Annotated in this window: 44 protein-coding genes and 3 pseudogenes (2 of these 47 cut by a window edge); 25 read left to right on the top strand and 22 right to left on the bottom strand. The window is 67.5% G+C overall.

The annotated features are described in order from the left end of the window. From K9S39_RS40190 to K9S39_RS40205, 4 genes are all read left to right on the top strand, one after another. Positions 1-158, top strand: the 3' end of a protein-coding gene (locus K9S39_RS40190) for a tautomerase family protein (protein ID WP_248868213.1). It extends 253 nt beyond the left edge of the window; only the last 158 of its 411 coding nucleotides appear in the window; its start codon lies off the left edge, out of view; it ends in the stop codon at positions 156-158. Positions 159-218: 60 nt separating this feature from the next. Then, positions 219-650 (top strand): GNAT family N-acetyltransferase, encoded by a 432-nt coding sequence (locus tag K9S39_RS40195; protein WP_248868214.1) that lies wholly within the window; start codon positions 219-221, stop codon positions 648-650. 1,208 nt (positions 651-1,858) lie between these two features. Next, positions 1,859-2,089 carry an NAD(P)-binding domain-containing protein gene (locus tag K9S39_RS40200; RefSeq protein WP_248868215.1) on the top strand — a complete coding sequence of 77 codons (231 nt, stop codon included), beginning with the start codon at positions 1,859-1,861 and terminating at the stop codon, positions 2,087-2,089. Positions 2,090-2,142: 53 nt separating this feature from the next. Then, positions 2,143-3,309, top strand: a complete 1,167-nt coding sequence (locus K9S39_RS40205) for a winged helix DNA-binding domain-containing protein (RefSeq protein ID WP_248868216.1) — start codon at positions 2,143-2,145, stop codon at positions 3,307-3,309. A 169-nt stretch (positions 3,310-3,478) separates the two neighbouring features. On the opposite strand, the gene K9S39_RS40210 is transcribed toward K9S39_RS40205, so the two are convergent. Further along, positions 3,479-3,862: a hypothetical protein gene (locus K9S39_RS40210; protein ID WP_248868217.1), complete on the bottom strand. Its 384-nt coding sequence runs from the start codon at positions 3,860-3,862 to the stop codon at positions 3,479-3,481. A gap of 816 nt (positions 3,863-4,678) precedes the next feature. On the opposite strand from K9S39_RS40210, the gene K9S39_RS40215 reads away from it, so the two are divergent. After that, complete coding sequence (locus tag K9S39_RS40215) at positions 4,679-5,434, top strand: serine hydrolase (protein ID WP_248868218.1); 756 nt, start codon at positions 4,679-4,681, stop codon at positions 5,432-5,434. A 242-nt stretch (positions 5,435-5,676) separates the two neighbouring features. Here K9S39_RS40215 and K9S39_RS40220 read toward each other — a convergent pair whose 3' ends face one another. Continuing rightward, a complete protein-coding gene (locus K9S39_RS40220; protein ID WP_248868219.1) occupies positions 5,677-6,585 on the bottom strand; it encodes a GNAT family N-acetyltransferase in 909 nt (302 codons plus the stop codon). A gap of 210 nt (positions 6,586-6,795) precedes the next feature. Here K9S39_RS40220 and K9S39_RS40225 point away from each other — a divergent pair, with 210 nt between their 5' ends. Then, positions 6,796-7,227: a GNAT family N-acetyltransferase gene (locus K9S39_RS40225; RefSeq protein WP_248868220.1), complete on the top strand. Its 432-nt coding sequence runs from the start codon at positions 6,796-6,798 to the stop codon at positions 7,225-7,227. A gap of 640 nt (positions 7,228-7,867) precedes the next feature. Continuing rightward, positions 7,868-8,464: a dihydrofolate reductase family protein gene (locus K9S39_RS40230; protein ID WP_248868221.1), complete on the top strand. Its 597-nt coding sequence runs from the start codon at positions 7,868-7,870 to the stop codon at positions 8,462-8,464. A 297-nt stretch (positions 8,465-8,761) separates the two neighbouring features. On the opposite strand, the gene K9S39_RS40235 is transcribed toward K9S39_RS40230, so the two are convergent. Continuing rightward, complete coding sequence (locus tag K9S39_RS40235) at positions 8,762-9,091, bottom strand: GNAT family N-acetyltransferase (protein WP_248868222.1); 330 nt, start codon at positions 9,089-9,091, stop codon at positions 8,762-8,764. A gap of 19 nt (positions 9,092-9,110) precedes the next feature. Continuing rightward, positions 9,111-10,274 (bottom strand): aminotransferase class I/II-fold pyridoxal phosphate-dependent enzyme, encoded by a 1,164-nt coding sequence (locus K9S39_RS40240; protein ID WP_248868223.1) that lies wholly within the window; start codon positions 10,272-10,274, stop codon positions 9,111-9,113. 424 nt (positions 10,275-10,698) lie between these two features. On the opposite strand from K9S39_RS40240, the gene K9S39_RS40245 reads away from it, so the two are divergent. The 3 genes from K9S39_RS40245 (at position 10,699) to K9S39_RS40255 (ending at position 12,756) form a co-directional block, all read left to right on the top strand. Further along, the gene (locus K9S39_RS40245) at positions 10,699-10,860 is read left to right on the top strand and encodes a hypothetical protein (protein WP_248868224.1); all 162 of its coding nucleotides are present in this window, start codon (positions 10,699-10,701) and stop codon (positions 10,858-10,860) included. A gap of 209 nt (positions 10,861-11,069) precedes the next feature. Then, a complete protein-coding gene (locus K9S39_RS40250) occupies positions 11,070-12,158 on the top strand; it encodes a helix-turn-helix domain-containing protein (protein ID WP_248868225.1) in 1,089 nt (362 codons plus the stop codon). A gap of 118 nt (positions 12,159-12,276) precedes the next feature. After that, positions 12,277-12,756 (top strand): hypothetical protein, encoded by a 480-nt coding sequence (locus K9S39_RS40255; protein ID WP_248868226.1) that lies wholly within the window; start codon positions 12,277-12,279, stop codon positions 12,754-12,756. Between the two features lie 152 nt (positions 12,757-12,908). Here the strand turns inward: K9S39_RS40255 and K9S39_RS40260 are convergent, their stop codons facing one another. After that, entirely contained in the window at positions 12,909-13,109 is a 201-nt protein-coding gene (locus K9S39_RS40260) for a hypothetical protein (RefSeq protein ID WP_248868227.1), read from the bottom strand. A gap of 272 nt (positions 13,110-13,381) precedes the next feature. Between K9S39_RS40260 and K9S39_RS40265 the strand changes: the two genes are divergently transcribed. The 4 genes from K9S39_RS40265 (at position 13,382) to K9S39_RS40280 (ending at position 16,796) form a co-directional block, all read left to right on the top strand. Beyond that, the gene (locus K9S39_RS40265) at positions 13,382-14,653 is read left to right on the top strand and encodes an aminotransferase class I/II-fold pyridoxal phosphate-dependent enzyme (RefSeq protein ID WP_248868228.1); all 1,272 of its coding nucleotides are present in this window, start codon (positions 13,382-13,384) and stop codon (positions 14,651-14,653) included. 147 nt (positions 14,654-14,800) lie between these two features. Further along, a complete protein-coding gene (locus K9S39_RS40270; protein ID WP_248868229.1) occupies positions 14,801-15,361 on the top strand; it encodes a GNAT family N-acetyltransferase in 561 nt (186 codons plus the stop codon). 106 nt (positions 15,362-15,467) lie between these two features. Further along, positions 15,468-16,142, top strand: a complete 675-nt coding sequence (locus tag K9S39_RS40275) for a formylglycine-generating enzyme family protein (protein WP_248868230.1) — start codon at positions 15,468-15,470, stop codon at positions 16,140-16,142. A 231-nt stretch (positions 16,143-16,373) separates the two neighbouring features. After that, positions 16,374-16,796, top strand: a complete 423-nt coding sequence (locus K9S39_RS40280) for a hypothetical protein (protein WP_248868231.1) — start codon at positions 16,374-16,376, stop codon at positions 16,794-16,796. 207 nt (positions 16,797-17,003) lie between these two features. Here K9S39_RS40280 and K9S39_RS40285 read toward each other — a convergent pair. Further along, positions 17,004-17,446 (bottom strand): annotated as a pseudogene (locus tag K9S39_RS40285) (hypothetical protein); the annotation flags it as partial. Here K9S39_RS40285 and K9S39_RS40290 point away from each other — a divergent pair. The 6 genes from K9S39_RS40290 to K9S39_RS40315 all read left to right on the top strand — a co-directional run bounded on the left by K9S39_RS40290 (position 17,425) and on the right by K9S39_RS40315 (position 22,490). Then, positions 17,425-17,682 (top strand): hypothetical protein, encoded by a 258-nt coding sequence (locus tag K9S39_RS40290; protein WP_406708104.1) that lies wholly within the window; start codon positions 17,425-17,427, stop codon positions 17,680-17,682. The pseudogene K9S39_RS40285 and the gene K9S39_RS40290 overlap by 22 nt on opposite strands. Before the next feature lie 540 nt (positions 17,683-18,222). Continuing rightward, the gene (locus K9S39_RS40295; RefSeq protein ID WP_248868232.1) at positions 18,223-19,662 is read left to right on the top strand and encodes a sensor histidine kinase; all 1,440 of its coding nucleotides are present in this window, start codon (positions 18,223-18,225) and stop codon (positions 19,660-19,662) included. Between the two features lie 54 nt (positions 19,663-19,716). Next, positions 19,717-20,103: a roadblock/LC7 domain-containing protein gene (locus K9S39_RS40300; protein WP_248869193.1), complete on the top strand. Its 387-nt coding sequence runs from the start codon at positions 19,717-19,719 to the stop codon at positions 20,101-20,103. Continuing rightward, positions 20,100-20,471 (top strand): DUF742 domain-containing protein, encoded by a 372-nt coding sequence (locus K9S39_RS40305; RefSeq protein WP_248868233.1) that lies wholly within the window; start codon positions 20,100-20,102, stop codon positions 20,469-20,471. Before K9S39_RS40300 ends, K9S39_RS40305 begins: the two co-directional genes overlap by 4 nt. Continuing rightward, positions 20,452-21,075, top strand: a complete 624-nt coding sequence (locus tag K9S39_RS40310; protein ID WP_248868234.1) for a GTP-binding protein — start codon at positions 20,452-20,454, stop codon at positions 21,073-21,075. The genes K9S39_RS40305 and K9S39_RS40310 overlap by 20 nt, the downstream gene beginning before the upstream one ends. A 131-nt stretch (positions 21,076-21,206) precedes the next feature. Continuing rightward, a complete protein-coding gene (locus K9S39_RS40315; protein WP_248868235.1) occupies positions 21,207-22,490 on the top strand; it encodes a cytochrome P450 in 1,284 nt (427 codons plus the stop codon). Positions 22,491-22,566: 76 nt separating this feature from the next. Here K9S39_RS40315 and K9S39_RS40320 read toward each other — a convergent pair whose 3' ends face one another. Together K9S39_RS40320 and K9S39_RS40325 are read right to left on the bottom strand one after the other, a co-directional pair. Then, positions 22,567-23,826, bottom strand: a complete 1,260-nt coding sequence (locus K9S39_RS40320) for a pyridoxal phosphate-dependent aminotransferase (RefSeq protein ID WP_248868236.1) — start codon at positions 23,824-23,826, stop codon at positions 22,567-22,569. 5 nt (positions 23,827-23,831) lie between these two features. After that, complete coding sequence (locus tag K9S39_RS40325; RefSeq protein ID WP_283113315.1) at positions 23,832-24,938, bottom strand: tryptophan dimethylallyltransferase family protein; 1,107 nt, start codon at positions 24,936-24,938, stop codon at positions 23,832-23,834. 978 nt (positions 24,939-25,916) lie between these two features. Between K9S39_RS40325 and K9S39_RS40330 the strand changes: the two are divergent. Further along, positions 25,917-27,156, top strand: a pseudogene (locus K9S39_RS40330) (pyridoxal phosphate-dependent decarboxylase family protein). 195 nt (positions 27,157-27,351) lie between these two features. Here the strand turns inward: K9S39_RS40330 and K9S39_RS40335 are convergent. The 4 genes and pseudogenes from K9S39_RS40335 to K9S39_RS40345 form a co-directional block, all read right to left on the bottom strand. Continuing rightward, positions 27,352-27,642 carry a hypothetical protein gene (locus K9S39_RS40335; RefSeq protein WP_248868238.1) on the bottom strand — a complete coding sequence of 97 codons (291 nt, stop codon included), beginning with the start codon at positions 27,640-27,642 and terminating at the stop codon, positions 27,352-27,354. A 562-nt stretch (positions 27,643-28,204) separates the two neighbouring features. Then, positions 28,205-28,381, bottom strand: coding sequence for a hypothetical protein (locus tag K9S39_RS43245; protein ID WP_406708192.1), 177 nt, complete (start codon positions 28,379-28,381; stop codon positions 28,205-28,207). Between the two features lie 70 nt (positions 28,382-28,451). Further along, a pseudogene (locus K9S39_RS43250) lies at positions 28,452-29,069 on the bottom strand (alpha/beta fold hydrolase); the annotation flags it as partial. Positions 29,070-29,215: 146 nt separating this feature from the next. Continuing rightward, positions 29,216-30,424, bottom strand: a complete 1,209-nt coding sequence (locus K9S39_RS40345; protein WP_248868239.1) for a PucR family transcriptional regulator — start codon at positions 30,422-30,424, stop codon at positions 29,216-29,218. A gap of 475 nt (positions 30,425-30,899) precedes the next feature. Between K9S39_RS40345 and K9S39_RS40350 the strand changes: the two genes are divergently transcribed. Then, positions 30,900-31,322, top strand: coding sequence for a YjbQ family protein (locus K9S39_RS40350; RefSeq protein WP_248868240.1), 423 nt, complete (start codon positions 30,900-30,902; stop codon positions 31,320-31,322). A 615-nt stretch (positions 31,323-31,937) separates the two neighbouring features. On the opposite strand, the gene K9S39_RS40355 is transcribed toward K9S39_RS40350, so the two are convergent. The 6 genes from K9S39_RS40355 to pglW are packed head-to-tail and all read right to left on the bottom strand — an operon-like array spanning position 31,938 to position 50,351. Beyond that, a complete protein-coding gene (locus K9S39_RS40355) occupies positions 31,938-34,070 on the bottom strand; it encodes a DEAD/DEAH box helicase (RefSeq protein ID WP_248868241.1) in 2,133 nt (710 codons plus the stop codon). Next, the gene (gene brxD / locus K9S39_RS40360; protein WP_248868242.1) at positions 34,067-35,395 is read right to left on the bottom strand and encodes a BREX system ATP-binding protein BrxD; all 1,329 of its coding nucleotides are present in this window, start codon (positions 35,393-35,395) and stop codon (positions 34,067-34,069) included. The genes K9S39_RS40355 and brxD overlap by 4 nt, the downstream gene beginning before the upstream one ends. Further along, entirely contained in the window at positions 35,392-38,181 is a 2,790-nt protein-coding gene (gene pglZ, locus K9S39_RS40365) for a BREX-2 system phosphatase PglZ (protein ID WP_248868243.1), read from the bottom strand. Before pglZ ends, brxD begins: the two co-directional genes overlap by 4 nt. Beyond that, positions 38,181-42,110, bottom strand: a complete 3,930-nt coding sequence (locus K9S39_RS40370) for a PglY protein (RefSeq protein WP_248868244.1) — start codon at positions 42,108-42,110, stop codon at positions 38,181-38,183. Before K9S39_RS40370 ends, pglZ begins: the two co-directional genes overlap by 1 nt. After that, positions 42,107-45,895, bottom strand: a complete 3,789-nt coding sequence (pglX, locus tag K9S39_RS40375; RefSeq protein ID WP_248868245.1) for a BREX-2 system adenine-specific DNA-methyltransferase PglX — start codon at positions 45,893-45,895, stop codon at positions 42,107-42,109. The genes K9S39_RS40370 and pglX overlap by 4 nt, the downstream gene beginning before the upstream one ends. Further along, positions 45,855-50,351 carry a BREX system serine/threonine kinase PglW gene (gene pglW / locus K9S39_RS40380; RefSeq protein WP_248868246.1) on the bottom strand — a complete coding sequence of 1,499 codons (4,497 nt, stop codon included), beginning with the start codon at positions 50,349-50,351 and terminating at the stop codon, positions 45,855-45,857. The genes pglX and pglW overlap by 41 nt, the downstream gene beginning before the upstream one ends. Positions 50,352-50,693: 342 nt before the next feature. Here pglW and K9S39_RS40385 point away from each other — a divergent pair, with 342 nt between their 5' ends. The 3 genes from K9S39_RS40385 to rfbA all read left to right on the top strand — a co-directional run bounded on the left by K9S39_RS40385 (position 50,694) and on the right by rfbA (position 54,030). Next, positions 50,694-51,665 (top strand): hypothetical protein, encoded by a 972-nt coding sequence (locus tag K9S39_RS40385; protein WP_248868247.1) that lies wholly within the window; start codon positions 50,694-50,696, stop codon positions 51,663-51,665. Positions 51,666-51,703: 38 nt separating this feature from the next. After that, positions 51,704-52,201 carry a hypothetical protein gene (locus tag K9S39_RS40390; RefSeq protein ID WP_248868248.1) on the top strand — a complete coding sequence of 166 codons (498 nt, stop codon included), beginning with the start codon at positions 51,704-51,706 and terminating at the stop codon, positions 52,199-52,201. A gap of 944 nt (positions 52,202-53,145) precedes the next feature. Then, the gene (rfbA, locus tag K9S39_RS40395) at positions 53,146-54,030 is read left to right on the top strand and encodes a glucose-1-phosphate thymidylyltransferase RfbA (RefSeq protein ID WP_248868249.1); all 885 of its coding nucleotides are present in this window, start codon (positions 53,146-53,148) and stop codon (positions 54,028-54,030) included. A gap of 16 nt (positions 54,031-54,046) precedes the next feature. Here rfbA and K9S39_RS40400 read toward each other — a convergent pair whose 3' ends face one another. The 4 genes in view from K9S39_RS40400 to K9S39_RS40415 are tightly spaced (at most 48 nt apart) and all read right to left on the bottom strand, a layout consistent with a single transcriptional unit that may run on beyond the window. Beyond that, on the bottom strand, positions 54,047-55,060 hold the full coding sequence (locus tag K9S39_RS40400) for a Gfo/Idh/MocA family protein (RefSeq protein ID WP_248868250.1): 1,014 nt from the start codon (positions 55,058-55,060) through the stop codon (positions 54,047-54,049). Further along, the gene (locus K9S39_RS40405; protein ID WP_248868251.1) at positions 55,057-56,166 is read right to left on the bottom strand and encodes a DegT/DnrJ/EryC1/StrS family aminotransferase; all 1,110 of its coding nucleotides are present in this window, start codon (positions 56,164-56,166) and stop codon (positions 55,057-55,059) included. The genes K9S39_RS40400 and K9S39_RS40405 overlap by 4 nt, the downstream gene beginning before the upstream one ends. A gap of 48 nt (positions 56,167-56,214) precedes the next feature. After that, positions 56,215-56,925 carry a class I SAM-dependent methyltransferase gene (locus tag K9S39_RS40410; protein ID WP_248868252.1) on the bottom strand — a complete coding sequence of 237 codons (711 nt, stop codon included), beginning with the start codon at positions 56,923-56,925 and terminating at the stop codon, positions 56,215-56,217. A gap of 36 nt (positions 56,926-56,961) precedes the next feature. Beyond that, positions 56,962-57,671: the 3' portion of a cyclase family protein gene (locus K9S39_RS40415; RefSeq protein WP_248869194.1), read on the bottom strand. 70 nt of this gene lie beyond the right edge of the window; 710 of the gene's 780 nt are visible here — the last part of the coding sequence; the start codon falls outside the window, past its right edge; its stop codon occupies positions 56,962-56,964.

A 57,671-nucleotide genomic window follows, 5' to 3' on the forward strand; every position in this document is an offset into this window, starting at 1 on the left:
TGTACCGGCGCATCGCCGAGCTCGCCCATGAGTACGCAGGGACCGAGCCGCGGAATGTGTTCGTCACCCTGACCGAGAACGAGTCGATCGACTGGTCGTTCGGCGACGGGGTGGCGCAGTATGTTGCGTCCTCCGATGCTGCCGGCGCGCCCTTGTGACGCCGCGGGGCGTGACGTGACGCTTGCCGATGGCCCCTAGGCAACTAGGTATGATCAACCATGATCATTCGCCGAGAGGACGACTACGAGATCGATACCGATCCCGACCGTCTCGACATCGACCTGATACATCACTGGCTCTCGACCGACGCGTTCTGGGCTCTGGGACGCAGTCGCGAGACGGTTGAGCAGTCGGCCCGCGCTTCTCTCAACTTCGGTCTCTACGAGGCGAATGGGACACAGATTGCCTACGCGCGCGTCGTTACGGACCTGACGACCTTCGCCTGGCTCTGCGATGTCTACGTCGACCCCGCCCACCGCGGCACCGGCCTCGGCACCTGGCTGGCTGCCGCGGTGCGCGACCACCTCGCTCCGTACAAGCTCAAGCGGGTGCTGCTGTCCACCCTTGACGCGCACGGCGTTTACGCGAAAGTCGGCTTCGTCCCCTTCCTCGATCCCGGGAAGCTGATGATCATGGGCTCTGTGCAGTGAGCGCGGATGCCGGAGGCCGCGGGCGCACGGGGCGGTGAGCTTCCAGAGCTCAACCGTTCGTGCCCCGGATGCCCGGCGTGCATCGGAACGATGCCGCGGGGCGTGCGAGTTGACGGTGGTGACGGTCGGGTCGGTTGCAGAACATGTATCAGCGCCCATGCCTTGACGCTTACGTGACGGATTCCCCGTCCGCTCCAGCGGGAGGGAAGGGCAGCCACGCGCGAATCAACTCCGGTCCGGCGGATTGACCGTCCGGTACGTGGGAGGGCCGGCCGCGGTCCTGGAGATCGCGGGTGTGCGATTGCTGACCGATCCCACCTTCGATCCGCCCGGCGAATACGAGCCGACTTCCTCACCTCGCCCACGACCGGGCGGCGGAGGCGGCCGGCGTCCTCGGTGCGCGACAGGTCGTACCGCTACATTACGAGCACCGGGGACACTTCACCCAAGGCGCCGACGCGCTGACCGACGCGTTCGAACGAGCCGGTCTCGTAGGCGGGTTGCGTCTGCTGAAGCCGGGGGAGGGGTTCACGCGCTCTGAACGGGCGTGGCGCGCCATCGCCCTGCACACCAACCGGGCGTCCTGAAGTTCACGGAGCCGGAGGTGGCGCTGGTGACCGCGGGCGTCGAGTCGTCGAGTACGCCGACGAGCGTTTCCGGCCGAGCGGGCAGGCCGTCACCCACACCTCAGCCCGTCCCTGCAGGGCCAGGGGTTGGCCATCCAGTACGAAAGTACTGTAACTGGTCGTGATGTGGTGGTGCCGCTCTGCGTCCAACGCGGCGTGCTGCAGTGCATTTTCCCTTGCCATTCAGCAGCAGTATGTCCGTATTGCACCCCCTGTCGGGCTTGCTGTACGATACTAATGTACTAATCGGGCCTAGGTCAGGATGCCGTCCTCCCGACCACCCGCCCGCCGCGTACTCACTCACCCACGCGCCCACCCCCAAGGAGCGACCCTCATGAAGCCTCCCGCCATCTCCCCCGTGCCTCGGCGCGGCACCCATCACCTGGCGGGCAAGGTCCTCATCGACACCGCCGGCCCGAACGACTTCAACACCCCCGTCACCCACCCCATGCCGTCCCCCTGGCCAGGCACGCCCGCCCCATCCTCAACCCCGTCAGTACCGACAGCCTCGGCGAGCAGATCCAGCGCGCCTTCCCCGACGCCAAGGTCGTCAAGGTCTTCAACACGCTCGCCGCCCACCTGATGACCGACCCCGCCGCACTGGCGGACGGCGATCACACCCTTTTCCTCAGCGGTAACGACGGACACGCGAAGCAGCAGGTCACCGAATTGCTGGCCGCCTATGGATGGTCGGACATCATCGACCTGGGCGAGATCACCACCGTACGTGCGACCGAGATGATCCAGCCCCTCCATCTCAGCCTCGTTGGCACCCTGGGCAACGAGCACTTCAATTTCAAGATTGTCCGCTGAAGCCAACGGCTTCCCACCCCCGCATTCCTGCTTTCCCCTTCCGGAGCCACGCCATGACCTCCTTGCACCGCCGTGTCACCGCCGCCGAGCGACGCGCCCGCCTCGGTCGCCGGTATCTGCTGGCCACCGCAGCGCGGGTGAAGACGCCGGACGAGGTCACCGACGCGCTCATCGGCCTGCACGGCACCGACCCGGCGACCGTCTTCCTGACCGCCGCCGCCCGTCTGGCCGAGCCGACGGTCACGGTGGTGGAGCGGGCGCTGTACGAGGAACGAACACTGGCCCGCATACGGTGCATGCGCCGCACCATGTTCGTCATCCCCGCCCGCCTCGCGCCCGCCATCCAGGCGGCGACCGGCAAGGACACCTACCGCGACCGTGCGAGCGCCATCGACCGGCTCCACAAGGCGGTCGGGTGGGACGAGCGCCGCTACACCGCGGCCGAGGAGGCCGCCCTGGCCGTCCTCGCAGCGCGGGGCGAGGCCACCGCCGCCGAACTCGCCGACGCCGTCCCCGCCCTGCGCGAGCAGATCACCATGTTCCCCGGCAAGCCGTACCAGTCCCGCCAGCGCGTCTGCGCCACCGTCCTGGGCGTACTCGCCGCCGAAGGCCGCATCCGTCGGGCTCGTCCGGCCGGCAACTGGACCTCCGCACAGTTCCGCTGGGCCCTGGCCGAACCCCTTCCCGGGCTGCCCGCAGCCGAGGCGAAGGCCACCCTCGCCCGTCACTACCTCGCCGCTTTCGGGCCCGTCACCGAAGCGGACCTGAAGTGGTGGACGGGCTGGACGCTGACCGACACCCGCAAGGCCATCGCCGCGACCGGCGCCGAAGCCGTCGACCTCGATGAGGGAACCGGCTACCTCCTGCCCGAAGACCTTGAACCGGCCACCGCGCCGGAACCCTGGGTCGCACTGCTGCCCGGACTCGATCCCACCCCCATGGGCTGGCGCCACCGGGACTGGTACCTCAACTCCGACCACACCACTGCACTGTTCGACCGCAACGGCAACATTGGTCCCACCATCTGGGCAGACGGCCGCATCATCGGTGCCTGGGCCCAACGCCCCGACGGCCGCGTCAACCACCACCTGCTCACCGACCCCGGCCGCGAAGCCCGAACCGCCATCGAATCCGAAATCGCCCGCCTGACCGACTTCCTCGGCGGAACCCGCGTCACCCCGTGCTACCGAACTCCCCTTGAACGCACGCTTGCCGCCTGAGAGTTGTCCATATCGGGCGGACGGAACCCGGTGGACCATTGCGGTGGCCTGCGGTGGCCTGCGGTGGCCTGCGGTGGAGCTTCTCTCTGTTGGAGTCGCCTTGGGCACGCAGCCCCGCTGTGCTGCGGCTGGAGAAGAGAAGGCAGCACAGCGGGGGAGGGCGGCCGGTTCAGCCGAGCGGTGTGCCCACGGGGAGACCACCGATCATCGGCGCCTGAGAGCCGCCGACTCGGGCGGTGTCGCCGATCGCCTTGCCGACCGCGGTGTCGTTCGTGGTCTTCAGCGTGTCGGTGACCTTGTCGAGCGAGCCGACAATTGCGTTGACCTCCAGGTCATCGACCGGGTTCTTCAGGTCCTGCGTGTTCGCCGTGGCCGAGTCCAGCAGTTGCTTCCCCTCCTGGGCCTGCGGCAGAGCGTTGTCCACGTCCATGGCGAAGGCGGGGGAGCCAGCCCCCAGGGCCATCACAGAACCGCCAACGACCGCAGCAACCTTCGTGCGCTTCACTTCAGCGTCCCTTTCTGACCAGTAGCAGTCTTCGTCGGTCGCGACCATCGCGCCGTCCGAACAACTCACCGAGTGCCCGGAACTCTACTGTCGTCACATCTAACGTTGATCACCTCGGACAGAAACTCCCTGACGGCAGGGATACTTGACCATCACCCGATCGAGTTTGCGTGTCGTGCAGGCCGGGGCGGTGCTGGTGGCGGGCCGGATTCAGGGACGGGTGGGTGTCGGGGACGGGTGGTGTCAGGGATCGGCCGAGGAGGGGATCGTCGTCGCCTGCTGTTGTCAGTGCTGACGGCTAGGGTTCGCGCATGAGTTCAATGCTCACGGCGGTCTCCCCGGCCCGCTGCCCCGGCTCTCCCACCCGGATACAGCCGTGCGACGCATCCTGCCCGTCGTGTTCGCCTACGCGGACGCGCCCGCCTCCTGCCCCCGGTCGCGGAGACCCGCGCAGCGGCCCGTATGTTCCTGCGCAAGCGGGGGGTGTCCAACGCGTCGGCACTGTCCGCCCTGCGTCGAGTCGCCACCGGAGCGGACCCGGAGACCGGGCTCGCCGCCATCCGCGCGCTCATGGGGCTTGGGAAGTCATCGGACGACGAAGTCGTAACGCTGCTGCTGAACATACTGGCCGTGTCGACGGCGGCCGCACCACTGGACGGCGTGGCTGGCGGTTCGACACCAACGCCTGTGCCTGGCTGGGGGGCTGGGAGCGCGGGCCCAACTCGTCGTGTCCACCCTGCGTGCCCTGCGCGACGCGGCAGATGAGGTGGACGAGGACGGGGCGGAACTGCGAGTGGCCGCCGCGCAGAGAACGATCTTCCTGTCCTTCCGTCCAGAGCGAATTGGAGAACTACGGTGCTGTCCGTGCATGTCGCCCGATTAGGTGCGGGCGAATATCTCAGTCGCGGCGCTGATCTCACGTACTACGCCGCGAGCACCATGAAGATGGCCGTACTCGCGGCCCTGCACCGCAGTGACCTCGACCTGGACGCGCCGGTTCCCATACGCAACCGGTTCATATCAGCCGTGCCCGCACCGCCCTTTGGCATCACGCCGGACTGGGCGGCCGATTCCGGCACATGGCGGCTGCTGGGCACGAGCGCGTCATTGCGCTGGCTGGCGCGGCGAATGATCGCCCACTCCTCCGACCTCGCCACGAACATCTGTATTTCCCACGTGGGCCTCGACGCCGTGAATGAGATATGGCGCCTGGCCGGAGCCCGGCACAGCGTCACCCATCGCGGAATCGAGGATTACGCCGCCCGCGCCGCCGGGGTAACCAATCTGGTCACCGCAGCTGATCTCTCCCGGCTCCTGTGCTGGCTCCCGCCTGAGCTGCTGGACCAGCTTGCCGCCAATGTGCACCGAATCGACCTGCCGGCCGGGTTGCCCGCAGGGACGCGGATCGCGCTCAAGAACGGATGGGTCCGGGGTATCCGTCACAGCGCCGGAATCGTATATCCCCCGGATGCCGCGCCCTATGTCATCTCCATTTGCTACTCGGGCCGGCTCGCCATGGGACGGCACGTGGACGACCCTGCCGCACGCCTCCTCGCCAGAATTTCGGCCGGCATCTGGTCACGCCGGCACTCGCTGCGACTAAGGGGGCATGCGTTCTGAGGATAGGTCAATTGCCGCCGTAGGGTGATCGTCATGGCAGTGGCCGCCACCGCAGCTGCCAACGGCACCGTAAAGCGCCACGCCATGACACGTAAGAACGCATGACGTCACTGTTCCCGTTTACGTCGTCACGTTGAGGCATGCGGGCGGCTGAACTGGCCGATGCCTACGAGCGGGTGGCGGGAACCCCAGAGCCCCGTGTGCCCGTACGCCGCCCCGCTCACACGTCCCTCGGGTGCCCATCAGCCGCGCCCGACATAGGTGTGTGCGCGGGTGTACACAGTGAAGCCCATGGATTCATAAAGTCGTTTGGGCGCAGGGTAGTTGGCGTCGCCACGGGCGCAGACGACGGCGCGATGGCCACCGGCATCGGCGAAGGCGTGCAGTACGGCGGTGCAAACGGCGCGTGCCAGGCCGAGGCGACGGTGGTCGGGATGGGTACCGACCGGCTCGAACGCGCCTATGCCGTTGGACTCGTCGTACCAGCCCTGGCAGTAGGCGACGACACCGCCGTCGGGAGACGCCACGACGAGATCGAACTCGGGGCGGTAGGGACATGTTTCCCTCATGAGGGCGTGACGATCGGTGGTGATACGGGTCGACCCGAAGGCGGCCCGGTGTGCCGCTGCCCGCCCTGCCACGTCGGTGTGGCCCTGCTGTGCACGGATCGTATAGCCGTCGGGCAGGCTAGGGATGGCCGGCAGATCGGTCAGCGGGCGGCCGAGGCAGGCCATGAACGGGCCGTCGACGATGGGGGCGCCCCCGCTTGAGCGAGGTCGAGAAGAGCGGGGGAGGGTGTAGCCACCGCGCTCCAGTGCGCTGACCAGGTGTGGTTCGGTCTCGGCGACATCTACGCTCAACGGGCCACTCGCGGACTGCTCGGCCCAGGCTAGTACCTCGTCCGCCAGCTCCGGGCGGCTCGGGTCGATCTGGAGCATCAAGCTGTCGGGCAATTCCAGCCAGCCCCAGGCCATTGTCCGCTCTCTCTCCGTCCAGACCGCCGTCGGGGATGTGTCGGCCTGGTCGAGGCACAGGCACCAGTTCCAGGCGAGGTCGCCGATATGCCGGTAGCCGGTCGTGGGGAAGGCGCGGGAGGCCAGACTCTGCATGGCAGGAAGCGCGATCGGTCCGGCGTATTCATGGCGGCGCATGGGCGTCATGCTGCCCATAGGCTGCTCAAGTCGGCAACGGAGTATTGAGCAGGAAGCAGGAAGCAGGAAGCAGGAAGCAGGAAGCAGGAAGCAGGAAGCAGGAAGCAGGAAGCGTTGAGCAATGGGTGCGAGGGAGTGTCCCGCCAGTGGGTCCACTGGCACTGGCCCAGCGGGTCGGCCTCTACCTCAACTCCCTTTAGCATGTAATATATGGAAACCACGAACGTCCCTTACGAGCTGCGCGTCGGTGTCCCCTCCGTCGAGAACTTCCGCCGCCTGCGCACCGATGCCGGTCTCTCCGACAAGGCCCCCGAAGCGGTCGCCCTCGCCCTGCCCAACACCTGGTACGGCGTGGTGCTCCACCACGAGGGCGAGCCCATCGGCATGGGACGCATCATCGGTGACGGCGGTACCGCGTTCCAGATCGTCGACATCTGCGTGCACCCCGCACACCAGGGGCGAGGGCTCGGCAAGCGCATCATGGCCGCGCTCACCGAGGAATTGGAGCGCCGGGCGCCCGCCACCGCGTACGTCTCACTGATCGCGGACGGCCCCGCGCGCTTCCTCTACGAGAAGCTCGGCTTCGCGGACACCGCCGCGCACGGCTCGATCGGTATGTACCGCTTGATGGGCGGAAGTTGAGGACCTTGCGCTGGAGCCTGATCCGCCGCACGGGACTGGAACGGGTATCAGTGCCGGGCTGTTGTTTGCCCGCGAAGGGACCGGTCCGGCCTGCACACCGACCTGATGGCCTCTGCGGATCAGGCCGATGCACCCGACGGCCTTCCCTCCGCAGAACGCGCTTCGGCGGTGACATTCTTCGAGGCAGACCGGCTCAGCCGGAGCGACCCGGCGCTACAGGCTGGCGGGCTTCTCGCTGTACCGCAGATGCGGATGGTCGGTAGTCGACCGGTTCGCGATTACGGTCGTCAACGGGCTCGGCGAGGGGCGGGCCGACGACTTCGACTGGATGAACCGGCTGGACCAACAACTCCGCGGGGCCGGTCACGGACCCGATCACACCTACATGCTGGACATCCTGCGCCTCGTCGCCTCCCGTACGAAGGAGACAGCCGGTCCGTGATGGGCCTGAACGGCCAGCCGATAGTCGCCCAGGATGCACCCGAGGCCCACTCCTCGTGCTCCTCGTGCCCCGCTCCGGCGAGATATACGGCCGTGTGATACAGATCACCCACACGGCATCGAGTTGGCACGATGATTTTGGCGCGGCACGGCAGTCTGCATTGCCGTACACCATGAGCGAGGAAGAGGAGCAAGTCCCATGCGCATCGTGATCAGTGAGTTCATGAGCCTGGACGGCGTCGTGCAGGCACCGGGCGGACCCAAGGAGGACACCGACGGCGGCTTCGCCCACGGCGGCTGGTCGCACCCGTTCTTCGATCCGGAGGTGGTGGGCGGCGCCTTTGACGATGCGTTGGGCAAGGCCGAGGCGCTGCTGTTCGGGCGGCGTACGTGGCAGACGATGGCCGCGGCGTGGCCCGAGCGGGCCGGTGACCCGTTCGCCGACCGGATGAACACCATTCGGAAGTACGTCGTGTCCGGCACGCTGGGCGACGGCGAGCTGACGTGGGACAACACCACGCGCATCCCCGGTGACGAGGCCGTCGCCCGCATCCGGGAACTGCACGGGACCGACGACGGTGACCTGCTGGTGATGGGAAGCCCCACGCTCGTGCGCACCCTCTTGCGCGAGGGCCTGGTCGACGAACTCCGGCTCATGATCATGCCCGTGCTCCTCGGCGGCGGTAAGACGATCTTCCCGGACGATGGTGCGCAGCGCACGCTGGAGCTGGTCTCCACGGCCACCAGCAGCACGGGCGTGCATGTGTGCACCTACCGGCCGGCCGCCGAGGCGTAGGTGGGGTCGGCGAGGGGCCCGGAGCGTGCACCGGGCCCCGGCCGTAATGGTCGCTCGGAGGCAGGATCAGGTCCGTTCGAGGACGGCTTTCCGGCAATATGCCAATACCGTACGCGCAATATCGCACGCCCTGTATCGCACGCTTTGTACTGCACGCCCTGTTCCTGCACACCTTGTTCCGCTCACACTGCGCGCCGGGCGCACGGGGGCGCCTCGGAAGACGCGAAGCTGAACTCACACTTTCTCGAAGACCATCCGGAGAACCGTGAAGCGCCCCTCACGCAGGAATCCGAGTATTCAGTCCCGTTCACTCCCGGCAGCCCCACCCGCGGCACGGTAGTGATAGCCGCACATCTCGCTGAAACCCGCCCGCTCATACAGCCGCAACGCCGGGATGTTGTCGCGCTCCACCTGGAGATACATACGGCCGGCGCGGTGGGCGCCGGCCTGCAGTGACATGGGGCTCTCCCGCTGGTAGCCACGCTCCGCCAAGAGAGCGTCCAGCCCTTCCGGGCATGCTCCCGGGCTGATCTGGAACCGGGCGACCACACCGCGACCGGCATGGAACCTCTCCGCCCGTACGACCCGGCGCACCAGCTCGTCCGTGGCAGAGACCGTATGGTGCACCCGGTCCAGGCCCAGGAGTTCACCATGTGGTGGCGGTGATCCGGTCCACGGCCTCCGTGATGAGGGAGGTGTCGGCACAGACGGTGAGACGTACATAGCCTTCGCCGCCGGGGCCGAAGCCGGTGGCGGGGATGGACAGTACGCGGGCGTCCTCCAGGAGCCTCTTGGCGAAGCCCTCGCTGGTGAGGCCGTCGGGGGCGCGGACGAGGCAGTAGAAGGTGGCGCGCGGTCGCAGCACCTCAAGGCCGGCCGCTTCGAGACCGTCGCACAGCAGACGCATACGTTCCCGGTAGACGGCCCGCAGCCGGTCCGGGTATCCGGTGGTGTCGGTGAGCGCGGCGACGGCAGCCTGCTGGATGGCGCCGAAGGTGCCCGAGTCGGTGTGGGTCTTGGCCGTACGCAGGGCATCCACGGCCTCCGCGTTGCCGGTCGCGAATCCGACGCGCCAGCCCGGCATGTTGTAAGCCTTGGACAGCGAGTGGAATTCGATGCCGCAACGCATCGCTCCGGGCGAGGTGAGAAAGGAGGGCGGAGGCTCGGTGTCGTAGTAGATCTCGGCGTAGGCGGCGTCGGACGCCACGAGGATGTTGTGCTCCAACGCGAAGCGCGCGAGGTCGTCGTAGAAGCCGGTGTTAGCCAGTGCGGCGGTGGGGTTGTTGGGGTAGCAGATCCAGAACACCTTGGCACGTCGGGCGACTTGGCGCGGGATCGCGTCGAGGTCCGGCAGGAAGCCGTTCTCCTCGCGCAGGGGTACGCGCACCACTTCGCCACCACAGAAGCGGGCCCAGGTCGCGTAGACGGGATAGGCCGGGTCGGGTACGAGGACGACATCGCCCGGCTCGACGAAGGCGAGCGCGAGGTGCGCCATGGCTTCCTTGCTGCCGAGGGTGACGACGACTTCGGTTGCGGGGTCGGCCTTCAGGCCGTAGCGGCGCTCAAGAAAACCCGTCGCGGCCTCGCGTAGCGCGCCGGTGCCCTGGTACGGCGGATAGCGGTGTAACTCGGGTTGCCGGACGGCCTGTTGCATGGCGGCGACGATATGCGGCGGTGTGGGCAGGTCGCAGTCGCCGACGCCGAGGGGGATGGGGGCCAGTCCGGCTTGGTCCGCGAGCGCGCGAGTGTGGTCGATGAACGAGAAGAGGTAGTCCTCGGTCGGCTCCAGACGCCTGGCGCGGCGTATCACGTAGTGATTCCTCCCTGTCCACGGACATTGCCGGGGCTGTGCTGTGTCGGCGGTGTGTGATTTGCTGGCGCTTATCGCAAAGTTGCTCGACGAGTGTGCTGGTACGCGAGATGCTCCGGCTGTCACGGGCGATGCGGCGTGTGGAAGTTGTTGCTTTCGTGCACCCGAAGAACTGCCTTTCCGCTTTCGTGACGGAACCGTCGCTCTCCGTGTAAGCGAGGGGTTAGGGTCGGCATGCGAAAGGGCCCTGAGGTGGCGTCCAACCTTCCCACAGGGCCCTTCCGTTCATCTGCGACCACGAAGCAAGGAGAACCACATGCCCCTTGGCCCGCGCCCTGCCGGTCCGCTGCTTGCAGCGCTGGCCAGCGAGTTCGAAGTTAGCATGCGCTCTCTGGACCGGTGGCAAACATCAGCCGTTGTCGACATGACTGTCAGCTTCGGTGCCGGGGTGTCCATCGCCGCGGCTTCGCCGGGCGTCGTGATGATCTACGGCCCCGAGGTCGTGCCCCTCGTGGCACCGGCGGCATCGCTCGCTCTCGCGGCGAACCGCTCCCACCTCCGTTGTCGCGCGGTGCGCCGACGGTAGTCGGCGCCGGGACCCGGCCTGCGCAGCCGCCCTGTAGGCGCGGACGGCCGGGCTCCGGCCCTCCTCCCGCCGCACCACAGCCGGTGCGGCCCCGCACGGTTTCGTCGCACCGGATGCCAGGAGCGCCGGCCCTCGCGTGACGAAAGCCACCGTGCGTGTGACACCGCGCCAGTTGTTCACGCAAACCTGTTCGCCCACACGGAACTTCGATGACGAAGAGCACTCCGCAGATCACGTGCGGCCATTGCCGCCGCACTTTTCAACGACCCAAGCCCACCGGTCGCACGCCCCGGTACTGCAGCGCCAAATGCCGTAGCGCCTCCTACCGCGACCGCACCGCCACCCCGGCCCGGCCCCGCAGCTACGACGACGATGTCGTGCGCATCAGCCGAGCCCTGCTGACGAAAGCCCAAGTCCTGGACCACCTCGCGCACAACCAGGTGCAGGCCCTGCCCCTGGAAGCTGTCGAGCAGTGCGTCGCCCTGCAGCGCGACCTCTGCGATGTCACGGCCGTCGCCATCCGCCAGGCCCTGTCCAACGGCGCCCTCTGGCCGCAGATCGCCAGGGCCATGAACAGCTCGGCGAGCACCCTCAAGGTCAGCTACTCCGAAGAGAAGGTCGACAAGATACTGGCGAAACGCGCGGACCGGGGCCCCGCCCGGCCGCGGAGGCCGGCCGGCCTCCACGACGGCCGGCGCCCGCGCATCCTGTCGCAGACGAGCTGCTGGCTGCCCGGCCAGCCCGGCTACCCCTTGACCCGTGCCCTGTCCTACCTGGGCCGCACCGGCGGAAAACCGACCGTGCGTGACCTGGCCGTCAGCACGGGCGTCTCGACGTCGTACATCTACCGGATCATGTCGGGGGAGCGCACACCCACCTGGGAGGTCGCCGCGGGATTCGCCCGAGCCTGCGACGCCGACCCGGACGACCTGACCTTCCTGTGGAACACCGCCCATGAACTTCCGTTGCTTCCCCCGTCCGGACAGACGTACCGGCAGGCCGTCCACGCGCTGCAGGCCGCGCTGCGCGGCCTGCGCCTGGCCGCTGCCTGCCCCGAGATACCCACTCTCCTGCGACCCGGCACGGCGCCGCTGACCGTCGGCGCCGCCACCGCCTTGCTGTCCGCGCACCCCCCCGCCGCCGGATTTCTGCGCTGGCCCGTGGTCAGGGCGCTTGCCGTGGCCCTGCACGGCGAGCCGGACGCGATCCGGCCGCTGTGGGAGCGCGTTCACGCACTCGCCGGGACGGCCGACGACGCCGAACGGGGCCGCTCGTGGCCGGCCGAGGCATTCGGCTGACCTCATGGATCGCGCCGCCCGGATGACCGACCGCCCGAGCTCCACACCGATTTCCCCCGGGGGAAACATGCCGTCCGCACCCTCCGCCGCCGTTGGCACCACGCCGCACCACACCCCCGTGCGACCGACGCCCGGCGTGGCGGCCATCACCGTGGTCCTGCCCGCCGACTTCACCGCCTTCTGCCAACTCCACCACGACGTCTACCAGCACTACGCCCACCAACTGGTCGCCGATCACGACACCGCGGTCCGAGCCGTCCAGCACGCTCTCGGCGACCTCGCCGCGTCCTGGACACAAGCCCTCGCCGGCCACCACACCACGGCCATAGCCTGGGCCTCCCTCACCCGCCGGATCCACCATGCCGCCCGCACGTCCTGCGGCACCCCCGCCGGCGCGCTCTACCACCTCGTCCCGGCCGCCGAAGCCGACGCCGCCGTCCTGCACCACCTCATCGGCCTCAGCATCACCGGAACCGCTGACACCCTCGGCACTGAACCCACCACCGTCACATCGCTCTTACAGACCTTCGAGAGGCGCCTCAATGACACTGCTGCCACCTCGCTGCGCGCTTGCTGGACGGCCGCCAACTCCCGCTAGGCGGCGGGCCGATCGGCATCCCTTTTCGGCGGCAAGCGGGTTGAGACCGGCAGTCCTCAGGGGTTCGCGCAGCGGGCTGCAGGGCCCTGCAGCCCGCACTCGGTGGCGTACGGCCGTCCGGCGGGGCGGTACCCCACCGCTCACGCAACGCCTCACAGCCGATCGGCGTCCGCGACACCTATCAGCGGGTGGTTCGGCGCCGTCCCCGTCAGCGCCCTCTCGGCCCAACTCCGCCAGTAGTCATGCACATTCTCCAGGTTCCACGCACGCAGCCGGCCCGGTTCGGGGTCAACTCCAATCTTGTCCGGGGCGGGGCCACGCACCGGATGCCGCGCTCCAGCAGCACCGTCCACGACCGGATCCTCCTGCCTGCCAGGGCCGCCACCCGCCACCCTCAGGAACTGAAAGTACTGGAGCTCTTACACATGGTCGCCAGGCGTATGGGGTTCAAGATCCGGCGCACGGAGAGGCGTTCACGCTCACCTCGTGGCGGCACGAGGGGAAACTGTCCGGCGATGCGCATCGATGCGAGCCACCCCGCGCCACCCCCGACCCACTCTCCTTTGTATTCTCGGCGGGGGTCCCGGATCCCCGTGGCAAGCGACCCCTGTGAGAGGAACCACCCATGACCATCGTGCTGAGCTCCGACGCCCTGGCCGGGCTTCTCGACCGGGCCCGGCGGGACTACGAGGAGCTGGCGGCGCGAGGTCTCAAGCTCGACCTCACCCGGGGCAAGCCGGCGCCCGAGCAGCTCGACCTCTCCGGGGACCTGCTGACCCTGCCGGGCGGGCGGCACACCGCCGCCGATGGCGCGGACGTGCGCAACTACGGTGGCCTGCAGGGCCTGCCGGAGCTCCGCGAGATCTTCGCCGGGCTGCTGCAGGTACCGGCCGGGCAGCTCCTCGCGGCCGGTAACTCCAGCCTGGAGCTGATGCACGACTGCCTGGTCCACGCCCTCCTGAGCGTGCTGCCGGGCGCCGAAGCCCGCTGGGCCGACCAGGGCCGGGTCGTGTTCCTGTGCCCAGTGCCCGGCTACGACCGGCACTTCGCGCTCTGCGAGCGGTTCGGCATCGAGATGATCCCGGTCCCGATGACCGAGGCCGGCCCGGACATGGACGTCGTGGAGCGCCTCGTGGCCGAGGACCCCGCCGTCAAGGGCATCTGGTGCGTCCCGAAGTACAGCAACCCGTCCGGCGTCAGCTACAGCGACGAGACGGTGGCGCGCCTGGCCCGCATGGAGACGGCCGCCCCGGACTTCCGGATCTTCTGGGACAACGCCTACGCCGCCCACCACCTCACCGACGAGCCCGTGCAGATCGCCGACCTCCTCGCCGCGTGCACAGCGAGCGGCAACCCGGACCGGGCGTTCCTCTTCGGCTCCACCTCGAAGATCACCTTCGCGGGCGCGGGCGTCGCCTTCTTCGGCTCCTCGCCCGCCAACGTGAGCTGGCTGACCGCCAACAACTCCAAGCGCTCGATCGGCCCCGACAAGACCAACCAGCTGCGCCACGTCCTCTTCCTCCGGGACGAGGACGGCGTACGGGCCCACATGGAGCGCCAACGAGCCCTGCTCCAGCCCAAGTTCGATGCCGTCCAGCGCATCCTGGAAGCCGAGCTCGGCGGCACCGGCCTGGCCGAGTGGACCACCCCCAAAGGCGGTTACTTCGTCACCCTTGAGGTCATGGAGGGCTGCGCCGAGGATGTGGTGCGCCGCGCGGCCGAGGCGGGCATCGTGCTGACCCCGGCCGGCGCGACCCACCCGTACGGCGACGACCCCCGCGACGCGACGATCCGCATCGCGCCCAGCTACCCGAGCCTGGCCGAGCTGGAGCAGGCGATGCTCGGTCTGACCGTGTGCGTGCGTCTGTCCGGCTACGAGAAGATGCTCACGACCTGAGCCGATGGTCCCGGCGCCCCGGGGACCGTCCCGGCCATCGGACCGCCCCGCCGTCCACCACACCGCCACAGACGCCCGGGACTCCGCCCGTGAGAAGATCCGTGCGCGGTATGCGGTAGGCACGGTTTTCGACGGTGGAGGTTGGCGATGTACGCGATATCCCTGGACGACGACGGTGCCGAGCTGCGCCCGCTGGAGCCATGGCGCGCCGAGGAGTTCCTGGCCCATATCGACCGTGGGCGGGAGTTCATCGGGCAGCACATCCCGTTGCCGGACCGTGCCACGGACCTGGAGTCGAGCCGGGCGTACCTGCAGTCGTACGCGGAGAAGACCGCGGCTGACACCGGGCGGCTCTACGGGATCTGGACCGACGGCAAGCTGGTCGGCGGAGTCCTGTTCCGGACGATGGACGTCGAGCAGGGCACCGCCGAGGCGGGCTGCTGGCTTGAGCCGTCGGCGGTGGGCAAGGGGCTGGTGACCCGGGCCGTGCGGGTGATCATCGATTGGGTCGTCGAGGAGCGGTGCATCCACCGCGTGGAGTGGCTGGCCTCGGCGGCGAATGAGCCCAGCATCGCCGTCGCCCGGCGGCTCGGGATGACGAAGGACGGCGTCCTGCGGGAGAGCTACCTGTATCGGGGCAAGCGGCACGACACGGAGGTCTGGTCGGTACTCGCACCGGAGTGGCGGGCGGACAGGCAGGTGTCCTGACGCCGCCGTAGTTGGCGAGTCGGCGGCAGCAGCGCTGAAGCGGCCCTTGTTGACGTTCCCGACCGACACCGGGACGGAGATCACGCCCCGGTAGGATCGCCTGTCCATGGACATGCACGCAGGAAACGAGATGGTCGCCGTCCCGCCGGGGCGGGTGACGCTGTCGGATCGGCGAACGCAGCGGAGTTGGTCGACCGAGCTTGGGCCCTATCGGATATCGGCGTTCCCGATGACTCAGGCGCAGTACGCACAGTGCACCGGTCAGCGGCCGAGCAGCGCGCAAGGCGACCGATTGCCCGTCGAGGGCGTTTCGTGGTGGGACGCGGTCCGGTTCTGCAATGCCCTGTCCCGGAGCGAGGGATTGGCGCCCGTCTATCGCCTCCATGCTGACGCCGAGGGTGTTGAATGGGAAGCTTCCGCTGATGGCTACCGGCTCCCGACCGAGGCCGAGTGGGAACACGCGTGTCGTGCCGGTACGGCCGGGGCGCGGTACGGGCGGCTCGACGAGGTCGCTTGGTACCGCGGCAATTCGGGCGGGCGGATCCACGATGTGGGCGGCAAACCCCCCAATGCCTGGGGCCTGTCCGACATGCTGGGCAACGTCTGGGAGTGGTGCTGGGACATCTACGATGCCGAGGTCTACGGCAGCTATCGGGTGCTGCGTGGCGGCGGTTGGTTCGACGAGCACTGGAGCTGTCGGGCCTCGGTGCGACGCCGTAGCCACCCGACTTTCCAGATTGACGACGTGGGGTTCCGTGTCGCGCGTTCCATCGTGCGGTGACGCACGCCCTTTGCCATGGCTGCGGCCTTCCGTCCCTGCGGAGCCAAAGGAGTGTTATGCCGACTCCTGGCCATTCTCAGCAGTCTTATCTCGGCGTTCCACCTGGATTCCCATCGTGTGTGGCCGAAAGTTGCGCAGACGCCCCGTACGGCCCGCGTAATGCTGTCGCACACGTTCGGTGAAGGACCAAGGCAAGGGCATGGGCAGACCGGCCCGGAGGGTGGGGGACTGATGCGTGGCGGTACGAAGCAGAGACTGGGAACGGCCGCGGCAGTAGTCGGTTTGGTCGCTGCCGTCGCTCCGGCGAGCAGTGCCAGTGCCGCGCAAGCGGCGAGGTGTCCCGTTACGGCGTGGGGTCACACCGGCTACTACAAGTGCGGCACCGACCTCAAGGCCGGGTATGTCGACTGGAACCGCGACGGCCGCGTCGATGAGGTCTTCGTGATCGCGCCGGACCGGACCATCTGGCACACCTGGGCGGCGGCGGGAGGCTGGAAGGAGATGCCGGGCAACGGTCGCGCCGACAACATGCTGGGCGCTGCGGAGACGGGCGCTCCGACCCGCTGCGTCATCGTCTATGTCAACAAGGGCTACCACTACTGGCAGAACTGTTTCTACGGTGGGCGCTGGCACACCTGGAAGACCACTGGGTGAGCGGCCTTCGTCGGCACGCCCTGGCCGAGCATACGGTCAGGGCCGTGGACCCGGACCCGGCCGCGTGCGGTAACACGACGGGCAGCGGCCACCGTGCCGAGCCCGCGCCCCCGGCCCGCGCCCGCGCCAGGCCAAATGCGCACCTGACGTATGCACACCTGACGCTACGTCACTCGACGCCAGGCAATGCCGCGTGAGGAGTGTGGATCAGCGCGCCGTCCACTTCGGCGTCCATGTCCCGGCGTCGCGACGCGTCCGGCTGTGTGGAGCCGAGATAATCGCGCGATGTGGCGAGCGCGGGAATGCGGATTGTCGCTGCGCCGGATCAGTGAGTGCGGGTGGACGGGCGTCGGGTCGTGCACGGTGATGCGGCGCAGGTCGTGGTCGGCGGGCCAGACCAGGCGCGTCGGTCCGCCGACGAAGGTGGCCAGCACCGAGGAGTCGGCGATCGTGTCGAGGAGCGGCTCGGTGCCGAAGTCGGGGCCGGTCACCTCGATGGTGAGCCCGAACGCGGCGGCGAGCTCGTCGTAGTACGCGGCCCACTCGGTACCGGGGACGGGATGCGCGCGGTGGAAACCGTGCAGCGGATCCGCCGGTGCGAGCCGTCGGCCGATCACGTCGACGCGCAGTGTGCGCCAGCTACCGGCTCGACCACACCGCAGGGGACCGGGTCGCCCGCACCCTGTCCGCGTGGTCGGTCACCAGCAAGGCCACCATCGCGGCCATGACCGCCCTGTGGGGTCTGCTGGCCGGCATCACCTGCCCCCGCACCGCCATCGCGATCGCCGGTCTCCTCGTCCTGGCAACGCCGTTCCCCGCTTCCCCGATACGATCACGCGCCGCAGCACGAGCGGGAATTGGAGCGGAGCCCCTGAAGGCCGACTGAGGCCGGGCCGCCGGTCTGCGTGTAGCGTCCTTTGGCCCACTTCGCCGCCGGGGCGGGGAGATTTCGGTTACTGCTTGACGTCACGTCAGTTGACGTGCAGCAACGCGACTTTGACCAAGCACTGCCCGCAATTCCAATGAGTGCCCAGGGCTAAACGATTCTCCTGAATTTCGCACATGAGTGCATTCATGTGTTATATGCATTCGGGCCGCAAAGCCACTGCGACCTCGCTATGCTCGCTGTCGCGCAGCGAGTTGTGGCGATTACCACACGTCGCCGCTGGCTGTCGTGGTGCCGCCGATCGCACGGAGGTCCGGGCGTCCTGGGACCCGGCCCCATGCGCGGAACGCCGCCTTGGAATGTGCTGCGGCCAAGCAATGGTGAGCGCGACCCGACGGTCGTCGATCTTGTTCGCGCGGCCCTTCCCCGGTGCCCATATACGCCATGTATGCCGCCCTGTCCCTATTCGTTCATGCTCTGAGGATGCCGATGGTTCGTGCTGGTTCGTCACCCGGAGGGTCGGGGTCCGCCTCCACCCCAATGTGGCTGTTGCCACCCGTACTCCTGGCCGTGTGCGGGGCGGTGATCGTGTGGCTGACGCCCTCAATGGCCCGTTCCCAAGTCGCCTGGATCGGCGCCATCGCGACGGTGGCAGTGGCCGCCGCCGCCGGGGAGGCGGCGCGCCGGGCACGCGCGACCGACGAACTGCGCAGGCAGTACGCCGAGAGAGAGGCGACCCTGCAGCAGTATCTGGCCGAGCAAGAGGTCGAGACGGTGCGGATGGCCAAGGAGACACTGCCCGCGGCCATGGCCAAGCTGCAGCAAGGCGTCACGCCCGATGAGGTGCTGGAAAGCGTCGCCCAGAAGTCCGACGTCAGCCCCGAGTTCGAAGTCGCGCACAAGGCAGTGCTGCGCTACGTCCTCCAGGCCGTGGCGGCCGAGGAAGACCTGCGTGACTCCGCCCAGCGGGCCTTCGTCAACATCGCCCGCCGTGTCCAGGCCATCATCCACCAACAGGCCCAGGAACTACGGGAGATGGAGGACCGCCACGGCCAGGATCCGGAAGTCTTCGGCGACTTGCTGCACCTCGACCACCGGACGGCACTCGTCGGCCGGCTCGCGGACAGCATCGCGGTACTCGGTGGGGCCCGGCCGGGTCGTCAATGGCAGCAGAACGTACCGCTGTTCAACGTGTTGCGCGGTGCGATGTCCCGCATCCTCGACTACCAGCGTGTCGATCTGCACTCCGTGGCCGAGGTCGGCATTCTCGGACGCGCGGTCGAGCCGCTGATCCACGCCCTGTCCGAGCTGCTGGACAACTCCACGCGCTATTCACCGCCGCAGACCCGTGTCCATCTGACCGCGACGGAGATCCAGACCGGTGTGGCCATCGAGATCGAGGACGCCGGGATCGGTCTGACCGACGAAGCCCGCGTCCGCGCCGAGCGTGCCCTGGCACAGCACTCCACCAGCGGGCTCGACCTCGACGACCTGGGTGAGGCGCCGCGGCTCGGCCTGGCCGTGGTCGGCCGGCTCTGCCACACCCATGCCTTCAAGGTCTCCCTCCGTCCGTCCGCGTACGGCGGTGTACGCGTCGTCCTGATCGTCCCGCCGGACCTGATCACCGCGACCCCGGTGCCCGGTGGGATGGTGGCCAAGGCCGCCACCCTGCCGCCGCCCCGGCACAGCGTCGGGCCGAAGCGCTCGGTGACCGCCGAGGAGCCGACGCCCACCGCTTCGCCGCGCAGCGCCAACGGGCTCCCGCAGCGTCGGCGCCGTACGCGGGCCATGGCTCCCCGCATGCAGCCGAAGCCCGCGGCCTCCACCGCCACGGACTCCAAGCCCCCGGTGTCAGCAGATTCACCCCCACAGGCCGGAATGTGGCTGGCCGCCTTCCAGGAGGGCATCTCCGGCGAGTCCCGAGCTGAATCCCCGGCGGATCGGCCCGATGGTCTGAGCGAAAAAGAGTCCGAGCGATAACTGAGTCGTTAAGTAAGGATGAGTAAGTAAGTGGTGACACAGCAGCGGCTCAATATGGACTGGATGCTCGAAGACCTGGCATCCAGCGTTCCGCAGACCCGTGATGTCGTGGTGCTGTCCTCAGACGGCTTGTGTATGGCGCAGTTCGGTACGGACAAGGACACCGCGGACCGCCTCGCCGCAGCCTGCGCCGGACTGCAGAGCCTGTCGGCGGCCATCGCCACGGAATTCCCGCACGGCAACGGGCAGATGAAGCTCGTCGTCATCGAAGTCAACGGCGGCTTCTTCTATCTGATGGCGGCCGGCGCCGGAGCGTATCTGGCAGTGCTGGCCGACGACGATGTGGACGCCGGACTCATGGGAGAACGCATGCGGGACCTGGTCGCCCGGATCGGTCAACACCTCACCAGCCCGCCGCGGGCCGACCGGCAGGTCCCATGAGCGACCCGAAAGAGGAACAGCCCAAGGGCTGGGAAGAGGGCGCTCCGGAACGGCTCTACGTCATTGCGTCCGGCGGGAACCAACCCGGCCAGAAAACCCCCCTGGACATGGTCACGCTGATCGTCACCAGGAACGGGCCCAGTTCGAGCATGCAGCCCGAACTCGCCGCCATCGTCCGCATATGCGACTACCCCTTGTCCGTCGCCGAGATCTCCGCATATCTCCATCTGCCGGTCAGCGTGATCACGGTATTGCTCGCGGATCTGCTGGAGAGCGGCCATGTCGAAGCCCGCGCACCGATCCCGGCCACGTCGTTGCCCGATGTCGAACTTTTGGAGGCGGTGATGCATGGACTGCAAAATCTCTGAACCCGTCGTCGGTCCCCGCAGTGAAGACGTTCTGCCGGCCTCGGTCACCACAGCGGTCAAAGTGGTGATCGTCGGCGGCTTCGGGGTCGGGAAGACCACCCTCGTCGGATCGGTCAGTGAGATCCGTCCGCTGACGACCGAGGAGACCATGACGCAGGCCGGTGTCGGGGTGGACGACATCGCCGGAATCGAGCGCAAGACCGAAACCACCGTGGCGATGGACTTCGGCCGGATCAGCCTCAGTGACGAACTGGTGCTGTATCTGTTCGGCACTCCGGGCCAGCAGCGCTTCTGGTTTCTGTGGAACGGCCTTTTCGAAGGCGCGCTGGGGGCGGTGGTCCTGATCGACACCCGTCGGCTGGAAGTCAGCTTCGATGTGATCGGCCGACTTGAGGAACGCGGTGTGCCGTTCATCGTCGCCATCAACGCCTTTCCGGACGGCCCCACATACCCGATGTCCGAGCTCCGCGTCGCCCTGGACATCCCCGACTCCGTACCCATGATCGATTGCGACGCCCGCGACCGTGTCTCCAGCCGCGATGCCCTGCTGACCCTCATGCGTTATCTGCACACCCTTACCACCACACCCCCGGAGCCCCGGTGACCTCCTCTTCCTCCAGTCAGCCCCGCACCACCTCCGCAACCGAGCCGCCTCCGGAGTGCCCGGCGCACGCGAAATTCGGAAACCCTGACGGACTGGCACGGCTTTTCGGGCCTGAAGCGGCCAAGGATCCCATGGGTCTGTACGAGAAGCTGCGCGCCGAACACGGACCTGTCGCGCCCATCCTGCTGGACGGAGACCTCCCGGCCTGGCTCGTCATCGGCTACCGCGAGATCCTTGAAGTCGCCGGTACGCCCTCCCGGTTCAGTCGTGATTCCCGCATCTGGCGCTGGTTCAAGGAAGGCAAAGTACCGCCGGAATCCCCACTGCTCCCGATGATCGCCTGGCAGCCGGTCTGCTTGTTCCTGGACGGCGACGAACGCCAGCGGTTGCGCGTGGCGGTCACTGATGGACTGGAACGCTTCAGCCGCCGTGGAATTCGACGCCATGTCACGCGCTTCACCCACCAGTTGATCGATGGCTTCGCCTACCGAGGAGAAGCGGATCTGGCCGACGAGTTCGCGGAACATCTGCCCATGCTCGTCATGACGCAGCTGCTGGGAATGCCCGATGAATACGGTCCGCGGCTGGTCCAAGCCAGCAGAGACATGGTGGCGGGCACCGAGACGTCGGTGGACAGCAACGAGTTCATCGTGAAGACGCTCCAGCAACTCGTGGGGCGCAAGCGCGCCAGCCCTGGCGAGGACATCACGTCCTGGCTGATCGAGCACCCCTCTCAGCTCACCGACGAAGAGGTCTGGAATCACCTGCGGGTCATCCTCATCGCCGCGAACGAGACCACCGTCAATTTGCTCAAGAGCACCCTGCGGATGCTCCTCACCGACCCCCGTTGCCATGCGTCGCTGGCCGGCGGTCAGATGACCCTGCCCGACGTGCTGGAGCAGGTGCTGTGGGACGAACCGCCCCTGATGACCATCCCTGGGCGCTGGGCATCCGTGGACACGGAGGTCGGTGGTCAGAAGGTCGAGGCGGGGGACATGCTGCTGCTCGGTCTCGGCGCCGGAAACCACGACCCGGCCGTGCGCCCCGACCCCGCGGTTTCCATGCACGGAAACCGTTCCCACCTCGCCTTCAGCAGCGGCCCGCAGGAGTGCCCCGGCCAGGACATCGGCCGCGCTATCGCCGACACCAGCATCCCCGAGGAGGAGCTGCGCTGGAAATCGGGCTGGATGACGCGGCATCTGACAAGCCTGCCGGTGCAGTTCAGCGCGCGTCGGTCCGGTGCTTCCGCTGAATCCGCCGGTCCGGGGGGAGTTGACGCGGAGACTGAGCGGGCCGCCACGGGGAGCGGCTCAAGGTCCATGGACAAGCTCCTCGGTCCGTCCCCTTCGACTCCGGTTCCGGGTGCACGCCTGTCCTGGTGGCGCTCGCTGAAGGCATGGCTGCGAAGGCGGTAGCCCGGCGCTCCGTTGTGGAGGGAGCGCCCAGAAGCCTTTCCCGGTCAGGAATGTCAGCCGGGCATTGCTCCCTCCATCAGGTGCCCGTCAGACGCCCGTGTGCGGAGGCAACCGCATTCTCGGCTCTGTGCACTGGAGCTTCGGAAAGGCGATCCAAGGCCCTTTCCATGCGGTTCAATGCCTCCGTCATAATCCCCCGGGAAGTGGCATAGCATATACGGATATTGCCTTCGGCAGCCGGACCGAACCACTCAGTGGTGCCGCCCACCACTGCGACCCGAGCCGCCTCCAGGAGGTACTCGGCCATCGTCTGGCTGTCCAGCCCGCTTGACGTCACATCAGGGAACAGGACGAATGTTCCGTCGGGACGGCTGCACGATATTCCGGGGAACGCGTTCAGCCGTTCCACGCAGTAGTCCCGCATCTCCTGCAGATGCTCCAAGAAGGCATTTCTCCAGGGCCAGCCATGACGTAGCGCCGCCACAGCACCGACCTGGGCGAAGGGCGTCAGGTTGTACGCAGCGCCGAGACGCTGGAAGGTGAGCTGGAGATCGTGCGCCTCTCGTGCAGTGGGGGCGACCGCGAATCCCATTCTCAGACCGGGCAGTGCGAAGGTCTTGGAGAGCCCGGTCAACGTGAAGATTCTCTGACTGTTTGCGGTGTCCAGGCTTGCCGTGCTCGTGTGCACGGCAGGCGGGTACACGATCTCGTTCCAGACCTCGTCGGAGAGAATCGGTATACGTCGCGCACCTGCTGTCTCGGCTATCGCACGGAGCGTCTCCTCCGCGAAGACCGTACCGAGTGGGTTGTGCGGATTGCACAGGCAGATCAGTGCGGTGCGCGGCGTAATCAGAGAGGCCAGTCGGTCAGGGTCAAGACGTCCGGTTCTCTTGTCCATCGGGCAATAGACCCGCCGGGCCCCTACGGCATCGATGGCCTGCCCGAACAGCATGTCCACCGGATCCGGTAAAATGCACTCGTCGCCTTTCCGGCACAGCAGGTGCACCACACCCCAGATCGCCGCTGCCGTGCCGGCGGTCAGCACCACGCGATCGGGACTCGCGCCGATCCCGTAACGATCCTTCGCCACCGCGGAGCAGATTTCCCGGAGTTCGCTGAGCCCCTCAGGGGGCGCGTAGGGAAAGTAGCCGTCAGCGAGAGACGATATCATCGCATCCGTGACCACCGGAGGGCCGGCGAAATCGGGTTCCGCTGCGGTCAGCGGGATGACGTCGGGTGGATAAGCGCTCCACCTGATATTTGATCGATCCCTCAGCATTGCGGGCTGGATTTGCGAGTCATCGAACAGCGATCCGGTCGCAGCCGAAAGCGCCATGTTGGTCACCCTCTCTGATAACGGGCAGGCGGGTATCGGTCGTACAGTTCCGAGGACCAGTAGGTGGTCATGCGGGGACGGCCGCGCTGCACCCGTACAGATGCGTACGTGTGCATCCCGCGCCCGTCCGACAGTGGGCGCCGGGCCATATGGTTCAGCAGTGACCGGTAGTCAGTACTGGGGAGACCGATATCAGCCATGACGGAACAGATTCGGTCCCGTAGCGTGCTGTCGCTGTCCGCGTATCTCCACAGCGGGACGTATGCCGTGGCGGATACGGGGGCATGCCCGCCGGCTTGCGTGAAGGTCAGATTGCTGACGACGGGTTGATCCGTCAGCTCACCGGCCCTGCCGGTCAACTGACGGCAGAATTCGCCCAGGAGGCCGGGCTCATGGTGGGTGGATATCTCCATGCAGGTGTCAAGGTCTGCTGGGACAACGTCATAGTGACGGAAATAGACCTTGACGCGCGACTCGGGACGGTCGCTCAGGTCGAGGCCGAGGTAGACGATCCTGTCGAGGTCGAATCCCCGGCGAGCGTATGCGGAAACCGACTCCCATGCCTGACCGAATCCCAAGCGATCCAGGGCCTCCTGCGTCCGCTCGGTGCGGGTCATGCCGTTATTGGCGTTCGGGTTCAGATAGACCTTGAACTCAGGCCTTCCGGTTGATGAGAAGTCAACGGCGTGCATCATGGCGAAACCCGTCGGATCTTCGCTCGGCAGGAACAAATCCGATACCGCCGCCAACCGGCCGCCGGCGGCGCCGAAGTCATCGATCAATGTCTGCGTCAGGCCGAGTGCCGATTTCTGCGCGGCCAGCGTGCTCAGCTCGTCCGGCACGGCCTCCACGAGCACCCGGATTTGCGTACCGTCATCCGAAAAGGAGGCGGAAAACTCGATTGGCGAACCGTCAGCGCATACATCCGAGTGCCATTCAGGGCGCTGTTTGATCTGCCTTTCCCCCCACGACGAAAGCATGCTGCGCAGAACCGCTTCCCCCTGTTCGACGTCCATGCCCGCACTGTCAAGCAGACGTGTGCCGGTGGCGATCCCGTAGTCCAAGAAGGTCGCACCCGCAGATATCCGTGACTCCGACGGCAGACGCAACATGGCGTTCCTTTCCCTTGCTTCACCGGTTCTCGCCGTACGCGTGCGCTTGTTCGCCAGTCGATCGGCCAGTACCAACAGGTCGGATACTCCTGTCTGCCACTCCTTCAGGCGCGATAGCCTGATCACTTCACCCGGTCGCGCCGCAGCCCCTGCGCTCGCTGCGAGGATTACCCGGAGACTGACCTCTGTATTCCCCAGCAGATGCCGTGTTCGTGGTCATATGCGGGTTATCGGACTCATGGACGGAAAAGACCCTGATGGTACACCTGATGGGTTTGATCGTCTATCGCTTTCCCTGGATCCTGCGTTTTTGCATTATCAGTAACGGAGATCCCTCCGGGCCGATAGCCGCGCGCCGGGGGGCTGGTGAGGCATTCCCCGACAGTGACATGCGCCCATGCCTGATGCATGTGCAGGCCGTCACCCAGAGAGACAGGGAAAGTCTCATCAGCTCCTGACATCGGGTCAATACCTGGCGGGGGATCGGTTAAGGGGACTCGGCATAGCGGCATAGCTGGCGGGCGGTACGGCGCATCGGACGGATAAATTAGCGTGCACGTTCGGAGTTGTTCGGAGCCGTTCGGGGGCTTTCGGAGTCCTTCTCTGCCGGTGCCGAGGGTGCCGGGGGCCGGGGCAGGGCTCAGGCCGGGGGCCGGGGCAGGAGGCCGGTTCACACGAACGCCGCCCACCGGGCCAGGAGCAGTCCTTGCGGCGTCGCCCACTCTCCCAGACGCGACTGTCCTCGACGCTGCCCACTCTCCCGGCGCCCTGTCCAGCTGTTCGCAGCCCATACCCGGGCCCATCCACACCGGTCCACTTGTCCACAATTGGATTCGGCCCACGCAGCCCCGCTCTGTCTGACGTGGTCCCGGACCAGCCCCGTCGTCCCCATTTGCTGCACCGTCCCCGCTGGACGCACCGTCCTCACTGGCAGTACCGCCCCCAACCACCGTCCCAAGTCCGATGATCGGAAGCATGATGCGCCCTCAACTCGGCGCATCTCTCTCCCAGTTGCACCATCTCCTCGACGCCACTCGTTTGCACGCCACAGCGCTCCTCGACGGCATTGACGAGCGGCCCGTCGTCGTGACCTCCGCCGCGCTGGCCGGTGACTGGCTGACCTCAACCATGGACCAGAACTCCCACTCATCGCTCGACCCAGCGGGTCAGCATCTTGAGCGCGAGACGATCGCATGGCTGCGAACCCTGTTCGGCCTGTCGGACGAGCACGAGGGCACATTCGTCAGCGGCGCCACCATGTCCAACACGGTCGGTCTGGCGATCGCCCGGGAATGGCTCGGTGAGCGGCTCGGCATCTCGCCGGCCGAGGCCGGAGTGGCGGCTCTCGGCCCGGTGCGGGTGCTGTCGGGCAGCCCGCTTTCGAGCATCGCCAAGGGCCTGTCGATGCTCGCCCTGGGCCGTGGCGCACTGGTCACAGTGCCGACGCTGCCGCATCGGGAGGCGGTCGACCCGGCAGCGCTGGCGAGTTCCCTACAGCAGGCGGACGGCCCCTGCGTCGTGGTGGCCAATGCCGGCACGGTCAACACTGTCGACTTCGACGATGTGCGTGCCATCGCCGCACTCCGTGACCGCTACGACTTCTGGCTGCACGCGGACGCAGCCTTCGGTGCGTTCGCCGCCGCATCCCCGGAACACGCGCGCCTCGTGGCGGGTCTGAACCTGGCCGACTCGGTCTGTGTGGACCTGCACAAGTGGTTGAACGCACCGCACGACAGCGCCGTCCAGTTCACACGTCGCCGCGACCTCCAGGCCCGCGCGTTCCAGAACGCCGCGGCCTACCTCGGGCTGCTGGGCGACATCCCCGATCCGGTCCATCTCACCCCGGAGAACTCCCGCCGCTTGCGCGCGCTCGCGGCATGGTTCACCTTGCGCGCCTACGGGAGGGACGGTCACCGCGAGATCGTCGAAAGGTGCGTGATGGCCCGTCCGTACGCTGGGACGGGCCATCGACGCCATGGCGGGCCTGCGCCTGCTGGCACCCGTCGGCCTTGACGTCGTCTGCATCACGCCCACCGACGACCCGACGCCGGAACGGCTCGCCGCACTCGCCGACGAACTGTCCGAGGAGGTCTTCCTCACGCCGACCGTTTACGCCGAAGTCCCAGCACTCAGGGCCGCGTTCAGCAATTGGCGCACTGGCGAGGCCGACACCGCGCGGATCGTCCAGGCTCTGGAGAATGCGCTCCGAAAGCGGTGAATCGCGCTCTGCGAGGGATGAATAGCGCTTTGCGAGGGGAGCGCGCTTTGCGTGGGATAACGGAAACGCACGCTGGTCGGTACACCAGGGTACCGATTCCGGCACCTGGCCAGCTTCCCCGCAAGCGCCCCGCACGGACGAGATTCCAGCACCTGCGACGCGCCGCAGGCGGCCCCATCCTCCTCGCTGCGGGCCCTACAGAGGGAAGAGCTCGCGAAGGCTCGGCCCGCCCTCTTCCCCGTCACGCATGGCCTCCACAACCGCCTGGTGAAAATTGCGGCTGGCTTCCTCCGTGTCACAGGGGACGGGGCTGCCGGCCATGGTGAACCAGTCCTCCGAGCCGGTGTACTGCACCGCTACGTGGGCCTCGCCCTCCGACCAGGTCGTATGGACGGTCAGGTCGCCTTCGATCGTTCCGGCCTCTTCCGTACGGACCCTACCGGGGCGTGCGTGGATCCCGACGGTCGTCCAGGATGCCCAGGTCATGATGCTCCCCCTAGAGGACGGGGGCCGCGGCCGGCGGCCGGGCGCGATGCCTTAAGTCTGACACTGGCAGCAAGCGGCCGCAGGGCATTGACAGGCGGATTTCTGCTTGTAGTCGATGCGTCACGCCGAGGGAACGGCCCGCGCCTGGCCGCCACGGCTTACGGCCGGATTCCGAAGGTGGCGGACCATACAACAATGTCATCACTCCTATACGAAGGGTGATCGAGGCCGAAGCCCGAAACGCAGTGAAGAAATCCGATTCCCGATCCACCAGGGCCAGGAGCCGCAGACTCCTTAACATAGCCAGCATTTCCCCACATCTCTGCCGGTCTGCCGCTACTTCAACTACTTCAATAGTTAATCGTCAAATGAACCCAAGCTTTAAGCTTCAATCCTCAAGCTTCGAACCTCGAACCCAAACCTCGAACCCAAACCTCGAACTTCGAACCTCGAACTTCGACGGAGGGTAGCGTCGGCATCACCGTTCCGTTCAATGGCCACCGGATGCGTCAGCTACCTCAATCTCGGCTGACACCTCACGGCGGAAATCTCGGCTGACATCTCACGACGGAGAGTGTTGCCGCCCCGAGTGGGCCGGCAGCGAATGCAGCCAGTCGACCAGGAGCCGGTTGACCTCGTCGCTGCATTCCTGCTGCACCCAGTGCCCACAACCTGCCAGGATGTGCGAGGAAGTCAGGCCCGGAAGGGTGGTGGGGTACGCCTTGATGGCGTCGGTCAACCACATCGTGGGCGCGTCGAACTCCCCGCCGATGAACAGCGACGGCTGGTTGATCGGCGCCCCGTCCCATGCGGCGAGATCTACCCAGTCCCGGTCGACATTGCGATAGCGGTTGAGTGCTCCGGAGAACCCTGTCCGCTCGAATTCGTGCGCGTAAAAATCGAGGTCGGACTTCCGTCGGCCGGATTCCGTTCCGAGGTGCGTAGGGAACGCTGAGCAGCCCTACGGCGGTGAAGACTTCGGGCCTCAGCAGCGCCGAGTTGGCGGCGATGGGCGAGCCCCAGTCGTGGCCCACGATCACCGCCGTCTCTTCGCCGAGGGCGTGCACGACCGCGACGTTGTCGTCGACGTGAGCCAGCATCCGGTAGGCCGCCACGTCGAGAGGTTTCGATGAACGTCCGTAGCCGCGCACGTCGATAGCGACGGCACGAAAGCCCGCCGCCGCTATGACCGGGAGCTGGTGGCGCCACGAATACCACGACTCGGGAAAACCGTGAACCATCAGAACGAGGGGACCGCTGCCTTGTTCCACCACGTGGATACGTCCACAAGGGGCGTCCACGAGCCGGTGCTTCATTTCCGGAGCGGGCTCGGGCGGCGACGTCACTCGGCCTGCTGTTGCCGACGTGGACGGAGTGAGGGGGCGACGGGTGTTCCGTTCGGTCGGCCGGCTGACGGGCTGCAACATACACGTCCTCCTTGAGCGACAGCAATGTGCCCGGCGGTCACGTCGAGGGCAGGGCCCGCCCGTGAGGCCGCCCGCTGGCGGCGCGGCGACCTGCCGACACCATGCGACGGTAAGTCAACCGTCCATCAGCGACCAGCCTCGCCGGTTCACAAGCCATTCACGTCGGCCCCGGGTGCCGTCGACAGGAGTCTGCAGGGCCGCGCTCCGGCCCGTGCACGGCGATTGCGTTCCGGGGAGCGACGATGCGCGTTCGCCAGCAATAGACGGCTCCGGAGCGCCATTTGGATTTCGAACCGGGTACGCGGGTCACGCAGCCGGGATCCGAACAACTTCTCGATCTGACGCATCCGATAACGCACCGTCTGCGGATGGATACTGAGTGCCTTGGCGATTTCCGGCGCTCCGCCACCACCCAGCCATGCCAGCAACGTCGCCTCCAAACGCGCGCACCGATCCGGTGTGAGCCCTGCGAGTGGACGAAGCTGGCGGGCGACGAGGGCGCGGAGCAACGACTTGTCCTGGAGGAGAAGGAGAGACGACACATGGTCGTCGACGAACACCACCCCGCCACCGGGCCCGACGCCAGGCCGCACCAGTTCCAACAGCCGGCAGGCCCAGCGTACGGAGGCGGCGGCGTCATGGAGCGGAACAGCGTGCCCCACCGCGGCAGAGCGGCAACGCAGCACTCCGTGGAGCCTGGCCTTCTCGTCGGCGAGCGGGCTGGCCGTCACAGGGACCAGCAGGCACGGTTCTTGCTCAGGTGCGCTGATGAGGCAGTCGCCCAGCGCGGACGCCACCAGGTGGATATCGGTGCGGGTCCTGAGCGCGATGGCCCGCACCCTCCCGGGCAGCGGCCAGTCGGCGCGACGGCTCAGTTGGCCGAGCATCCCAGTGGGGATCGCCCCCTCACCGGTCAGCGCGGAGAACAAGGCCCGGCGTGCCTGTTGGGATGATGCCGGCCGACGCAGGTCTACGCAGTTATCGCCATTCCCGCCGCCGTTGACGCCATCACCCAATTCGTCGGTCGTGCGGCCAGGCGCGTGTTCGGCGTCCGACGGCCGCGCCCCGGAGGCCACGGCGTTGCGGAGGGCCTCCTCCACCAGCCGTGCGACCTGTGCGTGTCCGGCCCGCTCGATGAAGCTCCTGAAACCCACCGTGTGGTCGGAGAGCGATCGCGTGATCAGTTCCGCGAGTACCGCGCGCTGGTCGCCGTCATCGCGCGTGCCGCCCCGCTCCGACAGGCAAACGCCGCCGCGTGCGTCACTCGTAGTTGCCTCACCCATAGTGACCTCATTCATCTGGTAGCTGGGAAACCCAGGCCGCCCTGGGACCGGCTTGAGTTGCGACGCCCACATCGGCCGTCCCGCGTCCGCCGCCGCACTCCGTCGGCCGAGCCGCTGTCGGCGGCGAGAAGGTCTCCATCCCGTTGCTTGCGCAACGATGAGGCCCGACCGTATCGAGCCGAGCAACCCGCCGCCCGGGGTCCGTTGATCGATTCGCTCCGCCATTTTGTTCTACCTCACGGGGCAAGTGCCTACAGCACCTGACAGAGATCCGTCATATTTGGGGGAGAGTTTGCCTGAATCGAAGCCTCACTAGAACGTTCCTGACGCCAGAATTCGTTTTGTGACGGCCCGAGGCGCTACCCGGCCAGCGTCGGGCCCCAAGCCACTCTCCCGCCACCTGAAGGCGTTCAGGGGTCAGGAGATCATACGCGGAAGCAAATTCCGAACCGGCTGATCGACTCCTCGGCCGCCCCGGGACCGGGCTGCGCAACGGGGGACGATCGCAAAACGACGCTGTGCCGGTGGTGTCTGGCACGATCAAGTCATGGCTGACACGTTCAAGACGCGAGTGATCGACGTGACCACCGGCTCACAGGAGACGGTCTACGACCTGACCCGAGACTGTGAGCGCTTCCTCCAGGATTCGGCCCAGGGGCAGGACGGATTCCTGAACGTTTTCGCACCCCACGCGACCATGGGCGTCGCACTGCTGGAAACCGGCGCGGGAAGCGACGACGACCTGCTGGCGGCCCTCCGGAAACTACTCCCGGCCGACTTCCCCTGGCGCCACAGGCACGGCAGCCCCGGACACGGGCGGGACCATGTGTTGCCTGCTCTGGTTCCGCCGCATGCCACGCTTCCCGTCATTGGGGGGAGGCTGGCGCTGGGCACTTGGCAGTCCGTCTGCTTGGTGGATACGAATGTCGATAATCCGAACCGGCAGGTGCGGTTGAGCTTCCTCGGTTAGGGCGCCCCTTCGGTGGGACTGCAGAGGCGATGTTCGGCCGTACCAAGTGATCAGCGGAGCGCCGTTGGGGGACTGTCTCGGATTCGTCGGCCGCCATCCGCCTGGGACGCGACCCGCGCGGCCTACGAGGACTCTCCGATGGTGGAGCGCAGCTACACCGCGGCGCTGTCGGCCGCCAATGAGAACCCTGGCGGGCCCTGGCGGACACCGTTACGCGGCACCCCACCTGGCGTCCTGTGCCGGTAGGCCAGACGCCACCCCGGTGATCCACAGCTCACCATGCCATGCGGGTCGCCGGCCGCGGCTCGCGCAGTGGTAACGCTCGATCTCGACCAGCGCGTGCCGACGGCAGGGTGGCCCGGGGAGAGCCGGGAACTTGGATGTCGGCGATGAGGGCAAGGGCTGAGCGAAGGCCGCGGTGGTGTGAGCGGACGCGGCGGAACAGTGCCGGTGACCGGAACACGTCGTGGCCAGGCCAGGGTTGGTGGGAAGTTTCTCAGCTACGGGTTGCGGGTGGGACCTGGCGGGCATGCAGGCCGACCTGGCGTTCTGAATGCGGCTCGGGAAAGAGGTGATTGTGTGTGCTGACATGGCCCGGGTCGTATGCGGCACAGGTCACTGGCCCAGAATCGTGAACCTCGAAGGTTCTTTGAGCACGGCCACTGCTCCGTCCAGGTCGGCGAGGCGTGCGGCAAGAGTGGCCTCCGCGAGTCGGGGCGGAAGCGTGGCGCTGAACTTCAGCCCGTTCAGGGCACGCGCGTCGACCGCTGGCAGACCCAACTGATCGGCGGCGACCGCTGTGGCCTTCTTCCACTCCGCGGCCGTCAAGTCGTCGCGGAGCCTCACGCATGTGTCGGTGGGACGCTGAAGGGGGTCAGCGACCGTGGTGAGCGTGCTGGTGAGCGTGGCATTTGCCCGGTAGCCTGCCCAGGTCCACCAGCGCACATTGGTGTCGCGTCCGCCGCGTACGATCACGGTCCCGTCGGGGTGTACCAACTCTGCCCTGTCCCCGCGGACCTGGGTCAGTGCGGCGTCGGCGCGCCGAGTGAGGGATACCGGGGGAGTGGCGCCGAGCAGTATCTCGCGCGCCGCGCGTGTCAGTTCGTAGGAGGTACCACGAGCAGCACCTGCGCCGCCCCAGCGTGCCTTGCCGCCACCGTCTACCGGTTCGACGAAGCAGCGGCGTCGCGACCAGTCGATATACGTCACCTGCCAGCTGCGCCCGGCAAGCAGCAGCCGTCTGGGACCCATCACTTCCTCGGTTAGTAGGGAGGGGTTGGTCGTGCCGATTTCGGTGCGGCCCGCGAGGACTGTGAATTCGGGAGCAGCGGTGAACACGGCCGTGAGGTCCATGAAGTGTCGGTAGCCGAAGCGCCGTTCTGCCTCAGGGCCGATGAACAGCATCCCACCGTCTCGCTCCAGGTACCCTTCGTCGATCAGATGGTGCACGATCGGCTCGGCCGAGGTGCCGAAGGGACCGAGACCGCCCCACCACTCATGCCAGAGCCGGTCTCCTACCCTGTGCTCCTGAAGGCATAGCGCCAACACCTGCTGGGCGACGATGTGCCGGGGCTCGGGCGGCGCCGTCACCGGCTCCACCCAGCCACGCGACCACAGCAGGAGCAGAGCGGCAGCGGCGAGCAGCCCTTCCTCGTCGACCGCGAGAAAAAGGCAGTTGCGGATGGTGCCGGGCCGTCGGCCGGTGCGGCCGAGCCGTTGGAGGAACGAGGCCACGGTGCCGGGCGCATCGATCTGGATGACGCGGTCCAAGTCCCCCACGTCGATGCCGAGTTCCAGTGTGCTGGTGGAGACGATCACGCAGTCCCGCGCGTCGGCGAACGCCTCCTCCGCCCGCCGCCGTTCGTCCACCGACAAAGATGCGTGGGACAGGAAGGTGGTCACCCCCTTGGCTCGCAGGCTTTCGCCCAGTTTCTCAACCTGGCGGCGCGATTCACAGAACACCAGCCGCTTCTCGCCGCGGTGCAAGGCGGCGACAACCGTGGCCGCGTTCTCCATGGAGCCCACGTAGTCGAGCTGGATATCGCCGGGTGGCGGCAGCACCGGGGCTTCGTCGCGCAGATGCGGGGCGACGACGCGTGCCTGGCGCCGGCCGCCTCCCGAGCCTTGAAGCCAGGTGAGTAGCTGCTCCGGGTTGCCTACTGTCGCCGAGAGCCCCACTCGCTGCACCGGCCTCCCGACGACACGCTCCAGTCGTTCGAGTACCGCCAGCAGATGCCAGCCCCGGTCGTCCCCGGCGAAAGCGTGCACCTCGTCGATCACGATCGCCTGTAGCCCGGAGAAGAAGGCACGGTGATCGACATTGGTACTGACCAGCATCGCCTCCAGGGACTCCGGCGTGGTGAGCAGAACATCCGGGCGCTCGCGCAGGATCTTCTTGCGGCGCGGCTGTGTTACGTCTCCGTGCCAAAGGGCCGCGGTCCGCCCCAGCCAGGCCGTGCACGTCTCCAGGCGTGGCAGAAGATTGTTCAGCAGCGCTTTCAGAGGACAGACGTACAGGACGGACGTGCCGGTCCAGTTCTCCGTCGCCATTTTCGACAGCAGGGGGAAGGACGCGGCCTCGGTCTTCCCGCCCGCGGTCGGGGCGAGGAGCACGGCGTCCGAGCTGTCGAGGAGCGGTTCGATCGCCTCTTCCTGGAGCGGCCGCAGACCTGACCAGCCCAGGGTGTTGACGATATGGTGCACGAGTCCGGGGTGGAGCCGGTCCAGTGGTTCGGGGGCACCCGTCATGGCAGCTCCAGCTCGATCTCATCGGCGCTGTCCGCTGCCGCGTTGCGCTCGATCTCGTTCAGCTCGGCGGCGTTCACCGTCAGCGCGTAGTGCCGCCGCGGATCGAAGTCCTCGAACTCGTCGACCCGGTCCAGTACGTCCGCGACGAGCTTGCGCAGGAACAGCCGGGGCGCGATGCCGGCGCGGCCGCCGAGCCTGCCCGTCATGGCCGTGGCCAGCTCCGCCACGTACGCGTCGTCGACCAACTCCGCGATGGATTCCGGACGTCGGGCCGCAATCGCGTACAAGTCCCGTACAGATCGGCCGAGTTCGCCGAGCCGTTGGAGATCGAATCCGGTCAGACGCAGCTGTACGGCCCTCGGTGAGTCGAAGCGTGGTTCGGTGGAGAAGTCGGTGGCCAGGCGTTGGGCGAGCGGGAGCAGCCGCTGCACGCCCTGCTGCCCGTCGTAGAAGGCGGGGGTGCCGGTGATCACCAGGAAGAGCCCGGGGAAGCGGCCCGCGTCGATCTCGTCGAGAAGCTGGCGCAGCGCGTTCAGCCCCTTCTCCCGAACGTCTCCGCGTACCCGCTGCACGGTCTCGATCTCGTCGAGGATCACCAGGAGACCAGGATGGCCGCAGTCTTTGAGCACGGTGAGCAGGCCCTGGAGGAAGCCGAGTGCCGCGAAGTGGTCGAGGTCGCCGCGCACGCCTGCGGCGCGCCGCGCGTGGGCGGCGACCGACTTCTGGCCGCCGAGCCAGGCAATGAGGGCTTCAGCGGTCGAGTTGTCCCCGGCCAGCGTGGCCTTGCGATAGCCCCGCAGGGCGGCGGAGAAGGCGGGCGTGGTCTGGGCGACGGCGCGCAACCTTTCCTCCATCAGTTTTTCGAACGCATCCTCCAAGGCTTCGTTTTCGTCAGCGAGTTCGGGGTGTGCCTCGTCCACCTCCCCCTCAAGGGTGTAGAACCAGCCGTCGATCACTGAGCGCAGCGCGCTGGCCGATTCTGTCGCGGTGGTCAGCCGCTCGGTGAGCCGGCGGTAGACGGTTTCCAATTTGTGCAGCGGGGTCTCCGTCTCCGAGATTTGGATCTCGGCGGTGGCGAGTCCTGCCCGCTTGGCCCGCTCGGCGAGCCAGCGGGCGAAGAACGTTTTGCCGGACCCGTACTCGCCGCGGATCGCGTGGAAGGCCGCGCCTCCTGTCGCGATCGCGGCGATCCGCTCGTCAAGGGCGGGCGCAAAACGATCCAGGCCGACGGCGAACAGGTCGAGCCCCGACTGGGGCACGGTCCCGCGTCGCAGTGCGTCGATGACCTCGCGGCGGCGAGCCGCGCTGACGGGCGCGGCGCTCATGTACTCCCCTCGTTTCCTCTGGGCAGTTCGAACTGCTCACGCAGGGTTTCGCGATTGAGTCGGACTCTGGTCCGGGAGTCGATCAGGCTGACGATCTCGTAGCCCTCGACATTCAGCAGCCGGGTCAGTTGGGTCACCAGACCGTCCGCCTTGGTGTTCTTCCGGCCGCCTGCCGCGATGAAGGCGGCGAGGACGGCCGGCAGCGAGAGCGTGCCGCCCGCAGCATCAAGGTGGTCGATCACGGCGGCCACCGCCTTCCGCGGTGGGGCCATGCGGACGAACACGCCCTGACGCCCGTAGATCTTGGTGTCGACGACCTGACGACCGAGCGTGGGCAGGGTTGCCGACTGGACGGGATCGGCCCCCACGGCAGGCACCTCAACCGCCTCGTCGGTGGTGCGTTCGCCCTCCGGCGGCCGTGTGTTCGGCTTCGCGGTCGCCGTGTTCTTCGTGGGCTGCGTGACACCGGCATCAGGGGGCGGTGACTGCCCGTGGTCCGCCTCCCACCACGACGGCTGTATGGACTCACGAGGCAGCTCAGACCAACCTGCCGGTGCGGAGTCCGCCGACGGAGCCAGAACCAGCACCGGTACGGTCATCTCGGCCAGCGAGGCACCACCGTGGTACCCGGCTTTGCGAGGGGAGTAGCGGATCTCCTCCGACCAGGGCACGGTGACCCGGCCACGGTTCTCCAGGACCCGCGGCCCGGCCAGGACAACCTCGCCCTCTGCGGCCGCTGTCCCCGTACGCCACCGTGCCGCCTCAACCCCTTCCGCGGCCAGCAGCGGCGTCCCGGGCCCGGTCCGGTCAAGAACATGGCCATGGGCGGATACCAGCACCACAGGACGCCCCTGTCCACGCGCAGAGTTCAGGAGTTCAGGAAGGTACTTCACCTTGTTCACGGTCCAGTCGGCGAGCGCACTCTGCTGCCCGTGATCGAGGCTCTCAGCGAGGGCGTTCAGCACAACGCCGACCACCGCATCCGAGGCGATGGCGGCGACCAGCCGTGGATCGAGCGGGTGGCCGGCGGAACCGGCGATGTCGCTCTTGTGGAAGAGGCACGCCGTACGCTGGTGCTGCCGCCAGAACGCGGCGAACCCTTCTTTCTCCACCTCCTCTCCGCCCATGGCCGGCTGTCCGCACAACAGGGTGGCTCGGCTGATCACCGGCACCGACGGCACCATCGCGACGAAGGCCGCCCGGCGCCCTCCGGCAGCCAGCTCGCTCCACCGTCCCGCACCGGTCAGCTCCTCGCCGAGCTGCGCCGCGACCGCGCTGTTCATGCCGTCGAGCACAAGAACCAGCGGCGGTCGCTTTCCCGGGGCCGCCAACTTCACCGCGACCCTGCGCAGCACGTCCTCGACCAGCTGTGCTCTGCCGCTCTCCGCTGTTCCGGCGTGCTGCGTCCATGGCCCGAGCTCGGCTGCGAAGGCCTCGTCGAGGGCAGCCCGCCGCCTTCTCGCCGCCTCGTGCACGGTGCGGTATGCGCGGGCCAACTCCGGTTCGGCGTCGGCGCCGCCCACCCACAGATGGGCCAGCGCGCGGTCTACCCACCCCCAGTCGGCAACATGTGCGTGCACGGCCTGGTCCACCGAGGACAGCACCGGCTGCGGTGTGTCCAGCCAGTGCCTCAGCCGTACGGCCATGCGTGCGAGCTCGACCCGCTGCGGCCAGAAGACGGCCGCCAGACGATGTTCCCGTACGTGTTCCCAGGCGGTCTGCGCCGCCTGTGGCCCTTCGGAGAGCACCTCGGCGAAGCGGTGAAGCCGTGCCTGGAACCCAGACGGCAGAAAGGGGTTGTCGGCGAGTTCGGCCGTCAGATGGGCGCTGTCCGCTAGCCGGTCGGCCTGCGCCAGTACGTCGAGGACCTGTTGCCGTGCTTGCTCGCTCTGTGGTCCGCGCCCTGCGGCCTCGCCGATCCACCGGGTCAGTGTGCCCTCCACCGCCCGTGCGTAGGCGCGGAGCTCGGAGGGACGAAACCCCACCATGCCGAAAAGTGTGCCAAGCGCAACGGCGGCGTCGGCCGACGCGGCATCCCCGGTCATGACGGAAGCCAGCACACCAAGGGCGGTTGCCTCCGCTCCCCGGCCGTTGAGCGCGAGCCTCAACAGCAGGGGGGCGGCTTCGCCCGCGCTCTGTGCCAGCCAGTCGGCGATGCCCTGCTGCTCGGCCTCCGGCAGTGCGGCGAAGCGCTCGGGGCCACCGGGTGTACGGGACCAGGCGAGCAGCGCGTCGACGTCCACCGACACGCCCTCATCGAAGACGCTCTCCAGGCCGAGCCTCACCCCGACCAGGGCGCGCATGGCCGCATCGAGAGTGAGTACGGCCCCGCGTTGCGGCCAGCCGTCCACCGGCTCGGCGGAGATCAGCGCGGTCGGCAGCCACAGCCAGGGGTCGCGCCGCATCCGCGGGTCGAGGTCGGCGGCACCGAAGAGCTGCCGGACGATGTCGGCCTCGTCCACGGCGATAACTTGCGACCGCACCATTTCACCCAGCAGATCGAGGCTGAGCTGTTCGCCGCGCACATCGGTGGTGACCACGAGCAAGTCCGTGCCGACGGCGTTGAGATGGGCCTGCCAGGCGTCGGTGAGGCCGAGCACCGAGGTGGTATGCGTCACCCGGACTTTGCGGCGCTCGCCGTCGGCCACGGGCACGGTGAACTCCTCAGGGCCGTCGGCGTATTTCCCGTGGACCAGCACAAGGCGCCTGCCCTTGGTCCGGGTCAGACGTGTGCTGAGCAGCCCGGTGAGGACACGCTGGTCGAGTTCGGGCACTGTGGTTCCCATCAGCCCTCGCCGCCCGGCACGCTCGTGCTGTCGCCCTGGGCATCCAGCACATGCCAGTTGATCTCGATCTCGATGCCCGGGTGCGCCGCGACGAAGTCACGGATCTCGTCTTGGACGTCGGATAGCGCCCGGCTCAGAGCGCCCTCCAGGATGCTTTCGTTCTCCGTTGCCTTGATGCGCCGCGACCTGCGGGCGGCCGGCGACGGTGTCGATGCGGTCGTCGAGGACAGTTGCAGCTTGTCATGCACAGTGAGGTTCACGCCCCCGGCACCCGAGTGGACGACAGGGATGGCCGCTTTGCGTTCGGCAGGTGATGGTTCGGGCGCCACCGGCTCGACCGGGGCCACCGGTACGACGGGTGCCACCGTGCTGAGGCGTGCCGCCTCGGTAATGAGGGCCACGGCCTGGCTGCGCCCTCCGGTGAGCACAGCGGCCAGTTCGGTGTCGAACTCATCGGCCGCCGCCGCGTTCGCGATCTCGGTGAGCAGCCGTGTGGACCGGTCGGCGAGACCGTCCCCCCGCTCCGTGTACTTCCGTACGCTGTCGATGAGATCCCAGTCAGTTCCCTCCAACGCGTCGAAGACCCGCTGCGCCGAGGACAGCGTCTTGGCGAGCACCACGTCGGTGGTCGGGTATGTCGACGCCGCCAGATCCCGTACGAGCGGGGTGGCTTCCTGGGTCTGCTTGATCCGCGCAAGCATGTCGGCTGCGTCGCGTACCGACTGCTCGCGCGCGGTCGGCGCATCCTCGCTGATGCCGAGGGCGCCCCGGTACCTGTCCAGGGCACGTCGTAGCCCGTTCACGGCCGTCTCGCGTTCCATGGCTTTCGCGTAGGCGTCCGCCGCGAGCGCGTTGACGTTCCTGGTGAACAACACCTGCGGCACGCTTGTGCCGAACAGTGCCGCGGCCCGGGTGTGCGCCTCGGCGAACTCCTCCTCACTCGGTAGCTCCTGTGCGCGCAGTGCCCAACCGGCGCCGAACTGATCCAGGGCGGGGGCTGGTTCGGCCTGGCCGTGGTAGATCCAGGAGCGGTCCGAGAGTAGCGCGTATGTCGCGATGACCACGTTGGAGACCAGCCGGTCAAGGCCCGTCCAGCCGAGCTCGGCGATCCACGTGCGGATGTCCTCGACCGCGAAGTCGCCCTTCGCGCCGTGCCTGGCGGCCTGCTGGTCGATGAGGCGGCGCCAGTCCGTGGACACGTTCAGAGGCCCGTCGTGCACCTCGCCAAGCTCCAGCGGGTGCACGATGCGCGCGACATCCGCGAGATCACGGCTGTCGACCACGACTCGCCGCGAGCCGTCGTCCATGGCCTTCACGATCCACTCATACGCCATTTTGAACTTCGCGGGGGCGACCGCTTTACGGTCCTCCTTGCGGTCGAAGTTCGGGTGCTTGGGGTACATCGCGTCGAGCAACCCGTCGGCGAGCTTCAGCAGGTTGTACTCGAAGGCACCGCCTCCCTGGAGCTGTGGGGGGTGCCCGGCGAAGAGCGAGTGGACATGCCTGCCCTCTGTGACCTGGGCGCCCAGGTCGGTATCGACGGCCTTGGCGAGCCCGTACACCTGATGGAGTACCTGGCTCAGCTGGGAGACGAGCGTCTCGCGCTGCGCCTCAAGCTGGTGCCTGACCCGCACCTGGTCGTCGGAGGACAGATGGGTCGCGAACTCCTTCAAGTGGTCGCGGTCGAGCAGGTAGTTGATCTTCAAGAGCCGGCCGAGTTGGGCGCCACGTCGAGAGGAGAAGAAGGACGGTAGCCACACGATGGTGGCGGCGTCGGGATTGCTGCGCTGCAGCTCGAAGACCCGGTTCTCGTCGGCGCTGGGCAGACCGTCCTCGTCGAAGGGATAATCGATCAGGAACCGGATCCGGTCCGGCGCGGACGGTTCGAACCAGACATCCGGCAACAGCTGAGTATCGCGCACGTTCTCGCAGACGAACTCGGCCGTCCGTCGTGTGCCGTGCCAGATGATCTCGCGTTCGGCGACGATCGCGCCGTTGTCCTCGATGTTCAGCTCCTGCCACAGCCATTCCTGAACCCAGCGCTTGCGGGCGCCTATGGTGTCCTTCTCACCGACACTGTCCAGAATCGGTTCTACGTCCAGATCGGACAGATGCAGCGTGAACACCGGGTCCGAGTCGTTGCCGTCGCTGCGCAGCTCGCCGGGGAACTGCGCCTGCAGCTCCCGCATCCGATGGATGACGATGCGGTCTTCCTGCCCGGTGCGGGAAATGATCGACCCGTGGTTCAGCGCATTGAGCCGGGGCCCCGTGAGCCGTGCGAGGGCGGGGACTTCAGGAGCGAGGTAGGCGAGCAGCATTGTCTTGATGAACCGCTCGTCCGCCTTGAACTTCTTGTCGTCCTCAGAACCGTACTTCTCCAGCAGGTGCTCGCGCACCCTGCTGTGGAAGCGGGTCGCAGCCTCGGCCTCGCTGCGCAGCCGGTCGGTGAACGCCTCTCCCATGCCTTCAGCCAGCACGTCCCACAAATCACCCAGCGGAATCAGCTCGCCGACCACCATGTCGTCGCGCCGCTTGTAGAGCATCTGCTGGAGCAGCTTGAGGCCGGTGCGTTCGCGTTGGAGCGCCCCGGAGAGCGCGACCAGGACGTTGAGCAGAACGGGTGAGAGTGGATATAGGGACTTAAAGTCGGCCCAGTCGGCGTGAGTGGCGCCGTTTACGTCGAGAAGTACGTCGCGCACGGACTGGTTGGAGGTCTCGATCCGCGCGAAGGCCGCTTCGAGCGCGGCCTTCGCGGAGTCGTCCTTCGGTTTGAGGACCCGCTCCTTGATGATCTCCGGAAGGTTGCGGTCCTCCAGTTTGATCGGGTCGATTCGCCCTGCCAGATAATTGACCTGCTGTTCCAGGTTCTTGGCGTCCGCGCCGACCGCGTCCGATCCGATCAGCTCGGACAGGTCGCGCTGACGAGAGATGAACGAAACGATCGGCAGCGCGCGACCGCCCGTCCCGGACTCGATCACCTTGACCAGCTTGTTCACCTCGTCATTGACGAAGGTCCGCTTGGTCAAGTGCGCTTGGAGCCACAGAATCAGCTCGTCGAGGAAGAGAATCAGGCCGTCGTAACCAAGAGACTTGGCATGCCGGCTGATGATGTCCAGCCCGTTCTCAAGGGGTAGGAAGGCGTTCTTCGCGCCGAGCGCGCCACGGGAGTACGAGGAGTACGGCCCTGAGAGGAGAGCCGACGCCAGCCAGTCACGGACCGAATCACCTGGAGCGGCCGCGAAGGCCTGGTCGAGGAGGTTCGGCGTCCAGACCTTCGGGGCCTCCTTGGCGTCGAGGTTCTCCAGATCTCCTTCATCGTCCGCGGCGGGTGCTGAGCCGGTCTCGTTCTCGGGTTGCGGCAGCGCTGGGTTGCCGAGCCAGCGAACGAACTCCGCGTCGTCACTGAAGAACTCCCGCTGGCCGCGCGCGTCGTCGAACATGGCGTCCGCACGGTAGACCGGCGGCACCGGGGCGTCCGGGTGCAGCCGGGACACGGCCGTCACATAGCCGCCGAGGATCGCCGAATCCAGGTCCGTCGCCCCGACCAGGTGGAACGGCACCATCAAGAACGTGCGATCCCGCAGCCACGCGTCATGGTCCGCGATGACCGGCTGGAGCTTCGGCTTGGTGCGTGCGGCCGGATCGTTGGACAGGATCGCGTGCAGCACGGTCATGAAGTGGCTCTTACCAGAACCGAACGAGCCATGCAGATACGCCGCGTTGGACGTCTCTGTCTGTACCGACGCCTGCACGATCTTCAGGGCTCTGCGCAGCGCCTGTTCCAGCTGTGGGGTGACCACGTACTCGCGTACGCGCTTCGCCGTCTCCTCGAACCCTCCGGAGAGCTCAACCTTGAACGACCCGGCCAGGACCTCCTGGGACAGATCGAGTACGTCCCGGAGGTAGAGGTCGCCGCCCCTGCTACTCATGTGTCTGCTGCCGCCTTCTCTGTGGCCGTCTTCTTCTCGGTCGTCTTCGCACTCGTCTTCCGTGCCCGGCTCTTCTTCACCGGGCGCCAGTCGGCGAGAGTGGCGGGGGTGAGCTTCTCCCGCTCCAACTCCCCGTCGAGGAAGCTCTGGAACTCCTCAGCGGCAGACAACTCCCCCCACTCGTCGTCCACGTCGCCGAACCACTGCCGTAGCCACGGCATCAGCTCCGCGATCCCGGCGAGCAGTGGTACGAGCCGCTCAACGGGCCAGTCCTGGTGCTTGCGCCGGTCGTTGACGAGGTTCAGCAGGGCGCTGGCCCGGTCGCGCTGGTCCCAGCCGGCCCAGCCGAGGAGCAGGGTCGGGTCGGAGCCCGGGCTGGCGTCCGGGTAGGACACGAACCGTTCCTTGGGGACGTCGAGCTTCCCGCGGTTCGACCAGTACCCCGAATTGGCGAAGTCCGCTGAGGTGTACTTCGGCGGTACGGCGATGTCGCGCCGCTCGCCCGTACGATCTTCCTCGCGCTGCTCTTTCCAGACCTTCTCCCATTGCGCACGCTTGCGCAGACCGGAGTCCTTGTAGCGGTACGCGGCGAGGAACGGCACGTGCTCGTTCTCGATCACGTCCTGGAGGACCTGGGTGAGAGAGAGGTTCGGCTTCCCGAGATCGGTGGCGTACAGAGAGGCGGTGTTGAGGATCGCATCGGCGTCCGACCGCCGCTCCAGCTTGTCGGCGAGCTGACCTATGGTGAGGGTGCGGGGCTGCTCGAAGCCGTTGAGGACATGGAACCAGAGGCCCTTATCCTCACACCGGTCAAGCAGCCAGGTGCGGAGTGCCGCCTTCTCCCGCTTCTCCCAGGGGTCGGCCGCCCAGCGCCGCTTGCACTCGGGACGCTCGATGAGGGCGATGTCCCGGCGGGCGGCGATGGTGTCGATGCGGGCCTGCACGATGTCCCGGTACCAGTCCGGCCAGTGGGCCGTGACCTCGGTGACAGGGGTGGATCCGTGGCGGTCGAACCAGGCGGTCTCGATCTCCCCGGCAGCCTGCTTCCGCGCGAGCACGATCTCGAACGCCCGCTCCCCCAACTTCACGTGGGGAATGGTGGTGGGCGCGGGGGAGGGGGCGGTGAGCTGCGCCTTCTCAGCGTCAGTGAGCAGCCCGTAGGAGTGGTACACCTCCCAGTCGAGCTCCTCTTGGAGCGCGATCATACGCCGGCGGGTACGGGTCCAGGCTTCGCGGGCGGCGTCAAGCCGGGCCCGGGTGGGAGGCTCGGCGCCGGACCCGCATATGGCCGAGGGCTCGTGGGCGGCGAGCTCTTGGGCGAGGGCGTCTAGGGAGCGGCCGAGGGTGAGGGGGAGCTGGGCGGGGAGAGGGAAGTCTTGGAGTTTGGTGCCGGTGAACTCGTAGCGCTCTTCCCAGGCTTCGTCCTGCATCCCGCGCCCTGTACCACCGCCTGCCTTAGCTTGGCTGACTTGCTTGAGCCAGAAGCACGCCGTCGATGAGTTGAGCACTCCGAGCAGCGCCAGGTGCCCGTCCTCGCCGGTCCTCTCCGGCAGCTTGATCACCGGAGCGGACTGCTTGAAGACCTTCCCGCCTCGGTCCAGTACGAAGTGGTTATGTGTTGCCACGAACGCGAACGTGATCGATAAGGGCGTCTCGAGTTTGCTCGTCGTCAGCCGTCCGAATTCAGACCACTTGAGTCCACCTTGGACTTTCGTCTGGCGGCCGAAGAGGAAGTTGTTGGCCAGTGTGGTGCGGCACGGCCACATGTACCGTAGAAGAGGCTCTTCGTCCTCAACGTCGATGGGAGTGAAGTCCTCTGAGTAGGGGAAAGCACTGACGCCGAATCCCCTGCCGTCCCAATCGCGAAGAAGCTCGCCAGTTACCATCGAGCGGGTGAATGTCCGAGGGATCTCATGGCGATCTGCGCTTCTTTGCGGGAGCAAGTAAAGGTCATCTTCGAGTGTGAAGCACGTGATTCCGGCCGAGTCACTGGAATCCTTGAGGATGGCGGTTCTCTGCTGCTCGATCGCGGTGAACAGTGCGCTTGCCCCGCCGCCGCTTACACTCCACGGGTAGTCCGCGAATCTGGCACGTTTCACAGACTCGACGGACACCCATTCCGACTCGCTTCCTGGGGTCCCGATCTGGTCGACGATCGCGTTCCAGACGTACCCCTCCTCTGCGGCCGCGGGCTGTGCCGGCTCTCCCCGCACCCCCAATACCGCGCGAACCGGTTCATTCTGTCGTGGCACATGGTTCCGCCCGACCAGAATCACCGTAGGCGTCCCATGCCCCGGAATATACGCCCCCGACGTATCAATCACATGCGTCAGGTGTACCTTCAGCCGGAAGAACTCCTCGATCAGCTTCTTGCCGAACTCCCTCTTCATAAACGAGTTCGCCGTAATCTGCCCGACGTATCCCGCGTCCCGATCCGACCCCGACGTACGCACCGCGAGCTGGAACAGTCGCTCAGCGAACGGCACCGACAGCGCGTACTTTCCCGAACAGGCCTCATATACCCGGTAGTTGAGGTTCTCCTGTTTATCCTTCACCGTGATGTACGGCGGATTGCCGACGACCACATGGTACGAGTCTCGCGTGAGCAGGTCGCAGCGCTCCGCATAGTCCTCGATGTCCTCGGGCCGGTAGTGGAAGACCTCTTGGGAGGAGAAGAGATCCTCGTCGTCCCGTTTGGGTGCTCCGCGCCCATGCAACAGCGAGTCCCCCACCGCCACATTGATCGGAAACTCCCCAAGTGTGTCAAGCTGCTGTTTCTCCGCAGCCTTTAACACGGCCACCAGAAGCCGAAACCGTGCAATAGCCACCGCGAACGGGTTCTTGTCACACCCGTGAACTGCCGTCAGTGCCCGCCGGATCAGTGCCCAGTCGTCCGCACCCTTATCCGCTTCGCGCCACTTCGCCAGCAACCGCTCGAATAACCCCAGCAAGAAGTGGCCCGAGCCGCACGCCGGGTCGATCGTCCGGAGTCCGGCGGGAAGTTCGCGTACGACACCATGTCCGTCCACGATCTCGACGACCGGTTCTAGGCCGAACTCCGCCACCGCGGGCTCCAGTGCCAGATCGAGGATGAATTCCTCGACGAATACCGGCGTCTGCAGGAGTGCGTACGTCTTGCGTGCGTGCTCGCTCAGGTCCTGGTACAGGTCGCCCAGGAAGCGAGTGTCCAGGTCGGGGTCCACGAACGAGTGGACCGTCTCGCCGTCTGGCCCGACCCGCCGCCAGAACTTCAGCAGACCCGTCGCCGCCTCGTATGAAGGGGCTAACTCCCACAGCGGGTTGTGCGCACGGTCGAAGAGGCCCGCCACTGTGGGGTTCGTCCCGGCCAGGTGGTCGAATGCCGCGGTGATCCAGTCGCGGTCGTTCTTCTCGGGGTGCGCGGTGAAGAACGCCACCGCGTGGTCCTCCGCGTCTTTGAGGCGGTCCCCGACGCCGGCCAGCCAGGCCCGCTCCACCAGGCCGTTGTCCTCGCAGAACCGAACGAAGACACATCCGAGCACCCACGCCGCCGCGACCTGTGTGACGCGCTCGTCACGCCACGTCTCGTACGTGGCTGCCGTACGCCCGGCCGCGTAGGCGTGCGTGTACTCGTCGGTGAGAGAGGTGCGGTAGGCCTCCACCGCGTCGGCGCGCGCTCGCAGATCGTCCTCCAGGACCGCGACCTGTTTGCGGAGGTCCTTGAGCAGATGTTCCTGATGAGCCTGGCCGACTCCGCTACCAGCGCTACCGCGCACACTCACTGTGGTAATCCCCCTCGTTCTCATGCTCGCCAAGCTGTTCGGCCGACGCCGCGGCCAAGTCCTTCAGGAAGTCCCCGGTCAGCACCACGCGTTCCGCGTCGCCACCGGTCACCTCCACCGTGCGCCCGTCCAACTCCGGTACTCCCTGCGGGTTGTGCGAGGGGGTCAGCAGCCAAAGACCGTGTGGCCTGCCGCCCGGCTTTCGTGCCTCGCGCTGCAAGCCCACGAGGACCTCGTGTCCGCCCGCCTCGTAGTAGTGGGCGAGCAGCCCGGCCGTGTGGAGGAAGAGGACGGTTCCGGTGTCCCGGCCGGCCACCTCCTCAAGGCGGCGGGCTACCCGAGGCCAGACGCGCACGACGAACGACCGGAGCCCCCTGGGCAGTTCGCCGCTCCTGGTGTATCGGGTATCCGCGCCGAGTACCTTGGACCAGTCCGTAGCGTGCCCACTCGCAAGTGCCCGGAACTCGGCGAGGAAGACCCTCGCCAGGTTCACCGGGACCACAGGGAACGCGCCCGCCAGAGCGTCCGCGACCGAGCCCGCCTCGCTGCGCAGCCGTTTGACGTCCGTGTTCAGTGCGAGGAACCCCCCTTCCCGCGCGGCGGAGTTGAGCTTCGCGGCGAGTAGTGCGGACACGTCGCGCCCGGCCGCAGCCAACGCACCTGCGGCACCGCTCGCGGTCACCGTGCCCGTCGTAGACGAGTGCAGCCAGCTGCTACCGCCCGCTGCCGAGACCGGCACCGACGGCTTGAAGCGCGCCTCCGCCATGTCGTAGAGGAGAGGGAACCCGGCCCTCTTCAGTGCGTCCTCGACCTCGACGCAGGTCGGCTTGCCAAGCTCCATTTCTGGGAAGCGGGAACGGAGCCTGGCCAGCAGCCCCTCCAGGCTGATGCCGACCTCGCGCCGTACCCCGGCCGCTGCCTGCGAGATCTGAAGGGCCCGCGAGAGCTCAAGAGCCCGGGGGTACAGTTCGAGCCGCGGCGACGCGGCCGCGCCTGTCGACGTGGCGGCGGCCAAGGTGACCAGGCGGGCATCCGGCAGCGGATCCATGCCCTCCGGGGCGGGGACAGCCCGCAGCTCACGCAGCGCCACGGCGCGGTCCGGCAGCGGATCGGCTGCGACAACCGTCTCGGCGGTGTTGCCCAATTCAACGGCATAAGCGGCGAGTTCATCGGGTGTCGGATCGTCGTCGGAGCCGTACAGGGACTGTAGGGCGATAAGCACCCGTCCCCCGCGCCGCAGCTGTGCGAGCCGGGGTTCGTGGTCCTCGTCGCGTCCGGTGAGCAGCGTCTCGGCGGCGACTGCGGCCCGTACGACCGCGAGGGCGGCGGCTTCTGTGTCCTTGGTGGTCTCACTCTGCGAGCCATGGCCCGCGGCCAGCACCCGGGCGAGCTCGCGGGTGGTCATCACGCGGCCGGCATCCCGGACGGAGTCCACCAGCTCGTCGCGCAGAAGGGTCATCCAGCCGGCGGCGACCCACTCGCCGATCGCCGTACCGAGGTGCTTGGAGACGGTGTACTCGGAGACTTTGACCGTCCCGGCGACCTGCCGGTTGGTCGGCCAGGTGCCCGGCTCGCAGGTGCCGTCGAGTCCGAGCCAGGCCGCGACGACCTGCGGCCGCTTGTTGTCCCTGCGGCCGGGCGGCACGGGGTTGAGGAGGGCGGCGAGCCGTTCCACGTTCTGCCGGGCGTCGTGCTCGGCGCCGAGCCGGCCGTCTGCCGGGCCGCACGCGACGACGGGCGTCGCGGCAGGGGCCGTGTGTGAGGCCTTGGGCCTCTTCGGCCTCAGCGCGGCCGTCCACTGCCGGTGGCGCCGGTTGAGCTCCTTCTTGACGACCGCGCCGATCCCGCGCTTTTCCCTGAAGCGGGGCAGCGGTACGTCGAGGAGTTCCTCGACCGTCACCGCGCCGAGCTCCTCGGCTACCGCGGCCGCTCGTTCGGTCAGACCGGCGTCCTTGAGCGTGGTACCGAGCTTCGCGTTGTCCGCGTACAGGTCCCGGATGTCCTGCTCGGACAGACCTTCCGGCAGTCCGTCCGCGCCGAGGTGCGAGACGGTGTCCGTGGTGGGCGGCGGCTGCGTGCGGTCGGCCTCGGTAAAGATCGCCCGCCAGGCGTCCCGCATCTGCCGAAGTGATTCGAACCGGCGGTTGACGTCCCGGTGCAGGGCCCGCTCGAAGAATGTCTTGAGCCCGGGACCCAGTACCGCCACGAAGGCGTCGGTGTCGATCAACGGAAGTTCGTCGTCGAGCGCAGTGAGCGGGTCATCTTGGCCGTTGCCCCACACAGGGCGCGAGGCGGCGGCCATCTCATGCAGGACGATGGCGGCGGCGTACCGCTCGGCATAGTCGTCGTAGACGGGGCGGCGGGCGTCGCCGAGGAACGGATCGAGATAGCCGCGGGTGCCCGCCTTGATGTCCCGGTCGGAGACATTCGCCAGCGAGAAGTCGAAAAGCATCAGCTGCTGGCCGCCGTCTTCCCGGAGCTTGATGCCGAGATTGTCGGGCTTGAGATCGCGGTGTCGGACTCCCCTGGCCGCGAGGTCATCCAGCGCGGTGAACAGGTCGTCGCCGAAGGAGGCCAACTCCTCGTAGCCCAGCTGTCCATGACTGGCGAGGCGCTGGGCGAGGGTGTCGGGGCCGGCGTACTCCAGGGCGAGTGCGGTCCGCCCGGCGACTGTGCGCGGGCCCTCGTAGAGCTTGACTATGCGTCCGCTGCTGATCTGTTGCAGCGCCGCCGCCTCGGAGGCAAGGCGTTCGTTCTTCTCAGCGTCCAGGGCGACCTTGAGGACCCGCTCCTCCTCCACCTGCCGGCCGTGTTCGTCCTCGCTGACACGCGTCACATACAGCGCACGGGCCGTGGCGCCCGAGCCGAGAACTCGCTCCACGGTCCAGTCGCCGTCCACAGCCTGGCCGGGGGTGGCGGAGAGCGGGTCGGCCTCCACGGCGACGGCGTGTGCGGCGATGGCCTGCTCGGCCTCGTCGAGATGCCTGAGGAAGGCATCGGCGGAGTCCAGCCGGTCGTCGACGGAGGCCCGAGTGGCGGTATACACCAACTCGTCGAGCCCGGAGTCCACGGCGTCACTGACCGCATACATGTGCAGGCCGCCGTCGGCCGCGAGCCGCTCCTTGAGGGCGGTACGGGTCTCGGCGGGTGGCATCCCGGTGAGGATGTGGTGGGCGATCGCGCCGAGACCGAAGACGTCCAGGTCCACCGGGTCGGGGTGGTCGGCGTCGGTCTCGGGCGCGAGATAGCACTGGGCGGCGTCCTCGATGTGCTCTCCGGTGAAGGAGCTCGCGCCCAGCGTACGCAGCGTGGTGGTGTCGAAATCGCGGGCCGACGCCTGCCAGTCGATGATCCGCAGGACCGGGTCGCCGCCGCTTTCCCTGGCGGTGACGTACACCGAGCGTGCGGCGAGGGCACGGTGGTAGAGCGAGCGGCGGTGTGCATAGCGGACAGCTTCGGCGAGCTGGCGGACCATGTCGCGACGTACTGCGTCCGGCAGCTTCGCGCCGTACACGGCAAGGTAGTTGTCCAGCCGCAGATCGCTCTCGCGGTGCCGGAAGAGGATCGCGGGGCCGCCCTGGTGCTGGCGCAGCGTGACGGCCTGGGAGATACCGCGATGGTTGATGCCCTGGAGCACCTGGTACTCACGCTCGGCGGCGCGGGTGGCGGAACGCCGTTTCTCCTCGCTTGCCTGCTGCTCGACGAGATAGACACGGACCCGGCCCTCTTCATGGATCAGGTCCTTGCGCTTGGCGAGCCGGTCCTCCCAGGTAGGTCCCGCGTCCAGGGGACGGGAGGAGAGCTTCCAACCGTCACCGAAATCCAGGTGGGCGGTGGAGGCCCGTACTCCGATCTTCTTCATCAGCTCGGGCAGGTGGCGGGTGAAGTCCTCGCTCACTCGCCAGTTTTCGCGCTCCGGCGGCAGGGAGAGGAAATCGTCCCAGATTCCCGGGAGGCCGCTCTGAGACCCGTCACGTCCGTACACATGAGCGCGCTGCACCGTGTCCAGATCGCTCTGCAGCAGCGGATCTGACAGGAAGACCGCTGCGTCGATGCGCGGGACGCGCGGGGTCCGATGGGGATAGAGCTCCCTGGCGGCTTCTTGGAGACGGTACTTGAGCTCCTTGGACTTGAGATCGGTGAGGTGCAGCGGGTTGCGGACCGTGCGGATCCGGCCGTCCGGCGCGTGGAAGCTCCAGGTGTCACCATGGTTGACGACTCGCCCGGGGTGCCCTTTGAGCTCGACCAGAAACAGGCCGCGGGGCACGGCGATGAGCAGGTCGCACTCGTTGATACGGCCACTCATGGCGGTGAATGCGAAGGTCGCCCAGGCGTAGTGCGGGGCCGTGACCGGCATCCGCTGCTTGATGTGATCCAGAGCTGTTTGCTCCCAAGGGAAGGGAGAGGGCCGCGTCTGGCACCAGCGCTTCGGCTGGTGCTGGCCGGGCCTGGCGCCTGTCGGGCCGCCTGCTGCCGCCACCGCCGTTCACCGCACCTTTCCTCTGCCGGATCCGCACGGCTCGCCAGCATGACCCAGTCGGCGGTGATGCTATGCGGTGAATCGCAGCATTTTAAATATCGTCAGTCTATGAACTGAACATCCTGCCAGGTCGGAGGTGGTTTCGCAGAGCTCCCGCAGAAGAGCTGGGACGGGTGTGAGGTAACGGAACAAGGGACAGAATTTTGGCCATCGGTATCAAGCCAATTTTGATCCGGGCGTTCAGACGCGCGGGGGAGTCCTGTCTACGATCACGCAGGAGTCACTCGGCAGGGACGTGGACTGCCGGGACAGCAACAGCCATGAGGGACAGGGGGAGCGGACATGGCCCGGGCGGTGCGCAAGCGCACGGTGTTCTTCTTCGAGATCGTCGAGGCCAAGGATGGCCAGCCGCGTATGGACCCCCAGCCCTGGCGGAGCTTCCTCGACCGGATCGCTGCACTGGAGCCGCACAAGCGGACCATAACCAGCGGAGATGACCAACTGGTTGGGGTCGTGGACCCGGCGATGCCCGAGGACCATCTGCTTCTCGCCAAGATCACCGGTGAGGTTCCCCATCAACTCGACCACGGTAACGGCACCATCGAAGCGCTGAGGCTTGCCGCCGGGACCGATGTCGCCCATGTGACGACGATCTGCTTCCTGCCCTACGGCAACATCATCGGCGCCCTGCACGGGGGCTTCTCCGCCCCGCGCGTCAGCGCCATCGCCAAGTGGCTGAACCAAGTCGGTCTCCCCTGCGGGGAAATCTCGCTGAAGCCGGTCATCCACGCGCGGGCTCGCGAGAAGCTCAACCGCATCGAAGCGGTGTCGGAACTGACAGTGAGCCTGGAGGGTGCGCCGGCAGACAGTGTCAGCGCCCTGAACGCGAACTCAGAACTGGGTGCCTCATTGCGCAGCTTCGGTCAGCGGCACCCGGACACGGCGATCACGTTGAGCCTGAAGGTGCCTCAGCGCGGCAGGGGGCTGAACCTGTTCCGTAGAAACCGGGCCGCTACCCAACTGCGCAGCGATGTCCTGCAGTTCATCCCCGACCTCGATGAGTGGATGGACGAGTCAGGCGTGGTGCGCTCCGTCAGCGGGCGCGTCGCGGTGCGTGACCCGCACCGCCAGTCACTGGAGTACGAACCGCTCGACTTCCTGGCCCACCGCATCACGGCCCAATGTGACGTACCGGTCCAGTTCACCGACGGACGCTCGGTGGACCTGACGTTCGCCGTAAACGCCGTCTTCGAGGCAGCTCGCACACACGAAGAGGCGCTTCAAGAGGCGTGTCAGCGCCGGCCGCTAGCCTGAGCAGTGCTGTTTCAAGGGCCTGGGCCTGGGGGTGCGTGGTGGAGTGGCTGTTGGAGCGGTGGGCGGGACGGCCGCGCCTGGACTGGCTGATCACCCTCGTGGTCACGGGGGCGCATCTGTCCGTTGTGCGAGTCACCGGCAGTGGCGACATCTTGGCCTGGCCGCACCATGAGCAGCGAATCGACATCTATACGACCACGGCCACCGTCGCGGCGCTTGTGGGCAGCTTCATCACCGCGGCCGTCGCGCAGTACGCGGCCTCCAACGGGCCCAGGATGCGTGCACTGCGTACTCACGAGGTGCAGGGTGTGCAGTTCCGTCGCAACTGGGTGGGCATTCTCAGCGCGACGCTCGTGATCTCGGGCCTGTGCCTGATGGCCACCATCCTTGACACCACGGAGTCGGACCCGGGGGGCGTGCACTGGCTGGTGGAGGTTGCGATGTGCCTCGGCGGGGTGCGAGCCGTGCGGCTCCTGTGGCTGTTCGGGAAGGTGATCGTCGCGGCTGACAGGGACCTCGGCGACGAGAGGACGTGAGGGGCCGCGTTAGGCTGGGGTTGCCTTGACGGAGGTTGGCGGACACCGATATCGACGTTCCCAACCGTCAGGTGCGACTGAGCTTTCTGGGTTGATGAAGGTCGTCCTGGGGGTGGCCGCGAAATCTCCGTACTCTGCGTGTACGGGACGGAGAAGTCTTGCGCGGTACGGACCTGGACGTGATCGAACGCCCCTGTGACGGATGCGAACAGTACTTGCTTGGCGTCCGTCGGCTGTCCCGAATGAAGGCGGCCACGGGCACCCCATCTCCGGAACGTCAAAGGCAGGACGTTTTCGCGATGCCGCGACCGTCGGCGCCCACATCATTGGCTGGGCTGACGACTGGGAGGTCCCGGGCGCTACGGACCCGATGACCCGGCCGAGGCTGGGCCCGTGGCTTGGTGACGAGCGGGGACTGTACGACGGTCTGGTGGACGGCGATGGAGCGATAGCCGAGACGGTCTACGGTCCTGGGAACGGTGTGCCCGAGCGCATCGCTGAGTTGCAGGCGCATCGAGAGCGGCGAGGGCGACTCCGGGCCGACCGCCAGGCCGGCTGTACGACGCTCCTGACGACGCGGTGTGACCTGCTGACCGAGATACGCGTCACAGGGCAGTGAGATGATCTCGAAGCTCTGAGATGAGGGCGGCCGGAATGCGCAGGGAACAGGCCATCGCAGGCCAGGAAGCGACTTCACGGCCACCGTGTGCCCACCAACTGCGGAACTCGGGTTGTCGCTTCGGCAAGGACGAGCTCCCTGCGCCACCGGACCGGACTACGGCCGTGGTGGTGCAGCGGGGGCGCAGCACGAGCGGTGCTTGAGGTGCCTGCGAGGCGCCACGGCAACACTGCATTCCCGGAGTTTTCCGGGAAACAGGAGCCCTTTCCCGGGCGAAGGAAGCCGGGGAGCGTTCAGGGCAGTTCCGTTCTGGGGGTGAGTCCTCGTGAAGGGCATCGTTCTGGCCGGTGGATCCGGAGCCAGGCTGTATCCGATTACCCGCGCGGTATCCAAGCAACTGCTTCCCGTCGGCGGAAAGCCGATGATCTACTATCCGCTGTCGATTCTCATGCTCGCGGGCATCAGGGACGTCCTCGTCATCGCGACGCCCCACGACCTGCCGCGTTTTCGCACTCTGCTCGGCGACGGGTCCCAGCTCGGGACAAACATCAGCTATGCGGAGCAGTTCCAGCCGGCCGGCATCGCCGAGGCCCTGCTCATCGGCGCCGATCACATCGGCACGGACCCGGTCGCGCTGATCCTGGGCGACAACATCTTCCACGGCCCCCGCTTCTCCGACGTGCTGGCCCAGGAGTCTCAGGACGTACAGGGCTGTGTGCTGTTCGGCTACCCGGTGCACGACCCGCAGCGGTACGGGGTCGGCGAGGTCGACGCCGACGGCAGGCTTGTCTCCATCGAGGAGAAGCCCGCACGGCCGCGGTCCGACCGCGCCATCACGGGCCTCTATTTCTACGACAACCGAGCGGTCAACATCGCCAAGAACATCACGCCGTCAGCCCGGGGAGAACTGGAGATCACCGATGTGAACCGGTTCTACGTCGAGCAGGGCGAGGCCAGGCTCGTCGACCTGGGCCGCGGTTTCGCCTGGCTCGACACGGGCACACCGGAATCCCTGCTCCAGGCCAGTCAGTACGTGGGGACGCTGGAGGAACGCCAGGGATGCCGTATCGCGTGCATCGAGGAGGTCGCGCTGCGGATGGGTTTCATCGACGCCGCAGCGTGCCACCGGCTGGGCGAGGAGATCGGCGGGTCGAGTTACGGGCAGTACGTCATGTCCATCGCCGAGGAGGTGAAGGAGGTGAAGGCCTGAGGGGTCGAGGGGCTGATCAGACCGTGACGATTCTGGCGACCTTCCGGACGTCCTCGACCAGCCGTGCCTGGAGCAGCGATTCGGCTTCGCAGACGGGACCGCCCCCGCCGGTGAGGACGGTGGCGGTGAACGCGGCCAGCGCATTGCGCACCTGATGGTCCGCGGGCATCGCCAGCTCGGTAAGCCGGTCCTGCTTCTGGAGCCGTACCACCGGCTTCAGCTGCTCCGGCGGGGTGTACGCGCGCTCCACCGAGATCCTCCCCTCGCCGCCCCACAGCGCGTAGCGCGACCGGTACGAGTGCCGGAAGCCGAACTCAAGCTGCGCCGCGACGCCGTCGGGGGCGCACAGCAGGGCCGTACCCGACACGTCCACCCCGGTCGCGTCGTCCACCCGGAGGGTGGCCGCCAGCACCTCCGGCTCGCCGCACAGATACATCTGCGCCGTCCGCAGCGGATAGACGCCGACATCCAGCAGTGCGCCGCCGCCGAGCGAGGAGGCGTACCGGAATCCCGTGGGATCCAGAGGCGGTACGCCGAACGAACCGGACAGCACCTCCAGCTCGCCGATGGCACCCGCGTCGACGAGCGAGCGGACCTCGGCGTGCTGGGAATGGTGCAGGAACATGAAGTTCTCAGCGAGGATCCGGCGGTGCCGTCGCGCCAGCTCCATCAGCTCGGCAGCCTCCGCGTGGGTCGTGCACAGCGGCTTCTCGCACAGCACGTGCTTGCCCGCCCGCAGGGCCTCGGCCACCTGCTCGAAGTGGAGCGCAGGCGGGAGGGGGACGTACACCGCGTCGACGTCGTCCCGCTCCAGCAGCGTCCGGTAGCCCTTGACGCCGGCACATCCGAACCGGGCCGCCACCCGCTCTGCCTTCGCGGCGTCCCGGCTGGCCACCGCGACGAGCTCGGCCGCATCGGCCGCCGCGATGGCCGGGAGCATCCGGCGCAGCGCGATGTCCGCGCAGCCGAGCACGCCCATGCGAACCCGGCCTTCCGCGGCGCCGTCCCGCCCGATGGGGACAGAACTCACAGCGTCGCCAGGACGTCGTGGAGTGCGCCGATGACCTTGTCCTGCACCGCCGGGTCCAGCGAGGGGTACATGGGCAGCGAGAAGATCTCGTCGGCCGCCGTCTCGGTGACCGGCAGGGACCCCTTGGCGTATCCGAGGTGGGAGAAGCCCGTCATGGTGTGGACCGGCCACGGGTAGCTGATGTTCAGCGAGATGTCGTAGCTCTTCAGTGCCTCGATGACGGCGTCGCGCCGCGGATGGCGTACCACGTAGACGTAGTAGACGTGGTCGTTGCCCGGCGCTATCGACGGCAGCACCAGATCGGTGTCGGCGAGCCCCTCGGCGTAGCGCCGCGCCACCGCACGCCGGCCCTCGACGTACGCGTCGAGCCTGCGCAGCTTGCGGCGCAGGATCTCCGCGTGCAGCTCGTCCAGGCGGCTGTTGTGCCCCGGCGTCTGGACGACGTAGTAGCGCTCCGCCATGCCGTAGTACCGCAGCCGCCGAAGACCGGCGTCCACCTTGGGGTCCGAGGTGATGACGGCGCCGCCGTCGCCGTAAGCCCCGAGCACCTTGGTTGGGTAGAAGGAGAACCCGGCCGCGGCCCCCCACGTGCCGGCGAGCTGTCCGTCGCGGCGGGCGCCGTGGGCCTGTGCGCAGTCCTCGAAGACCAGCAGACCGTGCGCGTCCGCGACGGCCTGCAACGCCGTCATGTCGACGCACTGGCCGTACAGATGCACCGGGAGCAGACACTTGGTGCGCGGAGTGACGGCGGCGGCCACCTGCTCGATGTCCATCAGGTATGTGTCGGGGTGGACATCGACGAAGACGGGCGTTGCCCCCATGGAGTCGATGGCCACCACGGTCGGTGCCGCGGTGTTCGAGACGGTGATCACCTCGTCGCCCGGACCCACGCTGATCGCCTGGAGCCCCAGCTTGATCGCGTTGGTGCCGTTGTCGACCCCCACCGCGTGCCCCACCCCGTGGTAGGCGGCGAACTCCTCCTCGAAGCCGCGTCCGCTGGCACCGAGCACGAGCTGTCCGGACCGCAGCACGGTCTCGATCGCGTCGTGGATGTCGTCCCGCTCGGTCTCGTACTCGCGCAGGTAGTCCCATACGTACGTGGTCATGGGTGAGTCACTGTCTCCGCTCGTCTCGGGCATGTGTCTGGCCGCGTCTCACTGCCGTACGCCGACGAACAGACCGCGGCCGGTCGGGTCTCCGGGGAGGAACTCGACGGTGCACCCCGCGTCGGTGAACGCCGCGAGGTACTCGTTTTTGGTGAAGAGGGTGAGCACGTCGATCTCGGTGAACTCCCTGATGCCGTGGCGGTCGCCGACCAGGAACCGCACCTCCATCCTGGTCGCGCGGCCCTGGCGGGTCGAGTGCGAGATCCGGGCCACGGTACGGCCGTTCTCCCGGCCGAGGTCACCCGCGACATAACCCTCGACATGGTCCTCGGGGAACCACCACGGCTCGATGACGAGCACACCACCGGGGCGCAGGTGCCGGGTCATCGACCGCACCGCGTCCCGCATGTCGGACACCGTGGCCAGATAGCCGATGGCGCAGAACATGCACACGACCGTGTCGAAGGCGTGGCCGAGGTCGAAGGCGCGCATGTCGCCGGGGTGCACGGTCACTTCCGGCAGCCGCTGATGTGCCAGCTCCCGCATGGGCTCTGCGATCTCCAGGCCCTCGGTGTGCTTGCACAGCGCCCCGAAGGTCTCCAGGTGCGCCCCGGTGCCGCAGGCCACGTCGAGCAGGGAATCCGCCTCCGGACACCGCGACCGCACCACTTCCATGACGTAGGCGGCCTCCGCCGGCCAGTCCTTGCCCCGGCTGCGGTAGAAGATCTCGTAGACCTCCGCCAGTTCCGGTCCGTACATCTGCTCTCCTGTCGGTGTCGGTCGAAGGGCGCCGGGTCACTCGTCGACCATGGCGACTGCCCTGGTCCAGCCCGCGCCCGCACCCGCGATCTTCACGGGGAAGCACATGACGGTGAACCCGTACGGCGCGGGCAGGGCGTCGAGGTTCGCCAAGCGCTCGATCTGGCAGTACTCCCGGTCGCGGCCGGCGAAGTGGGCCGGCCACAGCACCGAACGGTCACCCGTGCGCCCGTACCGCTCGATGACGTGGGTGAACGGGGCGTCCAGGCTGAACGCGTCCGTCCCGATCACCCGCACCCCAAGGTCCAGCAGCAGATGCACGGCCGGCCCGTCCAGTCCGGCGAACTCGGTGAAGTACTCCGGGGTGCCCGCACGCGCCGAGGCACCGGTGTGCAACAGGACGATGTCCAGCGGCGCCGGGGTGCGGCCGATCCGCTGGAACTCCTTCTCCAGCCGCTCCGCGCCGACGACACCGGTCGGTGCGTCGGTGAGGTCGAGCACCATCCCCGGCTTGCAGAACCACTCCAGTGGCATCCGGTCGATGTGCTTCGGTACGCCGTCGCCGTATCCGGCCCGAGAGCCGTAGTGTGACGGCGCGTCGACGTGCGTGCCGGTGTGCGAGGTCAGGGTGATCCGGTCGAGCGACAGGAACTCCCCGTCGGGCAGCTCGTCCGGGTCGAAATCGAGCCCGAAGTGCGTCCGCATCTCCGCGCTCATGTGCTCCGCCCCCTGACGCGGGGTTAGCA

Origin of the sequence: Streptomyces halobius (assembly GCF_023277745.1) — a bacterium.
Taxonomy (GTDB): domain Bacteria; phylum Actinomycetota; class Actinomycetes; order Streptomycetales; family Streptomycetaceae; genus Streptomyces; species Streptomyces halobius.

Coding starts and splice junctions, on each gene's coding strand:
- K9S39_RS40385 (WP_248868247.1), top strand. CDS start 50,694: ATGGCCCGGGCGGTGCGCAAGCGCACGGTGTTCTTCTTCGAGATCGTC.
- K9S39_RS40225 (WP_248868220.1), top strand. CDS start 6,796: ATGGAAACCACGAACGTCCCTTACGAGCTGCGCGTCGGTGTCCCCTCC.
- K9S39_RS40355 (WP_248868241.1), bottom strand. CDS start 34,070: ATGACGGGTGCCCCCGAACCACTGGACCGGCTCCACCCCGGACTCGTG.
- K9S39_RS40250 (WP_248868225.1), top strand. CDS start 11,070: ATGACGAAGAGCACTCCGCAGATCACGTGCGGCCATTGCCGCCGCACT.
- K9S39_RS40275 (WP_248868230.1), top strand. CDS start 15,468: ATGGACATGCACGCAGGAAACGAGATGGTCGCCGTCCCGCCGGGGCGG.
- pglX (WP_248868245.1), bottom strand. CDS start 45,895: ATGAGAACGAGGGGGATTACCACAGTGAGTGTGCGCGGTAGCGCTGGT.
- K9S39_RS40200 (WP_248868215.1), top strand. CDS start 1,859: ATGACCGACCCCGCCGCACTGGCGGACGGCGATCACACCCTTTTCCTC.
- brxD (WP_248868242.1), bottom strand. CDS start 35,395: ATGAGCGCCGCGCCCGTCAGCGCGGCTCGCCGCCGCGAGGTCATCGAC.
- K9S39_RS40205 (WP_248868216.1), top strand. CDS start 2,143: ATGACCTCCTTGCACCGCCGTGTCACCGCCGCCGAGCGACGCGCCCGC.
- K9S39_RS40195 (WP_248868214.1), top strand. CDS start 219: ATGATCATTCGCCGAGAGGACGACTACGAGATCGATACCGATCCCGAC.
- K9S39_RS40405 (WP_248868251.1), bottom strand. CDS start 56,166: ATGACCACGTACGTATGGGACTACCTGCGCGAGTACGAGACCGAGCGG.
- K9S39_RS40335 (WP_248868238.1), bottom strand. CDS start 27,642: ATGACCTGGGCATCCTGGACGACCGTCGGGATCCACGCACGCCCCGGT.
- K9S39_RS40230 (WP_248868221.1), top strand. CDS start 7,868: ATGCGCATCGTGATCAGTGAGTTCATGAGCCTGGACGGCGTCGTGCAG.
- K9S39_RS40280 (WP_248868231.1), top strand. CDS start 16,374: ATGCGTGGCGGTACGAAGCAGAGACTGGGAACGGCCGCGGCAGTAGTC.
- K9S39_RS40305 (WP_248868233.1), top strand. CDS start 20,100: ATGAGCGACCCGAAAGAGGAACAGCCCAAGGGCTGGGAAGAGGGCGCT.
- K9S39_RS40320 (WP_248868236.1), bottom strand. CDS start 23,826: ATGGCGCTTTCGGCTGCGACCGGATCGCTGTTCGATGACTCGCAAATC.
- K9S39_RS40210 (WP_248868217.1), bottom strand. CDS start 3,862: ATGGTCGCGACCGACGAAGACTGCTACTGGTCAGAAAGGGACGCTGAA.
- K9S39_RS40345 (WP_248868239.1), bottom strand. CDS start 30,424: ATGTGGGCGTCGCAACTCAAGCCGGTCCCAGGGCGGCCTGGGTTTCCC.
- K9S39_RS40265 (WP_248868228.1), top strand. CDS start 13,382: ATGACCATCGTGCTGAGCTCCGACGCCCTGGCCGGGCTTCTCGACCGG.
- K9S39_RS40410 (WP_248868252.1), bottom strand. CDS start 56,925: ATGTACGGACCGGAACTGGCGGAGGTCTACGAGATCTTCTACCGCAGC.
- K9S39_RS40270 (WP_248868229.1), top strand. CDS start 14,801: ATGTACGCGATATCCCTGGACGACGACGGTGCCGAGCTGCGCCCGCTG.
- K9S39_RS40300 (WP_248869193.1), top strand. CDS start 19,717: ATGGACTGGATGCTCGAAGACCTGGCATCCAGCGTTCCGCAGACCCGT.
- K9S39_RS40220 (WP_248868219.1), bottom strand. CDS start 6,585: ATGCGCCGCCATGAATACGCCGGACCGATCGCGCTTCCTGCCATGCAG.
- K9S39_RS40310 (WP_248868234.1), top strand. CDS start 20,452: ATGGACTGCAAAATCTCTGAACCCGTCGTCGGTCCCCGCAGTGAAGAC.
- K9S39_RS40315 (WP_248868235.1), top strand. CDS start 21,207: ATGGGTCTGTACGAGAAGCTGCGCGCCGAACACGGACCTGTCGCGCCC.
- K9S39_RS40295 (WP_248868232.1), top strand. CDS start 18,223: ATGTGGCTGTTGCCACCCGTACTCCTGGCCGTGTGCGGGGCGGTGATC.
- K9S39_RS40350 (WP_248868240.1), top strand. CDS start 30,900: ATGGCTGACACGTTCAAGACGCGAGTGATCGACGTGACCACCGGCTCA.
- K9S39_RS40370 (WP_248868244.1), bottom strand. CDS start 42,110: ATGAGTAGCAGGGGCGGCGACCTCTACCTCCGGGACGTACTCGATCTG.
- pglZ (WP_248868243.1), bottom strand. CDS start 38,181: ATGGGAACCACAGTGCCCGAACTCGACCAGCGTGTCCTCACCGGGCTG.
- K9S39_RS40245 (WP_248868224.1), top strand. CDS start 10,699: ATGACTGTCAGCTTCGGTGCCGGGGTGTCCATCGCCGCGGCTTCGCCG.
- K9S39_RS40325 (WP_283113315.1), bottom strand. CDS start 24,938: ATGTTGCGTCTGCCGTCGGAGTCACGGATATCTGCGGGTGCGACCTTC.